This is a genomic window from Streptomyces sp. NPDC045998 (assembly GCF_056430285.1).
In genome coordinates this window covers 114959-172014 of the sequence record NZ_JBWKLJ010000011.1, presented here as the reverse complement: position 1 = coordinate 172014, position 57056 = coordinate 114959, and the positions used below count along the sequence as shown (strand labels likewise).

At 72.9% G+C, this 57056-nt stretch carries 46 protein-coding genes and 1 riboswitch (2 of these 47 running past the window's edge); of the genes, 18 read left to right on the top strand and 28 right to left on the bottom strand.

All coding sequences use genetic code 11. The features are described 5' to 3' along the window. Positions 1-137: the 3' portion of a hypothetical protein gene (locus AC07FJ_RS29225; RefSeq protein ID WP_361427092.1), read on the top strand. The gene continues 40 nt to the left of window position 1, outside the view; the window shows 137 of its 177 coding nt (coding positions 41-177); its start codon lies beyond the left edge, outside the window; it ends in the stop codon at positions 135-137. An 89-nt stretch (positions 138-226) separates the two neighbouring features. On the opposite strand, the gene AC07FJ_RS29220 is transcribed toward AC07FJ_RS29225, so the two are convergent. Together AC07FJ_RS29220 and AC07FJ_RS29215 are read right to left on the bottom strand one after the other, a co-directional pair. Further along, a complete protein-coding gene (locus AC07FJ_RS29220) occupies positions 227-1036 on the bottom strand; it encodes an inositol monophosphatase family protein (protein ID WP_479052247.1) in 810 nt (269 codons plus the stop codon). Between the two features lie 9 nt (positions 1037-1045). Further along, the gene (locus AC07FJ_RS29215) at positions 1046-2173 is read right to left on the bottom strand and encodes a ferrochelatase (RefSeq protein ID WP_479052246.1); all 1128 of its coding nucleotides are present in this window, start codon (positions 2171-2173) and stop codon (positions 1046-1048) included. A gap of 221 nt (positions 2174-2394) precedes the next feature. Here AC07FJ_RS29215 and AC07FJ_RS29210 point away from each other — a divergent pair, with 221 nt between their 5' ends. Both AC07FJ_RS29210 and AC07FJ_RS29205 read left to right on the top strand, forming a co-directional pair. Next, a complete protein-coding gene (locus AC07FJ_RS29210) occupies positions 2395-3654 on the top strand; it encodes an MFS transporter (RefSeq protein ID WP_361427083.1) in 1260 nt (419 codons plus the stop codon). Continuing rightward, positions 3602-4933: a D-arabinono-1,4-lactone oxidase gene (locus AC07FJ_RS29205; RefSeq protein ID WP_479052245.1), complete on the top strand. Its 1332-nt coding sequence runs from the start codon at positions 3602-3604 to the stop codon at positions 4931-4933. The genes AC07FJ_RS29210 and AC07FJ_RS29205 overlap by 53 nt, the downstream gene beginning before the upstream one ends. Before the next feature lie 4 nt (positions 4934-4937). On the opposite strand, the gene AC07FJ_RS29200 is transcribed toward AC07FJ_RS29205, so the two are convergent. Then, positions 4938-5687, bottom strand: coding sequence for a hypothetical protein (locus AC07FJ_RS29200; protein ID WP_479052244.1), 750 nt, complete (start codon positions 5685-5687; stop codon positions 4938-4940). A 487-nt stretch (positions 5688-6174) separates the two neighbouring features. Here AC07FJ_RS29200 and sepH point away from each other — a divergent pair, with 487 nt between their 5' ends. Beyond that, positions 6175-7200, top strand: a complete 1026-nt coding sequence (sepH, locus tag AC07FJ_RS29195; protein ID WP_479052243.1) for a septation protein SepH — start codon at positions 6175-6177, stop codon at positions 7198-7200. Between the two features lie 46 nt (positions 7201-7246). Here sepH and AC07FJ_RS29190 read toward each other — a convergent pair whose 3' ends face one another. Further along, entirely contained in the window at positions 7247-8083 is an 837-nt protein-coding gene (locus AC07FJ_RS29190) for a sulfurtransferase (protein WP_479052242.1), read from the bottom strand. Positions 8084-8312: 229 nt separating this feature from the next. Between AC07FJ_RS29190 and AC07FJ_RS29185 the strand changes: the two genes are divergently transcribed. From AC07FJ_RS29185 to AC07FJ_RS29170, 4 genes are all read left to right on the top strand, one after another. Next, a complete protein-coding gene (locus tag AC07FJ_RS29185; protein WP_479052241.1) occupies positions 8313-9095 on the top strand; it encodes a VOC family protein in 783 nt (260 codons plus the stop codon). Positions 9096-9243: 148 nt separating this feature from the next. After that, entirely contained in the window at positions 9244-9765 is a 522-nt protein-coding gene (locus tag AC07FJ_RS29180) for a hypothetical protein (protein ID WP_479052240.1), read from the top strand. Positions 9766-9836: 71 nt separating this feature from the next. Continuing rightward, positions 9837-10391 (top strand): hypothetical protein, encoded by a 555-nt coding sequence (locus AC07FJ_RS29175; protein ID WP_479052239.1) that lies wholly within the window; start codon positions 9837-9839, stop codon positions 10389-10391. Next, positions 10388-11554 (top strand): MAB_1171c family putative transporter, encoded by a 1167-nt coding sequence (locus tag AC07FJ_RS29170; protein WP_479052238.1) that lies wholly within the window; start codon positions 10388-10390, stop codon positions 11552-11554. The genes AC07FJ_RS29175 and AC07FJ_RS29170 overlap by 4 nt, the downstream gene beginning before the upstream one ends. A 115-nt stretch (positions 11555-11669) precedes the next feature. Here the strand turns inward: AC07FJ_RS29170 and AC07FJ_RS29165 are convergent, their stop codons facing one another. After that, positions 11670-13325 carry a S1 family peptidase gene (locus AC07FJ_RS29165; RefSeq protein ID WP_479052237.1) on the bottom strand — a complete coding sequence of 552 codons (1656 nt, stop codon included), beginning with the start codon at positions 13323-13325 and terminating at the stop codon, positions 11670-11672. A 76-nt stretch (positions 13326-13401) separates the two neighbouring features. Further along, a complete protein-coding gene (locus tag AC07FJ_RS29160; protein WP_479052236.1) occupies positions 13402-13908 on the bottom strand; it encodes a hypothetical protein in 507 nt (168 codons plus the stop codon). A 557-nt stretch (positions 13909-14465) separates the two neighbouring features. Here AC07FJ_RS29160 and AC07FJ_RS29155 point away from each other — a divergent pair. Next, positions 14466-17831, top strand: a complete 3366-nt coding sequence (locus AC07FJ_RS29155; RefSeq protein WP_479052235.1) for an ALF repeat-containing protein — start codon at positions 14466-14468, stop codon at positions 17829-17831. A 77-nt stretch (positions 17832-17908) separates the two neighbouring features. Here the strand turns inward: AC07FJ_RS29155 and AC07FJ_RS29150 are convergent, their stop codons facing one another. From AC07FJ_RS29150 to AC07FJ_RS29135, 4 genes are read right to left on the bottom strand one after another with little or no spacing between them, the layout of a single operon-like run. Then, entirely contained in the window at positions 17909-18559 is a 651-nt protein-coding gene (locus tag AC07FJ_RS29150) for a thymidine kinase (protein ID WP_479052234.1), read from the bottom strand. A 47-nt stretch (positions 18560-18606) separates the two neighbouring features. Continuing rightward, positions 18607-19812, bottom strand: coding sequence for an alkaline phosphatase family protein (locus AC07FJ_RS29145; RefSeq protein WP_479052233.1), 1206 nt, complete (start codon positions 19810-19812; stop codon positions 18607-18609). Beyond that, complete coding sequence (locus AC07FJ_RS29140; protein WP_361427059.1) at positions 19812-20396, bottom strand: DUF5998 family protein; 585 nt, start codon at positions 20394-20396, stop codon at positions 19812-19814. The genes AC07FJ_RS29145 and AC07FJ_RS29140 overlap by 1 nt, the downstream gene beginning before the upstream one ends. Before the next feature lie 40 nt (positions 20397-20436). Beyond that, on the bottom strand, positions 20437-23553 hold the full coding sequence (locus tag AC07FJ_RS29135; RefSeq protein WP_479052232.1) for a bifunctional acetate--CoA ligase family protein/GNAT family N-acetyltransferase: 3117 nt from the start codon (positions 23551-23553) through the stop codon (positions 20437-20439). Positions 23554-23684: 131 nt separating this feature from the next. Here AC07FJ_RS29135 and AC07FJ_RS29130 point away from each other — a divergent pair, with 131 nt between their 5' ends. Next, the gene (locus tag AC07FJ_RS29130; protein WP_003981826.1) at positions 23685-23966 is read left to right on the top strand and encodes an HPr family phosphocarrier protein; all 282 of its coding nucleotides are present in this window, start codon (positions 23685-23687) and stop codon (positions 23964-23966) included. A 121-nt stretch (positions 23967-24087) separates the two neighbouring features. On the opposite strand, the gene AC07FJ_RS29125 is transcribed toward AC07FJ_RS29130, so the two are convergent. The 4 genes from AC07FJ_RS29125 to AC07FJ_RS29110 form a co-directional block, all read right to left on the bottom strand. Further along, positions 24088-24753, bottom strand: coding sequence for a GntR family transcriptional regulator (locus AC07FJ_RS29125; RefSeq protein ID WP_361427053.1), 666 nt, complete (start codon positions 24751-24753; stop codon positions 24088-24090). A 194-nt stretch (positions 24754-24947) separates the two neighbouring features. Further along, entirely contained in the window at positions 24948-25730 is a 783-nt protein-coding gene (locus AC07FJ_RS29120; RefSeq protein WP_479052231.1) for a M23 family metallopeptidase, read from the bottom strand. 13 nt (positions 25731-25743) lie between these two features. Beyond that, a riboswitch (cyclic di-AMP (ydaO/yuaA leader) is annotated at positions 25744-25909 on the bottom strand. 228 nt (positions 25910-26137) lie between these two features. Further along, positions 26138-27505 (bottom strand): M16 family metallopeptidase, encoded by a 1368-nt coding sequence (locus AC07FJ_RS29115; protein WP_361427239.1) that lies wholly within the window; start codon positions 27503-27505, stop codon positions 26138-26140. A 26-nt stretch (positions 27506-27531) separates the two neighbouring features. Beyond that, positions 27532-28917, bottom strand: a complete 1386-nt coding sequence (locus tag AC07FJ_RS29110) for a M16 family metallopeptidase (RefSeq protein ID WP_361427047.1) — start codon at positions 28915-28917, stop codon at positions 27532-27534. A 206-nt stretch (positions 28918-29123) separates the two neighbouring features. Between AC07FJ_RS29110 and AC07FJ_RS29105 the strand changes: the two genes are divergently transcribed. Then, positions 29124-31577, top strand: coding sequence for a DNA gyrase/topoisomerase IV subunit A (locus tag AC07FJ_RS29105; RefSeq protein ID WP_479052230.1), 2454 nt, complete (start codon positions 29124-29126; stop codon positions 31575-31577). 63 nt (positions 31578-31640) lie between these two features. Here AC07FJ_RS29105 and AC07FJ_RS29100 read toward each other — a convergent pair whose 3' ends face one another. After that, positions 31641-32723, bottom strand: coding sequence for a CobW family GTP-binding protein (locus AC07FJ_RS29100; protein ID WP_479052229.1), 1083 nt, complete (start codon positions 32721-32723; stop codon positions 31641-31643). Positions 32724-33370: 647 nt separating this feature from the next. Here AC07FJ_RS29100 and AC07FJ_RS29095 point away from each other — a divergent pair. Next, positions 33371-34936 (top strand): sensor histidine kinase, encoded by a 1566-nt coding sequence (locus AC07FJ_RS29095; RefSeq protein WP_479052287.1) that lies wholly within the window; start codon positions 33371-33373, stop codon positions 34934-34936. Beyond that, positions 34933-35616, top strand: a complete 684-nt coding sequence (locus tag AC07FJ_RS29090) for a DUF7342 family protein (protein WP_479052228.1) — start codon at positions 34933-34935, stop codon at positions 35614-35616. The genes AC07FJ_RS29095 and AC07FJ_RS29090 overlap by 4 nt, the downstream gene beginning before the upstream one ends. A gap of 239 nt (positions 35617-35855) precedes the next feature. Here the strand turns inward: AC07FJ_RS29090 and AC07FJ_RS29085 are convergent, their stop codons facing one another. After that, a complete protein-coding gene (locus AC07FJ_RS29085; RefSeq protein ID WP_479052227.1) occupies positions 35856-36470 on the bottom strand; it encodes an MBL fold metallo-hydrolase in 615 nt (204 codons plus the stop codon). Positions 36471-36573: 103 nt separating this feature from the next. Between AC07FJ_RS29085 and AC07FJ_RS29080 the strand changes: the two genes are divergently transcribed. Further along, entirely contained in the window at positions 36574-37527 is a 954-nt protein-coding gene (locus AC07FJ_RS29080; RefSeq protein ID WP_479052226.1) for a GlxA family transcriptional regulator, read from the top strand. A 21-nt stretch (positions 37528-37548) separates the two neighbouring features. On the opposite strand, the gene AC07FJ_RS29075 is transcribed toward AC07FJ_RS29080, so the two are convergent. Beyond that, complete coding sequence (locus AC07FJ_RS29075; protein WP_479052225.1) at positions 37549-39666, bottom strand: DNA gyrase/topoisomerase IV subunit B; 2118 nt, start codon at positions 39664-39666, stop codon at positions 37549-37551. A 442-nt stretch (positions 39667-40108) separates the two neighbouring features. On the opposite strand from AC07FJ_RS29075, the gene AC07FJ_RS29070 reads away from it, so the two are divergent. Continuing rightward, on the top strand, positions 40109-40336 hold the full coding sequence (locus tag AC07FJ_RS29070) for a DUF7455 domain-containing protein (RefSeq protein ID WP_355356818.1): 228 nt from the start codon (positions 40109-40111) through the stop codon (positions 40334-40336). Positions 40337-40502: 166 nt separating this feature from the next. On the opposite strand, the gene AC07FJ_RS29065 is transcribed toward AC07FJ_RS29070, so the two are convergent. The 7 genes from AC07FJ_RS29065 to AC07FJ_RS29035 form a co-directional block, all read right to left on the bottom strand. Continuing rightward, positions 40503-41360, bottom strand: a complete 858-nt coding sequence (locus AC07FJ_RS29065; RefSeq protein ID WP_479052224.1) for a S1 family peptidase — start codon at positions 41358-41360, stop codon at positions 40503-40505. A gap of 142 nt (positions 41361-41502) precedes the next feature. Continuing rightward, positions 41503-43053: an RNA polymerase sigma factor gene (locus tag AC07FJ_RS29060; protein WP_361427030.1), complete on the bottom strand. Its 1551-nt coding sequence runs from the start codon at positions 43051-43053 to the stop codon at positions 41503-41505. Between the two features lie 797 nt (positions 43054-43850). Beyond that, positions 43851-44741 carry a FadR/GntR family transcriptional regulator gene (locus AC07FJ_RS29055; RefSeq protein ID WP_361427027.1) on the bottom strand — a complete coding sequence of 297 codons (891 nt, stop codon included), beginning with the start codon at positions 44739-44741 and terminating at the stop codon, positions 43851-43853. 160 nt (positions 44742-44901) lie between these two features. After that, complete coding sequence (locus AC07FJ_RS29050) at positions 44902-46752, bottom strand: ABC transporter ATP-binding protein (RefSeq protein WP_479052223.1); 1851 nt, start codon at positions 46750-46752, stop codon at positions 44902-44904. A gap of 111 nt (positions 46753-46863) precedes the next feature. After that, a complete protein-coding gene (locus AC07FJ_RS29045) occupies positions 46864-47631 on the bottom strand; it encodes an NUDIX hydrolase (RefSeq protein WP_479052222.1) in 768 nt (255 codons plus the stop codon). Between the two features lie 98 nt (positions 47632-47729). Continuing rightward, the gene (locus AC07FJ_RS29040; RefSeq protein WP_479052221.1) at positions 47730-49775 is read right to left on the bottom strand and encodes a glycogen debranching N-terminal domain-containing protein; all 2046 of its coding nucleotides are present in this window, start codon (positions 49773-49775) and stop codon (positions 47730-47732) included. Between the two features lie 115 nt (positions 49776-49890). Further along, positions 49891-51279 (bottom strand): DUF4192 domain-containing protein, encoded by a 1389-nt coding sequence (locus AC07FJ_RS29035; RefSeq protein WP_479052220.1) that lies wholly within the window; start codon positions 51277-51279, stop codon positions 49891-49893. A 215-nt stretch (positions 51280-51494) separates the two neighbouring features. On the opposite strand from AC07FJ_RS29035, the gene AC07FJ_RS29030 reads away from it, so the two are divergent. The 3 genes from AC07FJ_RS29030 (at position 51495) to AC07FJ_RS29020 (ending at position 54779) form a co-directional block, all read left to right on the top strand. Then, entirely contained in the window at positions 51495-52661 is a 1167-nt protein-coding gene (locus AC07FJ_RS29030) for an acyl-CoA dehydrogenase family protein (protein ID WP_479052219.1), read from the top strand. A gap of 209 nt (positions 52662-52870) precedes the next feature. Next, complete coding sequence (locus tag AC07FJ_RS29025) at positions 52871-53857, top strand: aldo/keto reductase (RefSeq protein ID WP_479052218.1); 987 nt, start codon at positions 52871-52873, stop codon at positions 53855-53857. A gap of 115 nt (positions 53858-53972) precedes the next feature. Next, a complete protein-coding gene (locus AC07FJ_RS29020; RefSeq protein WP_479052217.1) occupies positions 53973-54779 on the top strand; it encodes an AfsR/SARP family transcriptional regulator in 807 nt (268 codons plus the stop codon). An 88-nt stretch (positions 54780-54867) separates the two neighbouring features. Here AC07FJ_RS29020 and AC07FJ_RS29015 read toward each other — a convergent pair whose 3' ends face one another. From AC07FJ_RS29015 to AC07FJ_RS29000, 4 genes are all read right to left on the bottom strand, one after another. After that, a complete protein-coding gene (locus AC07FJ_RS29015; RefSeq protein WP_479052216.1) occupies positions 54868-55293 on the bottom strand; it encodes a nuclear transport factor 2 family protein in 426 nt (141 codons plus the stop codon). A 35-nt stretch (positions 55294-55328) separates the two neighbouring features. Next, a complete protein-coding gene (locus tag AC07FJ_RS29010; RefSeq protein ID WP_479052215.1) occupies positions 55329-55850 on the bottom strand; it encodes a flavin reductase family protein in 522 nt (173 codons plus the stop codon). Positions 55851-56011: 161 nt separating this feature from the next. After that, on the bottom strand, positions 56012-56650 hold the full coding sequence (locus AC07FJ_RS29005; protein WP_479052214.1) for an NADH oxidase: 639 nt from the start codon (positions 56648-56650) through the stop codon (positions 56012-56014). A gap of 45 nt (positions 56651-56695) precedes the next feature. Then, a protein-coding gene (locus tag AC07FJ_RS29000) for an MFS transporter (protein ID WP_479052213.1) crosses the window boundary here: on the bottom strand, positions 56696-57056 show its 3' portion. Its footprint extends 926 nt past the window's final position; the window shows 361 of its 1287 coding nt (coding positions 927-1287); the start codon falls outside the window, past its right edge; its stop codon occupies positions 56696-56698.

Below are 57056 nucleotides of genomic sequence, written 5' to 3'. Positions count from 1 at the left end.
CCACGGAGACCCACCTCACGCAGGCGCGCGAGACGGGCGACGACTTCCTCGCCGATGTCGAGCAGGAGGAGCTCGAGGACCTGCGCCGGATCGCCGCCGAGCACGGCGTCGAGATCGGCACCCCGCAGATCGCCTGAGTTCCGACCGGCAGCACAGAGCCCCGATGTCCGGGTATGACATCGGGGCCGCTGTCTTTTCCAGGCGCTGTTCGCCTCGTCGGGCGCGGTCAGTCGTGCCAGGCGCCGAACTCCTCCAGGAGCGTCTGGAGCGGCTCGAAGACGCCGGGGGAGGCCGCGACCGTCAGGTCCCCGGAGGGCGGGTCGCCCGGGCGGCCGCCGGTGAGGGCGCCGGCCTCGCGGGCGATCAGATCGCCGGCCGCGAGGTCCCAGGGCCTGAGCCCGCGTTCGTAGTAGCCGTCCAGGCGGCCGGCCGCCACGTCCGCGAGGTCGATCGCCGCCGAGCCGCCGCGGCGGATGTCGCGCAGCCGCGGGATGAGCCGCTGCGCCACGTCGGCCTGGTGGGCGCGGACCGTGGCCACGTAGTTGAAGCCGGTCGAGACCAGGGCCTGGTCCAGCGGCGGCGCCGGGCGGTGGCGGATGGGCCGGCCGTTCAGGAAGGCGCCGCCGCCGAGGACCGCGTGGAAGGTCTCGTCGCGCATGGGGACCACCACGACGCCGACGAGGGTCTCGCCGCCCCGCTCGGCGGCGATGGAGACGGCCCACGTGGGCAGGCCGTAGAGGTAGTTCACGGTGCCGTCGAGCGGGTCGACGACCCAGCGGACGCCGCTCGTGCCCTCCGTGGCGGCCCCCTCCTCGCCGAGGAGGCCGTCGTCGGGCCGGTGCTCGGCGAGGAAGCCGGTGATCAGCTTCTCGGCGGCGATGTCCATCTCGGTCACGACGTCGATGGGGCTCGACTTGGTGGCCTGCACCCCGAGGTCGGCCGGGCGGCCGTCGCGCAGCAGCGCACCGGCCCGGCGCCCGGCCTCCAGGGCGAGGTCCAGCAGGTCGTTCGGGAGGGGGTCACGCGGGTCGGTCACGGCGTCTCCTCACGCGTACGGGCTGTCGGCGCCCGCCGCCGCGGGCCGCTCGGCCCGGGCCGGGCAGCAGCCCACCGGGCACAGGTCGTGGGACGGGCCCAGGGCGCCCAGCGCGCACCGCTCCACCACCATGCCCCGCTCCGTCGCCGCGCGCTCCAGGACGAGGTCGCGGACGGCCGCGGCGAAGCGCGGGTCGGCACCCACGGTGGCCGACCTGCGGACCGGGAGCCCCAGCTCGGCGGCCTTGGCGGTGGCCTCGGTGTCGAGGTCGTACAGGACCTCCATGTGGTCCGAGACGAAGCCGATCGGGACCATCACGGCCGCCGGGGCCCCGGCGCCGTGCAGCTCCTCCAGGTGGTCGCAGATGTCCGGCTCCAGCCACGGGATGTGCGGCGCGCCGCTGCGGGACTGGTAGACGAGCTGCCAGGGGTGCTCGACGCCCGTCTCGTCCCGTACGGCGTCGACGATGAGGCGTGCGACGTCCAGGTGCTCCTCGACGTACGCCCCGCCGTCGCCGTGCTCCTCGGCCGGGCCGGAGGTGTCGGCGGCGGAGACCGGGATGGAGTGCGTGGTGAAGGCGAGGTGGGCGCCCGCGCGGACGGGCTCGTCGAGCTCGGACAGCGCCTTCAGGACGCCGTCGACCATGGGCCGGACGAAGCCCGGGTGGTTGAAGTAGTGCCGCAGCTTGTCGATCCGGGGCAGCGGCAGGCCCTCCGCCTCCAGGGTGGCGAGCGCGTCCGCGAGGTTCTCCCGGTACTGGCGGCAGCCGGAGTAGGAGGCGTAGGCGCTGGTGGCGAGGACGGCGATGCGGCGGCGGCCGTCGGCCACCATCTCGCGCAGCGTGTCGGTGAGGTACGGCGCCCAGTTGCGGTTGCCCCAGTAGACCGGCAGGTCGAGGCCCGCGTCCGCGAAGTCCTTGCGCAGCGCGGCCAGCAGGGCGCGGTTCTGGTCGTTGATCGGGCTGACGCCGCCGAAGAGGAAGTAGTGCTGCCCCACCTCCTTGAGCCGTTCCTTGGGGATGCCCCGGCCCCGGGTCACGTTCTCGAGGAACGGGACCACGTCGTCGGGGCCCTCGGGCCCGCCGAAGGAGAGCAGCAGCAGGGCGTCGTACGGGGCTGGATCGCGCTGATCGGACATGGCATTGATCCTGCCACCCGGGTCCGACAGCCGGAAAACCGCCGTGCGCGCTCACCCATTCGGGCGTAACCTGTCAAGGCTGCCCAAAGGCCTTACGCCGCCTCACCGCGGTACCGCCGTGCGCCGCCTCACCCGCCTCACCCGCTTCACCCGCCGCCTCACCCGCCTCACGCAACGCGTGCACGCCACGCGCGCCCTACGCTCACCGGCCGGAGTACCCCTTGCCCAGTCCCTACCGCGCGATCTTCGCCGCCCCCGGAACCGTGGGCTTCTCCGCGGCCGGTTTCCTCGGCCGGATGCCGCTGGCCATGATGGGCATCGGCATCGTCACGATGATCTCCCAGCTCACCGGCCGCTACGGACTGGCCGGCGCGCTCTCGGCGACGCTCGCGGTGTCCGCCGCCGTCCTGGGCCCGCAGGTCTCCCGCCTCGTCGACCGGTACGGCCAGCGGCGCGTGCTGCGCCCGGCCACCCTGATCACCGTGACGGCCGTGGCGGGCCTGCTGATCTGCGCGCAGCAGGGGCTGCCGGAGTGGACGCTGTTCGTCTTCTCGGCCGCCGCCGGCTGCGTACCGAGCGTCGGGGCGATGACCCGGGCCCGCTGGGCGAGCATCTACCGGGGCTCGGGGCGCGAGCTGCACACCGCGTACTCCTTCGAGTCGATCATCGACGAGGTGTGCTTCATCTTCGGCCCGATCGTCTCGATCGGTCTGTCGACCATCTGGTTCCCGGAGGCGGGCCCGCTGCTGGCGGCCGTCTTCCTGGCGATCGGGGTGTGGTGGCTGACCGCCCAGCGCTCCACCGAGCCGAAGCCCCATCCGGTCGAGCAGCACACGGGCGGCTCGGCGCTCCGCTCCCCCGGCCTGCAGGTGCTGGTGGCCGCGTTCGTCGCCACGGGCACGATCTTCGGCGCGGTGGACGTGGTGACGGTGGCGTTCGCCGAGGAGGAGGGCCACAAGGCCGCGGCCAGTCTGGTGCTGGCGGTGTACGCGCTCGGCTCGTGCGTCGCGGGCGCGGTCTTCGGCCTGCTGCACCTCAAGGGTGAGCCGTCCCGCAGGTGGCTTCTGGGGGTCTGCGCGATGGCCGTGAGTATGATCCCCCTCCAACTGGTCGGGAACCTGCCGTTCCTGGCCGTGGCGCTCTTTGTCGCGGGCCTCGCCATCGCGCCGACGATGGTGACGACCATGGCCCTCGTCGAGGCCCACGTACCGCGCAGCAAGCTGACCGAGGGCATGTCCTGGACGAGTACCGGGCTCGCGGTCGGCGTGGCGCTCGGCTCCTCCGCCGCCGGCTGGGTGGTCGACGCGCACGGGGCGGCCGCGGGGTACGCGGTCCCCGGCGTCGCGGGAGTGCTCGCGGCCGCGGTGGCGTTCCTGGGGTACCGCCGGCTGCGCAGGCCGGTGCCGACGCGGGAGGGGCAGGGGCAGCGTGAGCAGCGCGAGCAGGACCCGGAACAGCCGGAGCAGCAGCACGTGGCGTAACTGGGCGGGGAACGTCACCGCCAGGCCCGTACGGGAGGCCCGTCCGGCCTCGGTGGCGGAGCTGGCGGCGACGGTACGGAAGGCGGCCGAGGACGGGCTGCGCGTCAAGACGGTCGGTACGGGTCACTCCTTCACGGCCATCGCCGCCACCGACGGGGTGCTGATACGGCCGGACCTGCTGACCGGGATCCGGCGCGTCGACCGCCGCGCGATGACGGTGACGGTGGAGTCCGGCACCCCGCTGAAGCGGCTGAACGCGGCCCTGGCCCGGGAGGGCCTGTCGCTCACGAACATGGGCGACATCATGGAGCAGACGGTCGCGGGCGCGACCAGCACCGGGACGCACGGCACGGGCCGGGACTCGGCGTCCATCGCCGCGCAGATCAGGGAGCTGGAGCTGGTCACGGCCGACGGGCGCGTGCTGACCTGTTCCGAGAAGGAGAACCCGGAGGTCTTCGCGGCCGCCCGGATCGGGCTCGGCGCGCTGGGCGTGGTCTCCGCCATCACCTTCGCCGTGGAGCCCCTGTTCCTGCTCACCGCGCGCGAGGAGCCGATGGGCTTCGACAAGGTCACCGCCGAGTTCGACGCCCTGCACGCGGAGAACGAGCACTTCGAGTTCTACTGGTTCCCGCACACCGGGAACTGCACCACCAAGCGCAACAACCGCAGCGCGGGCCCGGCGGCGCCGCCCGGGCGGGTCAGCGGCTGGATCGAGGACGAGTTCCTCTCCAACGGGCTCTTCCAGGTGGTCAACTCAGTGGGCCGCGCCGTGCCGGCCACCATCCCCGCGATCGCCAAGCTCTCCAGCCGGGCGCTGTCCTCGCGTACGTACACGGACATCCCGTACAAGGTCTTCACCAGCCCGCGGCGGGTGCGGTTCGTGGAGATGGAGTACGCGGTCCCGAGGGAAGCGGCGGTCGAGGCGCTGCGCGAGCTGAAGGCGATGGTCGACCGGTCGCCCCTGCGCGTCAGCTTCCCCGTGGAGGTGCGGACGGCCCCGGCGGACGACATCGCGCTGTCGACGGCGTCGGACCGGGAGACCGCGTACATCGCCGTGCACATGTACAAGGGCACCCCGTACCGGGCGTACTTCACGGCGGCGGAGCGGATCATGACGGCGCACGGCGGCCGGCCGCACTGGGGCAAGGTGCACACGCGGGACGCGGCGTACCTGGCGGAGGTCTATCCGCGGTTCGGCGAGTTCACGGCGCTCCGCGACCGGCTGGACCCGGACCGGCTGTTCGGCAACGACTACCTGCGGCGGGTGCTGGGCGACTGACGTCTCACTCGGCGGTCGCCCCCGCGTCGTCCGGTGTGGGTGAGGGCGGTGTGGGGTCGGGCGTCGGGGACGTCGGTGTCGGAGTCGGCGTGGGGGTCGGTGTCGGAGTCGGCGTGGGCGAGGTGGTGTCCGGATCCGGCGTCGAGGGTGCCGGCGTGGGGGTGGGTGCCGGGTCCGTGGGCGCGCCCGGCTCCGGGTCGGGGCTCGGCGCCTGCTGCCGGTAGGGGTTCTCGTGCGGGGTCACCGGCCGGCGCGGCCCGGAGTCCCCGCCGCGTACGACGGAGCCGATGGTGGTCCCGCCGCCGCCGCTGAAGTCCCGGCCGGATATCAGCTCGTACGCGGTGATGCCGGCCATCGCCAGGACGAAGACGAGCGCCGCCGCGATGAGCGAGCGCCGTCGGCGGCTCCGGCTCCCGCCGCGTGCGCGCGTACGGGCGCGGTACGTCGTCGCACCGCCGAACTCGCCGTGCGCGGGGCCCGGCGGCGCCGCCGTCGGCGCGGGGCGCGGGCGTCGCACGGCGCGCGCCCGTTCGCCCGCAACGGCGAGGACGTGCTGGAAGACCGGACCGCCGCAGGTGGCGATGACGCTGATCACACCGGCGCCGAGGACCGTGCCGTACACGCCCAGTTTGGCGGCGAGCTTGGCCGCGACGACCGCGGCGACCGCGCTGCCCGCCACATGGGTGACGGTGAGGTCCAGCCGCCTCTTCTTCCCTTCTCTCTCTTTTGTCCGCGTGTCCGGCTTGTGTTCCATTTCGTCCCCTTGCCCACCGGTCTGTTGGCGCATGCACGGAGAAGGGACCTTTGGGCGAAGCGAATAGTTCCGTTTCTGCCGATTCTGTGAAGGATGCCATCGGGGAGGAATAACCCCGGGGGCCCAACTGCCGTACCGCGGGACAAGTTCGACGGCGCGCCGGTCCACCCTGGTGGCCCGAATGGAGTACTGTGGCGAACCCTGGGCTCCGGTCCTGCGATGGGTGTCCGGGACCAACGGGAGGGGGCCAGATGGCACTCGATCCGGCGGCGCCGCGGCACCGCACGGATGCCTGCCGCACAGCGCGACCGCCGCGGTCACGCTCCGTCGCGAACAGGTAACCGTGCCATAACGGCGTTCCAGGGCCCATGCCCGACACGCCGGGCAACTCGGCAAGGTTGTGGCAGGCTGCACCCGGGCAGGCCACACTCGACTAGCGGAAGCAGCGACGCAGGTGACGTCGGCAGGCACCACCCGGGAGGTCCCCATGCCCGAACTGCGTGTCGTGGCCGTCTCCAACGACGGCACACGACTGGTGCTGAAGGCTGCTGACAACACGGAGTACACGCTTCCGATCGACGAACGGCTGCGCGCCGCCGTACGCAACGACCGCGCCCGGCTCGGCCAGATCGAGATCGAGGTGGAGAGCCACCTCCGCCCCCGCGACATCCAGGCGCGCATACGTGCCGGTGCCTCCGCCGAGGAGGTCGCCCAGCTCGCGGGCATCCCCGTCGAGCGGGTACGCCGCTTCGAGGGCCCCGTGCTCGCGGAGCGTGCCTTCATGGCCGAGCGGGCCCGCAAGACCCCCGTGCGCCGGCCCGGCGAGAACACCGGCCCCCAGCTCGGCGAGGCCGTGCAGGAGCGGCTGCTGCTGCGCGGCGCCGACAAGGACACCGTGGTGTGGGACTCCTGGCGCCGGGACGACGGCACCTGGGAGGTCCTGCTCGTCTACCGCGTCGCGGGCGAGGTGCACTCGGCCAGCTGGACGTACGACCCGCCCAGGCGGCTCGTCCAGGCCGTGGACGACGAGGGGCGGGCGCTGATCGGCGAGACCGACGACGCGGTGGCGGTGCCGGAGCCGAGCTTCCCCTTCGTCCCCCGGATCGCGCGGCTGCCGCGCGACCGGCCGCTGGACCGCACGCCGGTGCCGCCGCCGGTCCCGGAGCCCGAGGAGGAGCCCGAGCGCGACTCCCTGACCAGCCTGCTGGAGGCGGTGCCGAGCTTCCGGGGCGACATGGTCGTCCCCGAGCGCGCGGGCACCGCGGAGCCGTCCACGGCCGACCCCGAACAGGAACCGGACGCGGAGGAGCCCCCGGCCCCCGCCGCGTCGGCCGGCGCCGGCTCGGCGTACGCGGACGTGCTCATGCCGCGCGCGGTGAGCGGCCACCGCGACCGCCTGATCGGCACGACGGACCGCCAGGCGGAGGCGGACGGCGTCCGCCCGGGCCGCCGCGCGGCGGTCCCGAGCTGGGACGAGATCGTCTTCGGTACACGCCGCAAGAAGCAGGAGTAGACGCGGGAGCGACCGCCCCGGGCCCGGGAGGGCCCGGGGCGGTGGGTCAGCCCCGGTCGGGACCCTTGGCGACCGGGCGGCCGGGGTCGCTGGACCAGTCGGACCAGGAGCCCGCGTAGAGGGCCGCCTGGATGCCGGCGAGCTCCAGGGCCAGCACCTCGTGGGCGCCGGAGACGCCCGAGCCGCAGTAGACGCCGACCTGCGGGGCGTCCGTCGCGCCGAGGGTCTTGAAACGGGCCGCCAGCGCCTCGGCGGGCAGGAAGCGGCCCTCCGCGTCGACGTTCTCGGTCGTCGGGGCCGAGGCCGCGCCCGGGATGTGGCCGCCCACCGGATCGATCGGCTCCACATCGCCCCGGTAGCGCTCCGCCGCGCGCGCGTCCAGCAGCAGGCCCGTGCGGGCCAGCGCCGCCGCGCCGTCCGCGTCGAGCAGCGGCAGGGCGCCCGGCCGTGGCGTGAAGTCGCCAACGGGCGGTGTGGGCGTCGCCGTCGTCAGCTCCCCCCGCCACGCCGCGAGACCGCCGTCGAGCACGCGTACGTCCGTGTGGCCCGCCCAGCGCAGCAGCCACCAGGCGCGCGCCGCCGCCCAGCCCTGGCCCCCGTCGTACGCGACCACCCGCGAGGACGCGGAGACGCCCGCCCTGCGCATCACCGCTCCGAACTCGGCCACGTCCGGAAGCGGGTGCCGGCCACCGCGGCCGCCGGGGCCGGGCTTACCCGCGAGCTCCGTCTCCAGGTCGACGTAGACCGCGCCCGGGATGTGCCCCGCCTCGTACGCCGGGTGGCCGGGCGGGCCGCCGAGCTGCCAGCGGACGTCGAGGAGGACCGGCGGGCGGGGTCCGGCGATCTCGGTCGCCAGTTCGGTTGCGGAGATGATGGGGTTCATACGTGCCATCCTCGCTCAGGGACGGCCCGCGCGGGGGCTGTCACAACGCGGATGGTCACCGGAAATTCGGGCATCCTCCTGCGGGATCGCGCCACATCCCGGCGCGGCCGGGGCGCACCGCGCGGCCAGTGGTGCAAGCATCTGACGAGGCGTGGAGCCGGTACCCGAACGGCGCGCACGCCCGGTCCCCCCGCACGGCCACAACCGATGGTCGAAGGAGAGAGTGACGATGACCGAGGCGGCTCGGCGCAAGCCCGGTACACCTTGCTGGGTGAGCTTGATGGCGCACGACCTTGACGCGACGCGGGAGTTCTACGGGGCACTGTTCGGCTGGCGGTTCCAGCCGGGTCCGCAGCAGCTCGGCCCGTACCTGCGCGGGCTGCTCGACGGCGAGGAGGTCGCCGGCATCGGCCAGCACCCGGGCGACCGGGGCCTGCCGACGGCGTGGACGCCGTACCTGGCGTCGGACGACGCCGACGAGAGCGCCGAATCGATCCGGTGCAGCGGCGGCACGGTCGCCGTGGGGCCGCTGGACGCCGCCGACGCCGGCCGCATGGTGATCTGCTCCGACCCCACGGGTGCCGTCTTCGGGGTCTGGCAGGCCGCCTCGCACCTCGGTACGGCGGTGGCGGGCAGGCACGGCACGCCGGTCTGGAACGAGCTGCTGACGCAGGAGACCGAGGCCGTCGGCAAGTTCTACAAGACGGTGTTCGGCTACGAGCTGGAGCCGCTCGCCTCCGCCGACGCCGACGTGGACGTGGTGACGCTGAGGCTGTACGACCGCCCGGTGGCCTCGCTGCACGGCGTCGGCACGGCGCTGCCGCGGGACCGGGGCGCGCACTGGATGACCTGGTTCGAGGTGGCGGACGCGGACGACGCGGCGCGCCGGGTCGCCGAGCTGGGCGGTCGGGTGGTGGAGCCCCCGGGCGACGGCCCCAGAGGCCGGCACGCGACGGTCGCGGACCCGGAGGGCGCGGTCTTCACGGTCGTACGGTCGGCCGGCGACCGCTGAGAGCGGTCGGTCGACCGGAGGCCCAACTACCGCGCACGGCGCTGCTGTTGCGCGAACCTCGGCTGGTTCCGGTGTCACACGGTTCCCCGGCTCAGGGGCGCCCTGCCCGCGACTTAGAATGCTTTCAGCCGGCGTGAGGAAGGCACCAATGACCGACGAGCACGGACCACCGTCCGACGTCCATGCCTCGGGGGACGCTCACGATCCCGAAGCGGAACGGCTGGGCCAGCGGATCGAGTACCTCTTCGCCTACGTACAACCGCTGGGCAGGCGCTACACCCTCCAGGAAGTGGTCGACGGCATCAAGGAAGCCGCCGGGACCAACGATCCGAAACTCTCCGTAGGGCGGCTGTGGTCACTGGCCAAGGGCAAGGCCTCCAATCCGACCGTCGGAACGCTACGCGTCCTCGGAGAGTTCTTCGGCGTACCGCTGGCGTACTTCATCGATGACGAGGTGGCGGCTCGGGTGTCGGCGCAGCTCGCGCTCATCGCCGCCATGCGTGCCAATGACGTGCGTTCGGTGGCCCTGCGCGCGGCCGCCGTGGCGACGATGTCCACCCAGGGCATCGAGGCCGTTCGCTCCCTCATCGAACACAGCGCCGCCCAGGACGGTGGTCCGGCAGAGGGTGGAAGCGAGATGGACACACCCCGAGGTGCGCCGCTCCTGTAAGGTCAGCCTGCCACAAGATCACAGAGGCCACTCACAGGCCGCATAACGGGTCAACACGGCGGAACGGGGACATGCAGCGCGAAGACTGGCGTCGGCTGAAGCCACGATACGAGCAGCTGCTGCAGCGCTTCGATCTTCCCCATCCCTTCAAGGTCGAGGACCTGTGCGCCGCCGTGTCCGCCGAAAGCGGTCGTCATCTGAGCCTGCTCCCGCTGCCGGACACGTTTCACACCGGTTCGGGCATATGCGGTATGTGGTTGTCCATGGGTAACGCCGACCTCGTCTACTACACGCCGGTGACGAGCCGACCGCACCAGACACACATCATCCTGCACGAGCTGGCCCACATCCTGCTCGACCACAGGGAACCCAGCGTCCCTCAGCCCGAGATGCTCGCGCAGCTCTTCCCGGACCTGGACCCCGCGATGGCCACCCGGCTCCTCGGCCGCGGCCGGACGAAGGCCACCACGCGCCAGGAGCAGGAGGCGGAGCTGCTGGCCTCCCTCATGTGGCAGCACTTCAACATACCGCCCCTGGCCGCTCCGACGGCCACCGCGGACGCGGCCGACATCCTCAACAAGGTCCTCGGTTCGTTCACCGGCCGCGCGGGTCAGAGACGCCCATGACGCTGTACGACCTCGTCGTCGCCCCGCCACTGTGGCTGTTCGTGCTCTGGAAGGCCCGAGCCCTGCGGGGCGCGCCCCGCCAGGAGCGCCTCATGTGGATCATGTGGCTGCTGTGGGCGGTCAGCGTCACCATCGGGGTGCCGGTCGTCAGACGCGCCATCGACTCGGCCGTCGGCATGCAGAGCTTCACCAATCTGCCGGTGCACATGCTGTCCCTGTGCGCCATGACAGCACTCTTCGAGTTCATCCGCGAGGCCACCGGCACGCGCGAAACCACGAAGGCGTGGCCGCGCTGGCTCCTTCTGGGGCTCGCGGAGGCGGGGCTGGCGGGCGCGTTCTTCGCGGTGCCGCTCCCGGACGGAGACACCGACCTGGTGACGCAGACGCGCTCGCCCATGCTCCAGGTCTACTGGGCCATCTTCCTCAGCTACATCGCGTACGGGGTGACGAGCGCGATCCGGCTGTGCTGGCGATACGGACGACACGCCTCGCCCGGGCCGTCCCGCACCTCGATGAACCTCCTCGGGCTGGCCAGTTGCTTCGGCCTGCTCTACGTCGTCCACCGCTTGGTGTATCTGGCTGCGGCCGTTGCCGGATGGCACGACACCACCGGAGTGGCCGCCACGACCCGAGCACTCCTGGCCTGCACCCTCATGCTGCTCACCGCCAGCGTGACATGGCCCTCGGTCGCGGAGCGCGTCCGCGACCTCCGCCTGCGCCGTGACGCGCGGGCCCTGCGCCCGTTGTGGGAACACCTCACCTCCGCGACGCCCGAAGTCGTCCTGCCGCTGCCCGAAGGCCTGGGCAGGGATCACGAGTTCATCCGCTATCGCTACGTCATCGAGATCCGCGACGCCGCGCTGGCGGTGTCCGTGCACGTCCGGCCGGACCACGAGGCCCGTGTACGGCAGAAGCTGACCGGCTCGGGGCTGGCATCCGCAGGTCTGGAAGCGGCCACCGAAGCGGCCCTGCTCCTCCACGCCGTAACGGCCGAACGGAACGGAGCGGAGCCGTCGGCGGCGGAACACCCGTTGCTGCGGGAGGGACTGGACCTGGAGGCGGAGATCGCCTGGCTACGGCGAGTGGCGGCGGCCTTGCCGTCCCAGGCCGTCCGGGAAGCCGCGGACGCCCTGGCCGTGGGTCCCGCGCCCCACGACAGCTAGGGGGTGTCGTGCCGACAGGCCGGGCGGGACGCCGAGTCCCCGAAGGTCGGCCGAGCCGACTCTTCGGGGACTCCCGACGGTCAAGAGGCGACGGTCGGGAAGGCAACCGCGCGGATCAGTTCCAGCTGCCCGTGATGGCGACGGCCGTGGGGTTCGCCGGGGCACTCTGGGGAGTGTCCACGGGCTCCCATGTGCCGTCGACGTGACGCATCGTGTGCTTGATCACGCCGTCGCGGATGACCGCCAGGTGGAACTCGTTGTCCACGGTGGCCGCGCTGACGCTGGTCACGGGGCCGGTGCCGAGGATCCTCGCGGAGAGGTCGCCGAAGGCGCTCCAGTTGCCGCTGGAGTAGCGGGCGACGTGCTTGATGCCGCCGTCGGGCTGGATGAGGGCCGCCTGGAGGTCGGCGCCGGTGCCCGAGAACGCCATCTTGGTCACCGCGGTGGGCGCGCCGCTGAGCTTGGTGACCTCACCCCACACACCCCACGTGCCGTCGCTGCGGCGGATGGTGTGGTATGCCCGGTTGGTGTTGGCGACGACACCGACGTGGGTGGTGTCGCCGACCTGGGCGATGGTGACGTCCGTGGGGTTGGTGAGGGGGCCGACCGCGGCGGAGACGTCGCCCCACTTCGACCACTTGCCGGCCGAGTCACGGACGGCGTGGTAGACGCGGCTGTCGGTGATGCCGACGAGGCCGAGGGTGGTGCCCATGGAGGTGACCGAGATCTTCTTCAGGCCGGTCACCGTACCCAGTTCGGCGGTCAGGGGCCGGAAGGAGACCCAGGTGCCGTTCGAGTTGCGCTTCGCCTCGCGGACGACACCGTCCGCGCCGACCGCGACCACGGTGTTTGTCCCGCTGATGGCCGCCGCGGAGGCGAGCTGGACCTGGCCGATCTCCCCGGCGGCCTTCTCGACGTCGTTGAAGGCCGTCCAGTCCCAGTTGCTGTCACGGACACCGTGGTACAGGCCCTTGTCCTCGGTGGTGCTGACGAACTGGAGCCGCCACGGCGTGAGCGTGGAGGCGACGGACTGCTTCACCCAGGAGGCGAGGTCGTCGACACGCGTGGCGACCGCACCGGTACGGGTCTCGGCGGAGCCCAGGCAGCCGCCCTGCCAGGAGGCGCTCGCCACGGCGGCGAGCTCCAGCCGGCCGTCCTTCTCGCGGAACACGGGAGCGCCGGTGTCGCCCTTGCAGACGGGGGTGCCGTCGATCAGGAGCTTGGTGGAGTCCACCTGGCCGACCATGAAGGCACCCGAGTGAAGGGTGTCGGGCACCCAGGTGTCCTTGGTCCGCCCGTAGGCGGCGCCCTGGAGCTGCTCGGACTGCGTCGGCGTGGTGGCGCCGATGCGCAGCGGAACGATGCCGCGGACGGGCGTGGCGAGCTTGGCCAGCACGAGGTCGCGGTCCGCGCGGGGGATGAGCTCGACGACCTCGCGGACCTGGCCGGCCGTGGTCGTGAGATCGGTGCGTCCGATGGTCGCGGTGGTCTTCCACTTCGGCGCGCCGGCGGCGACCGTGGGGTCGGCGGCGGGGTTGTCCGCGAAGCAGCTGCTCGCGGTGAGGATCCACTGCGCGTTGATGAGCGTGCCCGTGCACGAGCGGAAGGTGTCACCGATGGCGAGCTTGGCGGTGAACGCGTAGGAGTTGTCGGCGACGGGCGGTCCCGCGAGCGCGGTCGCCGGGACCGTGGACAGGAGGAGCGGCGCGGCCATGAAGGCCGCGGTCAGCGCGGTGCGCCCGGCGATGCGCCGAGGTTGCGAATGAGGCATGACCATTCCTTGAGCGGTAGCGAAAGCGATGGCGAAGGTGTCAGCGATACGTGACATCAGCGAATGCGTGCGTGCGCTATCGCTTGGTGATGATCTCCACGAGCGTGTGGTCGCGGCCCTCGGGGTCCGTGGGTTCGCCGACCGAAGTCCAGGTGTTCTTGTCGATGTCGAACGACTTCTTCTCAGTGCCGACGGTCATGTTGACCGAGGTGGTGTAGTCGTTCCCCTTGACGCCGAAGACCGCCGGAATATCCAGGCTCAGGTAGCCACTGCTGCCGGTCACCTTGAAGCAGACCTTGGCGCGGTCGCGCGCCCACACCTCAAGGAGGTTGGGCTCGCTTCCGCACGGGGCGAGCAGGATGTGCCCGTCGCCGCGCTTCAGCACGATCCCCTGCTCGGCAAGGATCTTGTCGGCGTCCGGGTAGGCGAAGTCCTCGATGGCGTACCCCGGAGCGGCGTCGGCGGCCGCCTCGACGCGGGGCGAGCCGGCGGCTTCGGAGCCGCCCGTGGCACCGGTCGCGTACACGCCCACGACCGCACCCACGGCCGCGGTCGTGACAATCGCGCGAGAGATGAATCTCATGGTTGTCTCGTTTCTCGTTTCCCAACGAACTCGGGAGGGTTCTGCGCAGGAATGAACAACCTGAAATCTCCCCCGGTTTCGCGATGAATGTGTCGCCACCCCTGCATCCCCATGCAATGGCCGCACCGAAAGCCGGAAAGCGAAAGGGCCTATTTCGGCGACGGCTTTCGATTCCGTGACGACGGCCCCATGAAAGCCCTCACTGCCCGAGGCTGTCCACCGGCTAAATCCACCCAAAGCACACTCGCGACACGGCCTTCGCGTGACGTGCGCCACAAAGCGATGAGGGTTGTGGTGCAGATCGTGAAGATCATGTGAAGAACACGTGACGGAACCGGGGAGTTCAGGCCATCACAAGATCGTCTTTCACATTTACTGAAGACGACCCGACAACGGGCGCTGCATGGCTGGGGAGTTGGATGCATCAGAGGGATCTGATATTCAGTTAATTGAACTGACGTGGGATCGAGCCCACCGTCGGTGGCGCCGCGCCGAAGACCGGCGCCGGCCACTTTCGTCGGCCCGCCTCACGGGCCACACAAGGGGGGAACACCCGTATGCAGACAACGTTCTGGAGTCGGCGCCGCTTCGTCAGCGTCGCCGCCGTCGTGGCGGCCGTGGCGGCCTCTCCCCTGTCGCTGGCGCCGGCCGTCCGCGCGGCTGCCGCCGAAGGTGAGACGGTCGACCCGCTCGCACTTCCGGACACCGACCGCGCCAAGGTGGTCAAGGCGTGGATGACGGGCGGGCGGGCCGTCAGAACCGCTGCGGCAGAGGCTCTTTACGGCACGGACGCCGACATCCAGACCTTCCTGCTCCAGACGCTGCCGAAGGCGACCCAGCAGGACAACTACGTCGCCCTCTTCACCTACCTCGCCCACGCGGGCAAGGGGATGCGGCGCGAGGGCACCGCGGCCATCGACGGCGGTAACGACGCCATCAACGCCTTCGTCGCGGGCGGTTTCGCGCCGGCCCTCCTGGAGGACCTGCGGGTGGCCACGGCCACCATCTCCGCCACAGGCGGCCGGGCGGTCAAGCGCGAGGCGTCCGAGGCCCTGGACGCCGGTACCCACGCCGCCCTTGAGGCTTTCCTGACGGATGGTCAGTACACGGCCCGCCTGGAGGACATGCGCGTCCAGGTGACCACACTGATGCTCACCGCCGGGCCGGAGGTACGGAAGTACGCGGACCGGGCCCTGAGCGGCACCGAGGCGGACATCCGCTGGTTCCTCGACACAGGGCAGCACATCGCCCGCGCCCGCGACCAGGAGTCCGCGACGATCGAGGAGCTCGTCGCCGTGGTCCAGCGGGAGGGCAAGCGCGCACAGGCCGAGACCGACCTGGCGGTGGAGGCCTCCGAGCGGGCCAAGACCGCCGCGGAGCGTGCCAAGACCGCCGCTCAGGTCGCGGCGGCGGAAGCGGCGGCGGCCGGATCGGACGTGAACAAGGCCAAGGCCGCCGCCAACAAGGCGGCCAAGGCGGCCTCCGGCGCGGCCGACGCCGCCCGTAACGCCATCAACGCCTCCCACGCGGCGGTGACGGCGTCCCGGCGCGCGTCCTGGGCGGCCACCGCCGCCTCCCAGGCGGCCGCGGCCGCCGGACACGCCGCCTCGGTGGCCTACAGCTCGGCGATCGCCGCCTCGAAGGACGCCTCGAAGTCGGCGGCGGCCAAGAACGCCGCGGTCGCCGCGCGCAACGCCGCGGCCCAGGCCCGGTCGGCGGCCCAGGCGGCCGACTACGCCGCGACCGCGTCCGCCCAGGCGGCCGGCGCCGGCTCCGCGGCGGCCGACGCCGCCCGTAACGCCGCTGCCGCCGCCAACGCCTCCGCCCAGGCCGCGGCGGCGGCAGGTGCGGCGCAGAGCGAGGCAGCCGAGGCCAAGCGCCAGGCGGAGATCGCGAACAACGCGGCGAACCTCGCCACCAACGCCGCTTCCACCGCCAACGCGCTGGCCAACGCGGCGGCAGGCGCCGCACGGACCGCGCGCGACGCCGCCAACTCGGCGGCGAACCACGCGGAGAAGGCCGCGCTCGCCGCCGAGGAGGCGGTGAAGTACGCCGGTCAGGCGATCGACTTCGCGAACAGGTCCACCCAGCACGCCGCCAACGCGGTGGCGGCCGCCAACACCGCCACCAAGGCCGTCGAGGACGCCATCGCGGTCGAAAAGGCGGCGCGCGACGCGGAGCTGGCCCGCCTGGAGGAGCAGAAGCAGCAAGGTCTGGAGGAGGCCCGGCTGCTCGCGCGGATCGAGGCCGAGGATCAGGCCGAGCTCGCGCGGAAGCGCACGCAGGCGCAGCAGACCGAGCAGGCGCTCCAGACGCTGATCTCCCAGGCCGAGCAGGCGCTGGCGAACAACGACCTGTCGCTGGCCGTCACCCTCGGCCGCAAGGCCGCCATCGGCCTGCTGAGCGCGCGGGGCGCCTGGACGCGGGAGGCCGCCCAGTTCGCCCTGTGCGGCACGGACGCCGACGTACGCGCGTGGATCGACACCGACCGGGCCCTCGCGCAGGGGCAGGACGACCGGGAGACCGCGCTCTACCTCGCTCAGGTGGCCGCGCCCGCGATCGGGACGGCGGCGCATCAGGCCCTGGCGAGCACCGACACCGAGGCGACGCGGCGCTTTCTCACCGGGGGGCTGATCGAAGCCGCCGCGACCGACAACCGGGTCCAGATCTTCCGCGTCCTCGGCGCCTCCCCCGGAAAGGCCGTCAGGGCGGCGGCGCAGGCCGCGGTCGACGCGGGCACCGCGGCGGCGCTCCAGGACTTCTTCGACACCGCTTACCCCCGTGCCGTACAGGAGGACGACGCCGTCGCGGCCGCGACCCTCCTCGCCTCCGGCGGCGCCTACACCCGGGCGTACGCCGAGGTGGCGCTCGAGGGTCCGTCGTGGATGCGCCGGAACTTCGTATCGAACGTGCGGCACAAGGCGGCGCAGCTCGACCACGACTCCGCGACCCACACGTACGCGATCCGTGGCGCGATCGCCGCGGCGGCGAAGATCGCTTACAAGGCGCAGCAGGACGCGGCGCTGGCGTCGAAGGTGGCGGCCGAGGCCCGCAAGGCCGCGCAGGAGGCGGCCGGCTGGGCGGCCAAGGCGCAGGCCTCGGCCGACAAGGCCGCCCAGTACGCCACGGAGGCGCATCAGCACGCCACCGCCGCGGACAAGTCCGCCGCCGATGCCAAGGCGTCCGCGGCATCGGCGTCGGCCGCGGCGCAGACGGCGCGCAGCGCCGCCCGCTCGGCGAACTTCTCGGCGAACCGGGCGATCGACGCCGCCCGCCGCGCCCTGAACTCCTCCTACAGCGCCCAGGCGTCGGCGTCGCGGGCCCGCGCGTCCGCCCTCGCCGCGGGCCAGAACGCCCAGGCGGCGGCCGTCGCGGCGAGCGAGGCGCGTACGATCGCCACCCACAAGCGGCAGGCCGAGGTGGCGGAGGCCGCGCGGCTGGCCGCCGAGCAGGCGAAGCAGGCCCGGGAGAGTGGGACCGACCCGGCCGACAGCCCCACCCACGACAAGGTCAATCCGAACGGCAGCAACAGCGGCGGCGAGCCGTGGTACGAGGACGCCGGCTGGTGGGCCGACGCGTTCAGCACCGTCAGCATCGCGACGGGGCTCGCCTCCGCGATCTGTGGTGTGGGAGGCCTCATCTTCCTTCCCGCGGCCCCGGTCCTGGAGACATGCGCCGCGTTCCTCGGGTGGACGTCCACCGCCGCGTCCGTTCTCAGCACGGTCTTCACTGGTATCGAGTACGGCTTCGGCAGCCAGCAATTCGTTCAGTCCGCCGGGCTTACGGTTCTCGGGCTGATCACCTTCGGCCAGTCCAACTGGCTCGTCCCGCTGGCGGGAGGCAGCAAGGCGGCGACGAAGCTGACACAGTTCTCCCTGGACCTCGTGTCCCCGATCGTCGACACCCTGGACCGCTGGTTCTAGCCGCTCCCACAACGGCCCGCGGAGAGCATGGGAGGGGGCCCGGCGTCCACGCCGGCCCCCTCCCCCTGCCGTCCGGATCAGCCCGGCGTGACCGGCAGCACGTCGGGCGACAGTGCCGCCGCGCGCGCCGCGGCGCTCGTCATCCGCTTGCGGTGGTGACGGCGGCACAGGACCTCGTACCCGACCTCACCGGCCGGGCGGTTGACGTCGCCCACGACGACCTGTTCACCCTCGACGACCATCTCGCCGCCCACCGTGCGGGCGTTGTGTGTGGCGCGCGCCCCGCACCAGCACATCGCCTCGACCTGGAGGGTCTCGACGCGGTCCGCCAGCTCGATCAGCCGCTGGGAGCCGGGGAAGAGCTTGGTGCGGAAGTCCGTGGTGATGCCGAAGGCGAAGACGTCCAGCTCCAGGTCGTCGACGATGCGCGCCAGCTGGTCGATCTGCTCGGGCGCGAGGAACTGCGCCTCGTCGACGATGACGTAGTCGACCTTGCCGCCCTTCGACATCTGGTCCACCAGGTGGCCGTACAGGTCCATGCCCGGGCCCGCCTCGACCGCCTCCGTCACCAGGCCGAGGCGCGAGGAGAGCTTGCCCTGCCCGGCGCGGTCGTCACGCGTGAAGATCATGCCCTGGAGGCCCCGGGCGGAACGGTTGTGCTCGATCTGCAGAGCGAGGGTGCTCTTTCCGCAGTCCATCGTTCCGGAGAAGAACACCAACTCGGGCATGGGAAAGTGACGGCCTTTCGGGTCTTGGCAGGGGGGGAAGCGGGGGGTCAGGAACGGACTTCGAGGAGGGGGACGAGCTGCTCGGCCGGGGTCATCGAGCCGTGCATGCCCGCCATCGCGGACTCGTGCGGCTCGTTGACGGACGCGGTGATCACGACGTCGTCGTGTGCGGCGGCGACGACGTCGCCGATCCGGCCGTACACCCGCTCGTCGATCCCGGGCCCGAACCAGCCCGCCGCGATCGCCTCCTCGCGGCTCGCCACCCAGAACTGCTCGCCGAGCACCTCGCGCCAGCAGGCCAGCACGTCGGCCTCGGCCCCCGGCACGGCGTACACGTGGCGGGCCCGGCCCTCGCCGCCCAGCAGGGCGACTCCGGCGCGCAGCTCCCAGTCCTCGTCGAAGTCGATCCGGGACTGCTCGTCGAACGGGATGTCCACCATGCCGTGGTCGGCGGTGACGTACAGCGCGGAGCGCGGTGGCAGCTGCTCGACCAGGCGCTGCACGAGCCGGTCCACGCACATCAGCTGGCCGCGCCAGGAGTCGGAGTCGATGCCGTGGCGGTGGCCGCTGCCGTCGAGCTCGCTGTAGTACGTGTAGACCAGCGAACGGTCACCGGCGGCGAGCTGCTCGGCGGCGAAGTCCATTCGCTCGTCGCCCGAGAGCCGCCCGTGAAACGTTCCGCCGCTGAGCGCGATCTTGGTGAGCGGCGTGTCCTGGAAGGCCGGCGACGAGACCTGCGCCGTGTGGACGCCGGCCGCGTCGGCGAGCTGGAAGACGGTGGGGTACGGCTGCCACACGTGCGGCGGCGTCCAGGGCCGCCAGCGCAGCTGGTTCATCAGCGCGCCGGTGTCCGGGTCCCGCACGGTGTAGCCCGTCAGGCCGTGCGCGCCGGGCGGCAGGCCCGTACCGACGGAGGCCAGCGAGGTGGCCGTGGTGGCCGGGAAGCCGGCGGTGAGGGGCCGCCCGGTGCCGCCGCGCGAGGTGGCGAGCAGGGAGGTGAGGTAGGGGGCCTCGTCCGGGTGCGCCTTGATCTGCTCCCAGCCGAGGCCGTCGATCAGGAACACGCAGTTCCGGTCGGCGGGCGCCAGCTCCGCGATGCGGTGGTCGCAGCCCGGGACGCCCTGCGCCGCCGCGAGCGTGGGCAGCAGGTCGGCGAGGGAGCCGGAGCCGTACTCCGGTACGGGCGCGGTGTCGAGGGCGAGCGGCGTCGGGTCGTCGGGCCAGGCGGCGGCCGTCGCGGTGGGCTGCACCATCAGCGGGTGGCCGCGGTGGCCTCGGACAGGGCCTGCGCGAAGGCGAGGGCCTGGCGGACCGTCTCGGGGCCGTCGCCGGCCTCGCTCACGCGCAGGCTCAGGTCGTCCGCGGTGGCGTTGCCGGTGTAGCCGTGGTCGGCCTCGCAGTTCGGGTCGCCGCAGGCGGCGGGCTCCAGGTCGATGCGGGAGACCGCGCCCCAGCCGATGTTGAGGACCACCTCGCGGGGCAGGGTGCCCGGGGTGTACGACTCCGGGTTCGCCACGACCCGGCTGAGCACCACGGACGAGATCCGGCCGAGCTTCACGGACTCGGTCGAGGTCGTGGCGTACGGCGTCGGGGAGCTGGTGTCGGCGTTCTGCTCGTCGGTGTGGCTGACGATGAAGCGGGTGGACGTCAGGACGAGGACGGTGACGTGGCGGCGCACCTCGTTGGCGTCGAAGGTGGTCTCCTGGTGGACCAGGTACGAGGCGATGGGCTCGCCGCCCACGGCGGCCTCCACCGCCTCGGCCACGAGGGCCGGGTAGTAGCCGCTGCGCTCGATCGCCGCGCGCAGCCCCTGGGTCGTCGTACCGGTCTTCGCCATGAGCTCCATCCTACGGGGCCGGTAGGACACGCCCGCCCCCTCAGTAGTTCGGGAGCCGCCGCGGGCCCAGGTCGGTACGGGCCGGAGGCGGCGCGAGGCGGACGGCCGCGCCGAGGACGGAGAGGCCGCGCGGGGCGACGACGACCGGCTCCAGGCCGATGGAGACGATCTCCGGGTGGTCGTCGACGAGCCGGGAGACCCGCAGCAGCAGCTCTTCGAGGGCGGGGGTGTCGACCGGGTCCGAGCCGCGCCAGCCGAACAGCAGCGGCGCCGTGCGGATGGAGCGGATCTGCTCGGCGACGTCCCGGTCGGTGGCCGGAACCAGCCGGTGCGCGGTGTCGCCGAGCAGTTCGGAGGGTGCGCCCGCGAGGCCGAAGGACAGCACGGCGCCCACGCCCGGGTCGATGGCGGCGCGCACGACGGTGTCGACGCCGCGCGGCGCCATGGCCTGCACGACCGGCTGGAGCTCCGCGGGCTTGCCGAGCATCTCGGTCAGCTCGGCGTACGCGGCGCGCAGCTGCTCCTCGGTGGCCAGGTCGAGGCGTACGCCGCCGAGGTCGGGGCGGTGGCGCAGGTGGGGCGCGGTGGTCTTGAGCGCGACGGGGTAGCCGAGGCGCTCGGCGGCGCGGACGGCGTCGTCGGGGGTGGGGGCGGCGAGGGCGGGGCGTACGTCGATGCCGTACCTGCCGAGCAGCTCGCGGGCGGCCTCGGCGTCGAGGGTGACGCCGCTCCGCTGTGCCGTGCCGCCGCCGCCACTGTCGCCGTCGCCGTCGCCGTCGGCGAGCAGGCGCTCGATCTGCGCGGCGGCCCCCGCCTCGTCGATCCCGTCGTAGTGGGGCACCCGCCCGGGATCGGCGGCCTCCCTCCGCCACCGCGCGTACCGCACGGCCTGCGCGAGCGCGCGGGCGGCCCGCTCGGCTGCGGGGTAGGCGGGGATGCGGTGGGCGCCGTCGGGGTGTGCCGGTGCCTGCGGGGCCGGGTCCGGGGCCGGAGCGGGGAGGGGGTCTCCCCCACCCCGCCCCTGCCCGAAGCCCTCCGGGGGCACGGGGGCCGAGGCCCTCTGGCCCGCCGCGACCGAGTCGGCTCCGGCGACCGCGCCGGGCCGCGCGAAGGCCGCGGGCCCGGGACGGTGGTCCGTGCCGGGGCCCGCCGCGCTCGCGGGACCGGTGCCGGACGGGCGGTCCGCCCCGGCGGACGGGGGAGGCACGTCCGGGCCGGACGGCGCGCCGCCCGCGGGCCCCGGCCGGTGGTCCGCGTCGGAGGGCGCGGGGGCCCTCGGTGGGGGTGCCGTGCTGGTGGCGGCGGACAGGGCGTCGGCCAGGGCGCCCATTTCGACGTGGACCACCAGGACCGGCTTCGTCGGCGCCGTCGCGGACGCGGCGCGCAGGGCGGCCGCGAGGACCTCGCCGTCGCCGGACTCGGTCACGCCGTTCTCACCGACCCACGGGATCGCGGTGACCACCACGGCGTCACACGCGTCGTCCCGCAGCGCCTCCGCCAGCGCCGCGCGGAAGTCCTCGGGCGTGGCGGCGGTCGTGAGGTCGCGGGGCCGCAGCGGCCGCAGGCCCTCCGTCAGGCAGGCGTCGTACGTCAGGAGGCCGAGAGACTCGGAGTTGCCGAGGATCGCCACCCGGGGGCCTGCCGGGAGCGGCTGGCCGGCGAGGAGGAGGCCCGCGTCGACCAGCTCGGTGACGGTGTCGACGCGGATGACGCCCGCCTGCCGGAGGAGGGCGGACACCGTGGCGTACGGGATGCGGGTGACGGGCACCGCGTGGCCGGGCGGCGCGCTGCCGCTGTGGCGGGCGCCCTGGACCACGACGACCGGCTTCACCGCCGCCGTGCGCCGTGCGAGCCGGGTGAACTTCCGCGGGTTCCCGATCGATTCGAGGTACAGCAGGACGACGTCCGTGTCGGCGTCCTCGTACCAGTACTGCAGGATGTCGTTGCCGGACACGTCCGCCCGGTTTCCGGCCGAGACGAAGGTCGACAGGCCCGCCCCGCGCCGGTGCAGCCCCGCCAGCAGCGCGATGCCGATCGCGCCGGACTGGGTGAAGAGCCCGATCCGGCCCCGCGCCGGCGGGTGCGGCGCCAGGGAGGCGTTCAGCCGCACGCCGGGGGCGGTGTTGATGATGCCGAAGGCGTTCGGGCCGATGATGCGCATGCCGTACGAGCGGGCCTGGCGGACCAGCTCCCGCTGGCGCTCCCGCCCTTCGGCGCCCTGCTCGGCGTACCCGGCGGAGAGGACGACCAGACCCTGGACGCCGTGCTCCCCGCTGTCGGCGACGGCCTCCGGTACGCGCTCGGCGGGGACGGCGAGCACGGCGAGGTCCACGGGCTCGGCGATGTCGGCGACCGAACGGAAGGCGGGGACCCCGTCCATGACGGACTCGCCCTCGGGCAGGGCGCGGTTCACGGCGTACGTACGGCCGGTGTATCCGGCGTCGAGGAGGTTGCGCAGGACCGTGCGGCCGACGCCGCCGGGTGTGCGGCCCGCGCCGATGACGGCGAGGGAGCCGGGGGCGAGCAGGCGCTGCACGGAGCGGGCCTCGGCGCGCTGCTCGCGGGCGCGCTGGACGGCGAGGGAGCGGTCGGTGGGCTCCAGGTCGAGGTGGAGGCGGACGGCGCCGTCCTCGAAGCTGCGCTTCTGGGTGTACCCGGCGTCCGTGAAGACCTTGATCATCTTGGTGTTGGCGGGCAGCACCTCCGCCGCGAACCGCCGGATGTCCCGTTCCCGCGCCACCGCCGCGATGTGTTCGAGGAGCGCGGAGGCCACGCCCCTCCCCTGGTGGGCGTCCTGGACGAGGAAGGCGACCTCGGCCTCGTCCGCGGGGGCGGCGGCGGGCAGGCCGCGCTCGTCGATCCGGTCGTAGCGGACGGTCGCGATGAACTCGCCTCCGACGGTCGCTGCGAGGCCCACCCGGTCCACGTAGTCGTGGTGCGTGAAGCGGTGCACGTCCTTGGCGGAGAGGCGGGGGTAGGGTGCGAAAAACCGGTAGTACTTCGACTCGTCGGAGACCTGCTCGTAGAAGCTGACCAGGCGTTCCGCGTCGTCCGGGGTGATGGGCCTGATCCGCGCGGTGCCGCCGTCGCGCAGCACGACGTCGGCTTCCCAGTGGTCGGGGTACGCATGTTCCGGCTGATCCGACGGGGTCCGCATGGGCCCAGGTTACGGTGCGGGGCACCGGTCGCGGAGGTGCTGTGGACGGGGCACATTGATCAGGTTCGCCTGCACACCGGAGAACATGAGAGAGTGGTCTAGACAACCCCCTGAACTCGAAGGGCAACACCATGGCTGAGCGCCGCGTCAACGTCGGCTGGGCCGAGGGCCTGCACGCCCGCCCCGCCTCCATCTTCGTCCGTGCCGCCACGGCCTCCGGCGTCCCCGTGACGATCGCCAAGGCCGACGGCAACCCGGTGAACGCCGCGTCGATGCTCGCGGTCCTCGGCCTGGGTGCGCAGGGCGGCGAGGAGATCGTGCTCGCGTCGGACGCGGAGGGCGCGGACGCCGCTCTGGACCGCCTGGCGAAGCTGGTCGCCGAAGGGCTCGAGGAGCTTCCCGAGACCGTCTGATCCGTCTCGGATATCTCCGGCGCCTGCCTGATATCGCAGCGGAGCCGTATCGCCCCGGAATTCCCGGGTGATACGGCTCCGCTTTTCGTTTCGGTGAATCTTTCTGTATACGGCCTCGCTGTTAAATGCGGGCGCTCGCCGTGTTGACGCGATGTTGCGGAGTCCTCACACGCAGCCGGTGCGCGCCGAGCGAGCGTTCGGTATGCAGGGCGGTGAGCGCCCGGGCCCGTTCCGCGTCGCCGCGCGCCACCGCGTCGACGATCGCGCCGTGCTCGGCCCACGCCTCCACGGGCGCGGCCGGCTGCTCGACCGCGTACATCCAGGCGATCTTGTGGCGCAGCTGGGTCAGCAGGGCGGTCAGGCCCGGACTGCCGGAGGCCTGGGCGAGCGTCTCGTGGAACCAGCCGCCGAGCGCCCGCAGGTCCTCCCCCTGGCCCCGGCGCGCCCGCTCCTGGCCCAGTCTGACCAGGCCCCGCAACACCTTGAGGTGCGCCTCGGTACGCCGCTGGGCCGCGCGCGCCGCACCGAGCGGCTCCAGCAGCGCCCGGACCTCCAGCAGGTCGGCCGCCTCCTGCTCGGTGGGCTCGGCGACGCACGCCCCGGCGTGGCGGCGGGTGGTGACGAAGCCCTCGGACTCCAGCGTCCGCAGGGCCTCGCGGACCGGGACGCGGGAGACGCCGTAACGGCGCGCCAGCTGCTCCTCGGTGAGGCGGGCGCCGCGCGGGAAGACGCCGGAGACGATGTCGTCGCGAATCGCCGTGCATACCGAGTGCGCGGGAATGCGCATACCGAACCTCCGACGTAATGCGCGCGAAACAGCGTGCGTCCGACCGATGTGACGAGTGTTCAGCGACTCTATGACAACGGGGCTGAATTTCCGATGCCCGGTCGAAATCCATGGATATCTTTTGGCCAATGGCCGCACGAAGAAGGCCCCGGCTCGGATGGGGAGCCGGGGCCTTTCTTCGTGGAATGTGCGGGTCAGACGTTGACGCCGTGCGAGCGCAGGTACGCGACCGGGTCGATGTCGGAGCCGTACTCGGCGCTCGTGCGGGCCTCGAAGTGGAGGTGCGGACCGGAGGAGTTGCCGGTGGAGCCGGAGAGGCCGATCTGCTGGCCGGGCATGACCCGCTCGCCGACCGAGACGCTGACGGAGGAGAGGTGGCCGTACTGCGTGTACGTGCCGTCCGCCATCCGGATCACCACGTTGTTGCCGTACGCGCCGCCCCAGCCCGCCTCGACGACGGTGCCCAGGCCCACGGCGACGACCGTGGAGCCGGAGGGGGCGTGGAAGTCGACGCCGGTGTGGCTGCCGGAGGACCACATGGCGCCGCCGGTCTGGTAGCCGGTGCTGACGTACGAACCGGCGACCGGGAGCGTGAAGGAGTTCAGGCGCTTGCGCTCGGCCTCGCGGGCGGCGCGCTCCTCCGCCTCGCGGGCGGCCTTGACGCGGGCCTCGGCCTTGCGCTTGGCCTCGGCTTCGGCCTCGGCCTGGGCGGCGGCGCGGGCGGCGGCCTCCTCGGCCTCGCGCTCCTGCGCCTCGGCCTGGGCGTCCACGCTCTCGGCGAGCGTGTCGGTGATGACCGCCTGGTTGAGGCCGGTGTCCTCCAGTGCGCGGACGTCCGCGTCGGCGGCGAGCGCCGGGGAAGCGAGGGTTCCGATGACGCCGGTGGTGGCGATGGCCGCCACGCCGGCGACGTGTGCGCTCTTACGGCTCAGGCGGCTCGGGGCACGGTGCTTCCCGGTGGCACGGGTGAACGCCATTCGGTGGCTGATCCTTTCCTTCCTTCTCGCCTACCGGGTTAGCTGACGGGTTCGGAGCAGGAAGGTCTCCTACGGGCCCCTCCGCACGGATGCGAAGGCGTCCGATTCACCCCAGGGACTTCGTGTGGGTCCCCGGCTCCCCGGGCTCGCGCCCGATGGGGATTCGGCGATGGCTGCCCGGTGCCGCGGATGCGGCGGGTACGGCGGGCGGACAGCGCATCAGACGCTAAGCGGCTGATCTTTCAATCACCAAACGGACACGGTTTTTTGTAGCGCACGCCACAGGGCAGACACGTAACCTCCGCAACAAAACGGACATGCGGCGGACCGGTGCGGAGACAGCGGAACCCCGGCATCCGAGTGGATGCCGGGGTTCCGGAGGTGACGCACGGCCGAACCGCCGTCAATCAGCCGCTGACGACGCTGACTTCACCGATGCCGAGCGCCTCGACGGGCTCCTTGATCTGCGCGGCGTCGCCGACGAGGACGGTCACGAGACGGTCCACCGGGAAGGCGCTGACGACCGCGGCCGTGGCCTCCACCGTCCCGGTCTCGGCCAGACGCGCGTACAACCGCGCCTGGAAGTCGTCCGGGAGGTGCTGCTCGACCTGGTCGGCGAGGGTGCCCGCGACCGAGGCCGCCGTCTCGTACTTGAGCGGGGCGACGCCCACGAGGTTCTGCACGGCGACGTCCCGCTCGGCGTCGGTCAGGCCCTCGGCGGCGAGGGTGCGCAGCACCTTCCACAGGTCGTCGAGCGCCGGGCCGGTGTTGGGGGTGTCGACGGAGCCGCTGATGGCGAGCATCGAGGCGCCGTTGCCCTCGGGACCGGAGCGGAGCACCTGGCCGAAGGCCCGTACGCCGTAGGTGTAGCCCTTCTCCTCACGCAGGACGCGGTCCAGGCGCGAGGTCAGGGTGCCGCCCAGGCAGTAGGTGCCGAGCACTTGGGCCGGCCAGACGCGGTCGTGCCGGTCGGAGCCGATGCGGCCGATCAGCAGCTGCGTCTGCACGGCGCCGGGGCGGTCGACGATGACGACGCGGCCCGTGTCGTCGGCCGTGACGGGCGGTACGGGGCGGGGCTCGGCGGTGTCGCCGGTCCAGGCGCCGAGGGTGTCGGCGAGCACCGCGTCGAGGTCCACGTCCGTGAGGTCGCCGACGACGATCGCGGTGGCCGTGGCGGGCCGGACATGGGCCTCGTAGAAGGCCCGTACGGCCGCGGAGTCGATGCGCTCCACCGTCTCCAGGGTGCCCTGCCGGGGGCGGGACATCCGGGAGTCGGCCGGGAACAGCTCCTTGGAGAGCTGCATGGCGGCGCGGCGCGCCGGGTTGGCGATCTCGTGCGGGATCTCGTCGAGCCGGTTGCGCACCAGGCGTTCGACCTCGCTGTCGGCGAAGGCGGGCGCGCGCAGGGCGTCGGCGACCAGGCCGAGGGCCTTGGCCAGCCGGGAGACCGGGACCTCCAGGGAGACGCGTACGCCGGGGTGGTCGGCGTGTGCGTCGAGGGTGGCGCCGCAGCGCTCCAGCTCGGCGGCGAACTCCTCCGCCGAGTACTTGTCGGTGCCCTCGGACAGCGCCCGGGCCATGATCGTGGCGACACCGTCCAGGCCCTCGGGCTCGGCCTCCAGGGGGGCGGCGAGGGAGATCTCGACGGCCACGACCTGCTGGCCGGGGCGGTGGCAGCGCAGCACGGTCAGGCCGTTGGGCAGGGTGCCGCGCTCGGGGGCGGGGAAGGCCCAGGGCCTGGCGGTGCCGGGCGTGGGCTGCGGGTGGAACTCCATGGACGTCAGGGACACAGCGGCGTCGCTCACTGGTCGGCCCCCTCTTCTTCCTCGCTGCGGTCGGCGTCGCTCTGGTCGGTGTCGCTGTCGGCGGCTCCGCCCTGATCACCGTTGACGGGCTCGTAGACCAGTACGGCCCTGTTGTCCGGGCGCAGGCGGGCCTTGGCGACGGCCTGCACCTCCTCGGCGGTGACGTCCAGGACGCGCTGGACGGCGGTGAGCGCGAGCTGCGGGTCGCCGAACAGCACGGCGAACCGGCACAGCTCGTCCGCGCGGCCGGCGACCGTGCCGAGCCGGTCCAGCCATTCGCGCTCCAGCTGGGCCTGGGCCCGCTCCATCTCCTCGGGCGTCGGGCCCTCGGCGGCGAACCGGGCCAGCTCCTCGTCGACCGCGGCCTCGATGTCCGGCACCTCGACGCCACCGGACGTCTTCACGTCCAGCCAGCCCATGGAGGGGGCCCCGGCGAGGCGCAGCAGGCCGAACCCGGCGGTCACGGCCGTACGGTCGCGGCGCACCAGGCGGTTGTGGAGGCGGGAGGACTCGCCACCGCCGAGGACGGTCAGGGCCAGGTCGGCGGCGTCGCACTCGCGCGTGCCGTCGTGCGGCAGGCGGTAGGCGGCCATCAGCGCGCGGGCCGGGACGTCCTCCACGATGACCTCGCGCAGCTGCTCACCGATGACGTCGGGGAGCGTGCCGTCGCGCGGCGGCTGCTTGCCGTCGTGGGCCGGGATGGAGCCGAAGTACTTCTCGATCCAGGCGAGCGTCTGCTCGGGGTCGATGTCGCCGACGACGGACAGCACGGCGTTGTTCGGCGCGTAGTACGTACGGAAGAAGTTCCGCGCGTCCTCCAGGGTGGCGGCGTCGAGGTCCGCCATGGAGCCGATCGGCGTGTGGTGGTAGGGGTGGCCCTGCGGGAAGGCGAGGGCGGTGAGCCGCTCGAAGGCGGTGCCGTACGGGACGTTGTCGTACCGCTGGCGGCGCTCGTTCTTGACGACGTCCCGCTGGTTCTCCATGGACTCGTCGTCGAGCGCGGTGAGCAGCGAGCCCATCCGGTCGGCCTCGAGCCACAGGGCCAGCTCCAGCTGGTGGGTGGGCATCGTCTCGAAGTAGTTGGTCCGCTCGAAGCTCGTGGTGCCGTTGAGGGAGCCGCCGGCGCCCTGGACGAGCTCGAAGTGGCCGTTGCCCTTGACCTGCGCGGAGCCCTGGAACATCAGGTGCTCGAAGAGGTGGGCGAGGCCGGTGCGGCCCTTGACCTCGTGGCGCGAGCCGACGTCGTACCAGAGGCATACCGCGGCGACCGGGGTCAGGTGGTCCTCGGAGAGCACCACGCGAAGGCCGTTGGCCAGCCGGTGCTCGGTCGCTGTCAGTCCGCCGGAGCCGGCCTGGGCTGTGGCCGTGTGACCCATGGGCATGTACGTCCCTTCGATCGCGATGTGAATGTCGTGGTGAATGTCGTGCCGTGAAAGTCCTGCCACTGTATGCAAGCGCACCGACGGTCGCGGAAGTTCCCGTCCGGCCCGATCATCCCTCTTCCGGGTCGCGGTCGGGGTTGTCAGTGGGACGGTCCACAATGGTCGGCGACAGATCAGCCTTTGCCTGGTGAAGGAGCGCAGCCGCGATGGCCCGCCGCAGCACGAAGACCGCGCAGCCCGACGACTACGAGGAGCGGATCCTCGACATCGACGTCGTCGACGAAATGCAGGGCTCCTTCCTCGAGTACGCGTACTCGGTGATCTACTCCCGGGCCCTCCCCGACGCCCGTGACGGCATGAAGCCGGTGCACCGCCGGATCGTGTACCAGATGAACGAGATGGGCCTGCGCCCGGAGCGCGGGTTCGTCAAGTGCGCCCGGGTCGTCGGCGAGGTGATGGGCAAGCTGCACCCGCACGGTGACGCGTCGATCTACGACGCGCTGGTGCGCATGGCGCAGCCGTTCTCGATGCGCCTGCCGCTGGTCGACGGCCACGGCAACTTCGGCTCGCTGGGCAACGACGACCCGCCGGCGGCCATGCGGTACACCGAGTGCCGGATGGCCGACGCGACGTCGCTGATGACGGAGTCCATCGACGAGGACACCGTCGACTTCACGCCCAACTACGACGGCCAGGAGCGCGAGCCGGTCGCGCTGCCCGCGGCCTTCCCCAACCTGCTGGTCAACGGCGCGTCCGGGATCGCGGTCGGCATGGCGACCAACATGCCGCCGCACAACCTGGGCGAGGTCATCGCCGCCGCCCGCCACCTCATCAAGCATCCGGGCGCCGACCTGGAGACCCTGATGCGGTACGTGCCGGGTCCGGACCTGCCGACCGGCGGCCGGATCGTGGGCCTGTCCGGGATCAGGGACGCGTACGAGACGGGCCGCGGCACCTTCAAGATCCGCGCGACCGCGACCGTGGAGAACGTGACGGCGCGCCGCAAGGGCCTGGTGGTGACGGAGCTGCCCTTCACGGTGGGCCCGGAGAAGGTGATCGCCAAGATCAAGGACCTGGTGGCGGCGAAGAAGCTCCAGGGCATCGCCGACGTCAAGGACCTCACGGACCGCGAGCACGGCCTGCGGCTCGTCATCGAGGTGAAGAACGGCTTCATCCCGGAGGCCGTCCTGGAGCAGCTGTACAAGCTGACGCCGATGGAGGAGTCCTTCGGCATCAACAACGTCGCGCTGGTCGACGGGCAGCCGCTCACCCTGGGCCTGAAGGAGCTGCTGGAGGTCTACCTCGACCACCGCTTCGAGGTCGTACGGCGCCGCAGCGAGTTCCGGCGCGGCAAGAAGCGCGACCGGCTGCACCTGGTCGAGGGCCTGCTCGTCGCACTCCTCGACATCGACGAGGTCATCCGGCTGATCCGGTCGAGCGACAACTCGGCGCAGGCCAAGGAGCGGCTGATCGAGCGCTTCTCGCTGAGCGAGATCCAGACGCAGTACATCCTGGACACCCCGCTGCGCCGGCTCACCAAGTTCGACCGGCTGGAGCTGGAGGGCGAGCGCGACCGGCTCAACAGCGAGATCGAGGAGCTCACGCGGATCCTGGACTCCGACGCCGAGCTGCGCAAGCTGGTCTCCTCCGAGCTGGCCGCCGTGGCCAAGAAGTTCGGCACCGAGCGGCGCACGGTCCTGCTGGAGTCGGCGGGCGCGCCCGTCGCGGCGGTGTCCCTGGAGGTCGCCGACGACCCGTGCCGGGTGCTGCTGTCCTCCACCGGGCTGCTGGCCCGCACGGCGAGCGGGGAGCCGCTGCCGGACAGCGACGGCAAGCGCACCAAGCACGACGTGATCGTCTCGGCGGTGCCGGCGACGCAGCGCGGCGACGTGGGCGTGGTGACGTCCGCCGGGCGGCTGCTGCGGCTGCCGGTGATCGACCTTCCGCAGCTGCCGGACACGGCGGGCGCCCCGAACCTGTCGGGCGGGGCGCAGCTGTCGGAGTTCCTGACGCTGGAGAAGGACGAGACGGTCGTCTGCCTGACCACGCTGGACGAGTCGTCGCCGGGCCTGGCGATCGGCACGCTCCAGGGAGTCGTCAAGCGCGTGGTGCCGGACTACCCGGCCAACAAGGACGAGCTGGAGGTCATCGGTCTCAGGGAGGGTGACCGGATCGTCGGCGCGGTGGAGCTGCGCACGGGCGAGGAGGACCTGGTCTTCATCACCTCCGACGCGCAGCTGCTGCGCTACCCGGCCTCGCAGGTGCGGCCGCAGGGCCGCCCGGCGGGCGGCATGGCCGGCGTCAAGCTGGCGGCCGGCGCCGAGGTGATCTCGTTCACCGCGGTCGACCCGGCGGCGGACGCGGTGGTCTTCACGGTCGCGGGCTCCTCCGGCGCGCTGGACCCGAAGGCCGGCATGTCGGCGAAGCTGACGCCGTTCGACCAGTACCCGCGCAAGGGGCGCGCGACCGGTGGCGTGCGCTGCCAGCGCTTCCTGAAGGGCGAGGACACCCTGGTCCTGGCCTGGGCGGGCGCGGCCCCGGCCCGGGCGGCCCAGAAGAACGGCACCCCGGTCGAGCTGCCCGAGACCGACCCGCGCCGTGACGGCTCCGGCACGCCGCTGGCCAAGCCGGTCGCGGCGCTGGCGGGCCCGGCGTCGTAACGGACCGTCCCGTGGCGCGCCCACCGAAAGGCGGGCGCGCCGCGGCGCCAGGGGATGGTCCTCCTAGGATTCGTCCTCGGGGGACGGCTCCGCGGGCTCCGGCACGTACCGCAGGACACCCCACATGGTGTGCTCCTCGGGGGCGTCCTGCGGGCCGGTCACCCGGCACGCGTCGAGGGCCTTGCGCAGGCCGTCGGCGTCGACGCCGGAGCCGATGAGCACGAGCTGTGTGAGGCGCTCCCCGTCGTCCGCGGGCCAGGGCTCCGGGTAGAAGCGCAGGAACCGGCCGACGGCGTGCACGGTGTAGCGGTTGGCGGGGTCGGCGTCGCCGAAGTCGACGAAGCCCTTGATGCGGTACAGGCCCTCGGGGCGGGAGTCGAGGAAGTCCAGCAGCCGGCGCGGGTGCATCGGCGCGTCGGCGGTGAAGGACACCGTGTCGTACGCCGCGTGCGGGTGGTCGTGGTGCTCGTCCTCGCGCAGGTCGTCGAAGGAGAGTTGCCCCTCGATCCAGTCGTCGCCGCCCTCGCGCCGGGCGGCCCGGTCGAAGAGGAGCTCGGGGTCGACCCGGCCGTACGCGGCGTCGACGACGGCGGCCCGTTCGGCCAGGGCCGCGACGGCGCCGTGGACGCGGCGCAGTTCGCCGGCGTCCACGCGGTCGGCCTTGTTGACGACGACGAGGTCGGCGAGGGCGAGGTGCCGGTCGGTCTCGGGATGACGGGCGCGGGTGGCGTCGAACTCGGCGGCGTCCACGACCTGGACCAGCCCGCCGTACACCACCCGGTCGTTGTCGCTGGCGAGGATCATCCGCACCAGCTCCTGCGGCTCGGCGAGACCGCTCGCCTCGATGACGATGACGTCGAGGCGGGCGGAGGGCCGGGTGAGGGTCTCCAGGTAGGTGTCGAGTTCGCCGGCGTCGACGGCGCAGCACAGGCAGCCGTTGCCGAGGGAGACGGTGGAGCCGACCTGGCCGGCGACCGTCATGGCGTCGATCTCGATCGCGCCGAAGTCGTTGACCATGACGCCGACGCGGGTGCCTCTGGCGCTGCGCAGGAGGTGGTTGAGCAGGGTGGTCTTGCCCGACCCCAGGAAGCCCGAGAGGACGACGACGGGGATGGCGGGAATCTGCTGCGGCACGCTGCTGCTCAAGGGGCACCCTTCTCGGTCGGCTCCGCGTCCGGCGGCTTGCGGCCCTCAGGATAGGCGGGGTTGGGGCGACGGGTGATCGGTGCGGCGGGCCCGGGGCCGCCGCGGGCGGCGGGTCACGGGGCCGCAGCGGAGGTGGTGTCGCCGAGGGCGCACGCCTCGGCCCCGTACCGCCGCAAGCGCCAGGAACTGGCCGCGAAGGGGTGGACGCTCGCCCGGGGCGCGGGCCGACGGCAACACCGCCACGCCCGGTCGGAGACCGCCGGGCGGAGGCCACCGCGGGCGGAGGCCACCCGCCCCGGGCGGGAGGCCCGTGATCACGGGGCCCGGGGCCGCGGTGATCGCGGGCGGGGTGATCGCGGGCGGGGTGATCGCGGCGGGGGCGCGAGGACGGGGCCGGAGTGGCGAGGTCCGTGACCACGAGGCCCGTGACCACGACGTCCGTGATCACGAGTTCCTCGCCGTGACCACGGTTACGGCGTGACGTCGGTCATGCGCCCGAACGTTTCCCCGGCGCCGCGTTTCCTCTTACGGTTCCTGGAGTGAGCCCCGCACCGACCCCCACGTCCGCCGCCTCCCCCGCGCGCGCCCCCGCTGCGCGCAGGCGGCGTTTCGGCTGGCCGCAGCGGGTCTTCTCGCAGGTCCTGCTGATGCAGCTGGCCATCGCCACCGGTGTCACCGTGCTCGCCACCGGCCTGTTCCTGGCCCCGCTGAGCGACCAGCTCGACGACCAGGCGATGCGGCGCGCGCTCGCCATCGCCGAGACCACCGCGTCCCCCGAGGTCGCCGGCCGGCTGCTGCACTCGCCGCCGGCCGCCGACGGGCCCGTCCAGGCCGAGGCCGAGCGGATCAGGAAGGCCACCGGCGCCGAGTACGTGGTGATCATGGACCGTCGCGGGGTCCGCTGGTCGCACACCGACCCGCGCAAGATCGGCCGGGTGGTCTCCACCGACCCGAGCGACGCCCTCGCGGGCAAGGACGTCATGGAGATCGACAGCGGCACCCTCGGGCGCTCGGCCCGGGGCAAGGTCCCGCTGCGCGAGGCGGACGGCGACATCGTCGGCGCGGTGTCGGTCGGCATCGAGTACGACAGCGTGCGCGCCCGCCTGCTGGCCGCGATCCCCGGGCTCCTCGCGTACGCGGGCGGCGCCCTCGCCGTCGGCGCGCTGGCGGCGTACCTGATCTCGCGCCGCCTCCAGCGCCGTACGCACGACCTCGCCTTCTCCGACATCTCGGCCCTCCTCGCGGAGCGCGAGGCGATGCTCCACGGCATCCGGGAGGGCGTCGTCGCCCTCGACCGGGCCGGGCGGGTGCGGCTGCTGAACGACGAGGCACAGCGGCTGCTGGGCGTGGGCCCGGAGGCCATCGGGCGGCCGCTGGACGAGGTGCTCGGCGAGGGCCGTACGACCGACGTGCTGGCGGGGCGGGTCACCGGCGAGGACCTGGTGACCGTACGCGGGCATCGGGTGCTGATCGCCAACCGCATGCCGACGGACGACGGGGGCGCCGTCGCCACCCTGCGCGACCGGACCGAACTGGAGCGGCTGGGGCGCGAGCTGGACTCGACGCGCGGCCTCATCGACGCGCTGCGCGCCCAGGACCACGAGCACGCCAACCGCCTCCACACCCTGCTCGGACTGCTGGAGCTGGAGATGCACGAGGAGGCGGTGGAGTTCGTCACCGAGGTGGTCGGGGTGCACCGGACGACGGCCGAGCAGGTCACCGAGAAGGTGCACGATCCGCTGCTGGCGGCGCTGCTGGTGGGCAAGGCCACGGTGGCGGCGGAGCGCGGCGTCTCGCTGCGCGTCGCGCCCGGCACGCTGCTGCCGGACCGGCTGGTCGAGCCGCGCGAGCTGGTCACGGTCGTCGGGAACCTGATCGACAACGCGCTGGACGCGGCGGCCGGTTCCGAGGAGCCGCTCGTGGAGGTCGAGCTGCGCGCCGAGGGGCGTACGGCGGTGCTGCGCGTCGCGGACAGCGGCCCCGGGGTGCCGCCCGAGCGGCGGGAGCTGATCTTCACGGAGGGCTGGTCCACCAAGGAGCGCCCGGCACACGGCGGGGAGCGGGGCCTGGGGCTGGCCATGGTGCGCAGGCTGGCGGAACGGCAGGGCGGCGGCGTACGGGTCGGGGACTCACCCGGCGGCGGCGCCGAGTTCACCGTCGTCCTCCCGGAGGCGCTGACGCAGCCGGCCCCCGCCGTGGAGGGCGTCCGGTGATCCGCGTGCTCGTCGTCGACGACGACGTCCGGGTCGCCGCGATCAACGCGGCGTACGTGGCGAAGGTGCCCGGCTTCGAGGTCGTCGCCTCGGCCCACACGGCGGCCGAGGCGCTCGCCCGCGTCGAGGAGCTGCCCGACCTGGACCTGATCCTGCTCGACCACTACCTGCCGGACCAGAACGGGCTCGCGGTCGTACGGGAACTGCGCCGGCGCGGCCACCAGACCGATGTGATCATGGTGACGGCCGCCCGCGACGTCGCGACCGTCCGGGCCGCGCAGCGCCACGGGGCGCTGCAGTACCTGGTGAAGCCGTTCAACTTCGTGGGCCTGCGCCCCAAGCTGGAGGCGTACGCGGCGCTGCGCCGCACCCTGGAGGGCGGCGGCGAGGCCGAACAGGCCGAGGTGGACCGGATCTTCGGCGCGCTGTCGGTGCCCTCCGGCGCCCCGGACCTGCCCAAGGGCCACTCCCCCACCACGGCGGAGCTCGTACGGCAGGTGCTGCTGGCCGCCGACGGACCGCTGTCGGCGCAGGAGATCGCCGAGCGGGCGGGCGTCAGCCGCCAGACCGCCCAGCGGTACCTGAAGCTGCTGGAGCGGGCGGGCCGGGTGCGGCTGTCCCTCCGGTACGGCGAGACGGGTCGGCCGGAGCACCGTTACGTCTGGGCGGCGGCCGCCTGACGGCTGTGACACGACCTAGGGGGTGTCGTGCCGATCTTGCCGGGCTCGCGTCGCCTGGCACGCACGCTCGCCGCGTTGTCGTCGGTCGACGATGGCCCCCGTAGCCCTGCGGGCACGGGGGTGCCCCCACCGCATGGACTCCCTCCTCCGCCTTGCGAGCGCACGCTCCCCCAGAGCTTCGCCTGGGAGGTACCCCCAGACGCCGCTCGCTGATCCGGCCCGATCGACAAGACACCCCCCTAGCGCGGCGCGCGGTCGTCGGCGGCGAAGGGGCCGCCGTGGCCGGGGACGATCAGGTCGGCCGCCGCCAGCACGCGCAGCCGGGACTCCCTCAACGTGTCGCGATCGGGGGCGACGGGGTCCTCCGCCGGACCGTCCGGGCGCCACCACAGGTCTCCGGCGAACGCGACCACGCCGGAGGCAGCGGTGCCGGCGAGCAGGGTGATGTCCTCCGCACTGTGGCCGGGCGTCCTGATCAGCCGCAGGGAGGGGCTGAGTTCATACCCCTCGGCGTCACGGTCGGTCCACTGGTCGGCCTCGTAGATCGCCTTGTGGTCATGGACGCGCGCCCGGGCGAACAGGCCCACGTTGAGGATGTTGTCCGGGTGGTGGTGGCTGAGGACGACGTCGGTGATGTCGTCGGGACCGAGGCCCAGCTCGGCGAGCGGACGGAGGATGCGGTCGCGGCCCGGCACCATGCCCGGGTCGACGATCACATGGCGTCCGGCGTCGGAGACGTAGGAGACGGTGGCGGCCACGCCGGGGCCGGTGGAGAGCGTGTAGCCGGTGTGCAGGATCGTGTACGCGGCGCTGCGGCCGACGGGCGCGTCGTGGGTCTCGCTCATGTCGTTCATGGGGATCAGCCTTCCGTGCGGGGCGGCCTGCCACGAGTGGCCGTACTGCCACTGATCGCAGGAAACGTGCCACGGGTCCCAGCGCCCATGCCACACTGCGCGGATGCCGCCCTTCGTGACCGTCGCCGCCTACGCCCCGCCCGGTGTCGGGATGCTGGCCGTGGGCGTGGTGTCCGAGGTGTTCGACGCTCGTCCGGGGCTGCCCGCGTTCGACTTCGCGCTCTGCACCGAGCGGCCGGGACGGGTCGTCACGGACCTCGGTGTGCCGCTCGCCGTCGAGCACGGTCTGGACCGGCTGGCCGACGCCGATCTCGTACTGGCCCTTCCCTGGGCCGACTTCCGCACCCCGCCCCCGCCGCCGGTGCTCCGGGCCCTCGCGGCCGCCCACGCGCGCGGGGCACTGGTCGGCGCCCACTGCGTCGGCGCGTTCGCGCTCGCCGCCGCCGGGCTGCTCGCCGGCCGGCGGGCCACGACCCACTGGCGGTTCGCCGGGCTGCTGGCCGGCCGCTACCCGGACGTCATCGTCGACGCCGACGCCCTGTACGTCGACGAAGGGCGGGTGCTGACCGGCGCGGGAGCCGCCGCCGGGTTCGACCTCTGCCTGCATCTGCTGCGGCGGGAGTACGGCGCGGCGACCGCCAACGCGATCGCCCGCGACCTGGTGCTGCCGCCCCACCGTGACGGCGGGCAGGCCCAGTACGTGACCGCGCCCGTGCCCGAGGACTGCCAGGACGAACGCCTCGGCGAGGTGCTGGCGTGGGCCCGGGAGCACCTGGACCAACCGCTCCCCGTCGCCGAACTCGCGCGGCGCGCCCTGATGAGCCGGCGCTCTTTCGCCCGTCGCTTCACCGCCGCCACGGGCACCACGCCGCACGCCTGGCTGCGCGGCCTGCGCCTGAGCCGCGCGGAGGAGCTCCTGGAGACCACGGACCTCCCGGTGGAGGAGGTCGCGCGCCGCGTCGGCTACGGCAGCGCGTCCGTCCTGCGCGACCAGTTCGTCCGCCGCCGCGGCGTCCCGCCCCGCTCCTATCGCCGCTCGTTCAGCCGGACCCCGTAGCCGGAGTCCGGCCCGCCGGGGTCAGGCGTCGATGCGCGAGCGGTCCAGGGTCGCCGCGGAGCTTGTGATGAACTCCTTGCGCGGGGCGACCTCGTTGCCCATCAGCAGGTCGAAGACCTGCTCCGCCGCCTCCAGGTCACCGATGTTGATCCGGCGCAGGGTGCGGTGCCTCGGGTCCATGGTGGTCTCCGCGAGCTGGTCGGCGTCCATCTCGCCGAGGCCCTTGTAGCGCTGGATGGAGTCCTTGTACCGGACGCCCTTGCGCTGGAACTCCAGCAGCGTCTGCCGCAGCTCGTTGTCCGAGTACGTGTAGACGTACTTGTCCTGGCCCTTCTTGGGCTGGACCAGCTCGATGCGGTGCAGCGGCGGTACGGCGGCGAAGACCCGGCCCGCCTCGACCATCGGGCGCATGTAGCGCTGGAAGAGGGTCAGCAGCAGGCAGCGGATGTGCGCGCCGTCGACGTCGGCGTCGACGAGGAGCACGATCTTGCCGTAACGCGCCGCGTCGATGTCGAAGGTCCGGCCGGAACCCGCCCCTATGACCTGGATGATCGCGCCGCACTCGGCGTTCTTGAGCATGTCCGAGACGGACGACTTCTGAACGTTGAGGATCTTGCCGCGGATCGGCAGCAGCGCCTGGAACTCGCTGTTCCGGGCGAGCTTCGCCGTGCCCAGCGCGGAGTCGCCCTCGACGATGAAGAGCTCGCTGCGCTCCACGTCGTCGCTGCGGCAGTCCGCGAGCTTGGCGGGCAGGGACGAGGACTCCAGCGCGGTCTTGCGGCGCTGCGCCTCCTTGTGCTGGCGGGCGGCGATACGCGTCCGGGCCGCGGCGACGGCCTTCTCCAGGATGGCGCGGGCCTGGGCCTTGGCGTCACGCTTGGTGGAGGTCAGGAAGGCCTTGAGCTCCTTGGCGACGACGTTGGCGACGATGCGGTTCGCCGCGGACGTACCCAGGACCTCCTTCGTCTGGCCCTCGAACTGCGGCTCGGCGAGCCGTACGGTCACGACGGCGGTGAGGCCCTCCAGGGCGTCGTCCTTGACGATGTCGTCCTCGGCGACGCGCAGCAGCTTGCTGGCGCGCAGCACCTCGTTGACCGTCTTGGTGACCGCGCGCTCGAAGCCGGTGACGTGGGTGCCGCCCTTGGGGGTGGCGATGATGTTGACGAAGGACTTGACCGTGGAGTCGTAGCCGGTGCCCCAGCGCAGCGCCACGTCGACGCCGAGCTCGCGGGTGACCTCGGTGGGCGTCATGTGGCCGCGCTCGTCGAGGACCGGCACGGTCTCCTTGAAGGTGCCCTGCCCGGTGAGGCGGAGCACGTCGCAGACGGCCTTGTCCTGCGCGAGGTACTCGCAGAACTCGCTGATGCCGCCGTCGAAGCGGAAGATCTCCTCGCCCTTGCCCTCGCCCTCCAGGTCGCGCTCGTCGCGCACGACGATGGTCAGGCCGGGCACCAGGAAGGCGGTCTGGCGGGCGCGCTGGTGGAGGTTCTCCAGGGCGAGCTTGGCGTCCTTGAGGAAGATCTGGCGGTCGGCCCAGTAGCGGACGCGGGTGCCGGTGCGTGTCTTGGGGACGCGCTTGACCTTCCGCAGTCCGTTCGCGGGGTCGAACGGGGCGTCGGGGCCGGACTCGGTGAAGATGCCCGGGACGCCGCGGCGGAAGCTGATGGAGTGGGTGGAGCCGTTCCGGTCGACCTCGACGTCGAGGCGGGCGGAGAGCGCGTTCACCACGGAGGCGCCGACGCCGTGCAGACCGCCGGAGGCGGCGTACGAGCCGCCGCCGAACTTGCCGCCGGCGTGCAGCTTGGTCATGACGACCTCGACACCGGACAGGCCGGTCTTCGGCTCGACGTCGACGGGGATGCCGCGGCCGTTGTCCCGGACCTCCACGGAGCCGTCCTCGTGGAGGATGACCTCGATGTGGTCGCAGTACCCGCCGAGGGCCTCGTCGACGGAGTTGTCGATGATCTCCCACAGGCAGTGCATCAGGCCGCGGCTGTCGGTGGACCCGATGTACATGCCGGGACGCTTGCGAACCGCCTCGAGCCCCTCCAGTACGAGCAGATGCCGCGCGGTGTAGTTGGAACCGTCACGGTCTGCGGTCAGCAGCGCACTGGACGGCACGGACGTCTCGGCGGTCACGCGGTTCGCTCCTCGCTGAATTTAAGATCTGGCCCATGGGGGTAGAGCCCGGCGTCTGTCACCGGCTCAGAGGGTACCGAGGCCTGGTAGAGCGGTTGTCACGCCACCCTCGTGATCCCTCATGCTAGTCCAGCGTCGCAAAGGTGTTCGATCCCTCGATGGGGTGACGTGGACATCACGTTCCCTTCCAGGCATGAACCATTTAGGCTCCGGGCACGTCCTCATGCACAACCGGCAACCCGGCCGGGAGGACCGAGCTAGGCATAACACCGCAAACAACGCGAAACCCGTAGAGCACAGCAATACGGCTCATTCGCCGCCAACCGGCAGCAGACAGCCACCTTGGAAAAAGTTTCGAGGAAAAGCCACGAGCGGGAACGTTTTCGGCCTGGTTGGATGTTGACCCTGGTACGACAGCTCGTCGAGCTAGAGAAGAGGCGACGTGACTACTGTTCTGACCCCCGCGAGCCCGCTGACGGCCGCCGACCGCTGCGACCGCTGCGGCGCCCAGGCATATCTGCGCGTCGTGCTGACCAGCGGTGGCGAACTGCTCTTCTGCGCCCACCACGGGCGCAAGTTCGAGCCGGAACTCAAGAAGATCGCCGCGGAAATACAGGATGAGACGGACCGGCTCACCGCTGTGCCGGCCAGCACCGAAGAGGATCGCTGACGCTCACATCCCGACGAGCCAGGGGCCCGGTCCAGGACCGGCCGACGGGCGGCTTCCCCCACACCCAGGGGGCGGGCCGCCCGTTCTCGTACCCTCACGCCCTGCACGGCCGTGAGCCCCGGCCGTAAGCCGGGGTCCTAAGCCGTGGCCATGAGCCGTGGCCGTGTCAGAGCTCCGGCATCACCGCCGAGACCCGGGTGTAGACGCCGGGGCTGCCCGGCTGCCCGCAGCCGCTGCCCCAGGAGACCAGGCCGATCAGCCGCCCCTGGGCGACCAGCGGGCCTCCGCTGTCCCCCTGGCAGGCGTCCCGCCCGCCCTGCGGGTCACCCGCGCACAGCATCGTCGCGGGGATGTACGCCCCTCCCGCACCCGCCGCGTAGGCGCGCCCGCAGACCTCGTCCGGCAGGACGCTGACACGCGCCGAGCGCAGCCCGTACGCGTAGGCGCCGCCCCCCGTCGTATCGCCCCAGCCGTACACGTCGGCGCTCGTCCCCGGCCGGTACGCCGGGTCCCCCGCGCCCGCGACCTTGATCACGAACGAACGCGGCAGCGCGCTCGCCAGCGTCAGCACGGCCAGGTCTCCCGACTGCGTATCGGGGTCGTACGCCGGACTGATCCACGCCCGTGTCACCGGGACCTCCCGGCCGCCCTGTCCGTGCAGCTCGGTGCGCCCCGCGATGACCGTGAGATCGGTCAGTGCGCCGGGGTCCGGGCCCAGCACCGCCGGCCCCAGGCAGTGGGCGGCGGTGACCACTTTGGTGGGCGCCACGACCACCCCGCCGCAGAACTGGCCCGCGCGCGCACTCCCGAACCGCGCACGGCTGGCGAGGGCCACCGCCCAGGGGCTGTCCGAAGCGCGTACCGGCTGTCCGCCGACCACCGCGCTGTCGGCGGCCACGGGCGCGGGCGCGGCGAGGGACAGCGCGGTGGCCGCCGCCAGCGCGCTCATGGCCACGGCCGCGGCGCGACGCGGCCGTGTCCGGCTGAGGCCGAGGGGACGGCGCAGAGGACGCACAGGACGCATTCGGTCTCCTGACTCTCCGGTGAACCATGTTCACCCAGGGTCCGCCACCCCGGCCCGGCCCGCACCCGCTCACACGCCGCGAGGGCCCGGTTCCCTTCCGGGAACCGGGCCCTCGCGGCGTGTGTCGTACCAGCTCGGACCGTCAGTCCAGGTAGTCGCGCAGCACCTGCGAGCGCGACGGGTGGCGCAGCTTCGACATGGTCTTGGACTCGATCTGGCGGATCCGCTCGCGGGTCACGCCGTAGACCTTGCCGATCTCGTCCAGCGTCTTCGGCTGACCGTCGGTGAGGCCGAAGCGCATGGAGACCACGCCCGCCTCACGCTCGGAGAGCGTGTCGAGCACCGAGTGCAGCTGCTCCTGCAGGAGCGTGAAGCTGACCGCGTCGGCCGGGACGACCGCCTCGGAGTCCTCGATCAGGTCACCGAACTCGCTGTCGCCGTCCTCGCCGAGCGGGGTGTGCAGCGAGATCGGCTCGCGGCCGTACTTCTGGACCTCGATGACCTTCTCGGGGGTCATGTCGAGCTCCTTGGCCAGCTCCTCCGGAGTGGGCTCGCGGCCCAGGTCCTGGAGCATCTGGCGCTGGACGCGCGCGAGCTTGTTGATGACCTCGACCATGTGCACCGGGATGCGGATGGTGCGGGCCTGGTCGGCCATGGCGCGGGTGATCGCCTGACGGATCCACCAGGTGGCGTACGTGGAGAACTTGTAGCCCTTGGTGTAGTCGAACTTCTCGACCGCGCGGATCAGACCCAGGTTGCCCTCCTGGATCAGGTCGAGGAAGAGCATGCCGCGGCCGGTGTAGCGCTTGGCCAGCGAGACCACGAGGCGGAGGTTGGCCTCCAGCAGGTGGTTCTTGGCGCGGCGCCCGTCCTCGGCGATGATCTCCAGCTCGCGCTTGAGCTTCGGCGCCAGCTTGTCGGAGTTCGCCAGCTTGTCCTCGGCGAACAGACCCGCCTCGATGCGCTTGGCGAGCTCGACCTCCTGCTCGGCGTTGAGCAGCGGGACCTTGCCGATCTGCTTGAGGTAGTCCTTGACCGGGTCGGCGGTGGCACCGGCGACGGCCACCTGCTGCGCCGGCGCGTCGTCCTCGTCCTCGTCGGAGAGGACGAAGCCCTTGGCCTCGCCGTCGGTCTCGTCCTCCTCGCCCTTGCCGGGGGCGACGTCGTCGAGCAGCTCCTCGCCCTCGAGGATCTCGTCGGGGTCCTTCTTGGCCGCGGTCTTCTTGGCCGTGGTCTTCTTCGCGACGGCGGTCTTCTTCACCGCCGTCTTCTTGGCGGCGGTCTTCTTCGCGGCCGCCTTCTTGGCGGTGCCGCCGGCCTCGTCGGCCGCGGCTTCCGTGCTCTGGGCCGCCGGGGCCGCGGCGGCCGTGACGGGCTTCGTCACGGTCGTCTTGGCGGTGACGGTCTTGGTGGCGGTGCGCTTCGCCGGGCTCTTCGCTGCGACGCTCTTGCGGGCGCGCTTAGGCGACTCCGCTGCACTGACCATCAGCGTCACACCCTCTTCCTCGAGGATCTGATTGAGGCTGCGCAGAACATTCTTCCACTGGGTTGGCGGAATCTGGTCAGCCTCGAAGGCCCGACGCACGTCATCGCCGGCGATCTGCCCATCAGCCTTTCCCCGCTCGATGAGCGCCATCACAGACTCGGACTCGGCGATCTCCGGCGGGAGCGTACGGGATGTGCTGGCCGACACGAACAACCTCTCGGAACGATGGAAACGGCTTCCGGCCCCGCCCATGATCGGGCCGGAGCCGACGACCGCCGGCTGGGAATGTGCCGACGACGCGGGTGGAGAACCTCGGAGCTGCACAGCGCCATGAGCGGCGGCTGTATTCCCTCCTCGGCTGTCACCTCTTAGGTCATCGCAGGGCTTCGAGGAGCGTTACGCCCGTTTCACGTGGCCCGAGTCACACCCCAGATGGGCCTAAAGGGTGTGGATGGGGTGATTTCCCGTGCAATCGCGTGCGGCAGAGCGTGAAAAGCGCGTGTCGGGCGGGGCCGGGCTTCGCGCAGAGGCCTGTAACAAGGTGTCCCGGGCCGGGCTCGGACGTGGTCGGCGCCTCGACCTGCGCCGCGCCGCACGACCGGCCCGAGGGGCCGGGCGCCTTACGCCACCCCGGGGGCCCGCGTCGCCCGCGGCTTCCGCGGGACCGGGTGCCTCCCGGGTGCAGACGCCGCAGCGGGATCGGGCTCGGCCCGGCCGGTACCGGGGCGGCAGGGCCGCGGGGGCCGCCGGGGCTCGGAGGCCGGGTGCGCCCGCGGAGGACGGGCGGGGCCGTCGGGGCGAGAGCCCCCGGGCCGGCGTCACCCGGCGCGCGCGGCGGCCGGCCCGCCCGGGGCTCGAACTCCTGGCTCGGACCCGGACTCGGGCTCGAAGGCTCGGGCTCGAAGGCTCGGGCTCGAAGGCTCGGGCTCGGCGACAGGCCGCGCCTGCGGCCTTCGCCGTGCCCGTACGTCGTACACGGCCGCCGACGGCGCGACGGCGGCGGCTCAGTGCTCGCGCGGAGCGGGAACGACTCGTTCCACCTCGGGGTGGATGGTCAGCAGCTGCCGCATCGCCGCCTCGGCGGCCTGCCCGTCACCCGTGGCCAGGGCGTCGACGATGCGCGCGTGGTGGGAGACGCAGGTCTCGCTGGGGCGGTCACAGCTGATCGTCGGCGATCCGGAGACCTGGAGGGCGGCGGAGACGATGCCGGAGAGGTGCTCCAGCATCCGGTTGCCCGCGACCTGGATCAGCAGGGAGTGGAACTCCGCGTCCGCACGGGAGAACGTGATCACGTCACCCTGCGCAAACGCATGGCCCATGATGTCGACCATGTCGCCGAGGCGCTGCTGAATGTCCTCGCGGCCGTGGCCGGCCGCGAGACGCGCGGCCAGCGGCTCGATGGTCCACCGCAGCTCGCCGAGCTCGCGACGCTGGTCCTCACGCTGCGGCCCGAAGGCCCGCCACTCGATGATGTCCGGATCCAGCAGGTTCCAGTCGCTGACCGGCCGGACCCGGGTGCCGACGTTGGGGCGTGCGCTGACCAGGCCCTTGGCCTCGAGGACGCGCAGGGACTCGCGGACGACGGTCCGGGAGACCTCGAAGCGCTGACCGATCTCCTCGGGGACGAGCGGGCGGTCGGCGCCCAGGTCGCCGGAGACGATCATCTGGCCGAGCTGCTGGACGAGTTGGCCGTGCAGTCCGCGGCCGCGGCTGCCCGCCGCCCGGCGGCCCACCCGGCCCAACTCCGTGTCGGCGCTCTCCCATGCGGGAGGGCCGACACGATCGGCGACGCCGGGCGTCTCCGCGTAGGGATAGCGGTCCAGTCCACCCGGGGCCGCGAGGCCGGACTCGACGGGGCGGGTGGCGGTCATCATGGTGTGCGCAAGGGTACTCACGCATCCTTTGTCGGCGTGGCTTCCACGGCCCTTGAGGTCTTTGGTGAAAAGCACACGAAAGGGTGATCGGCGCTCGCTGCCCAATTGACGCCTTATCGGAAGGAAGCGGGCAATTTCCAAGGGAGTTATGACCGTTCGAAGCGCTTCGGTCACCGCTTGGTCACCAACGGGCGCGGCGGCGCAGCCCGGTGAGCAGATAGGCACAGATGAGGGCGGTCAACGACAACACCAGTGCGGCACCCACGGGTTGGGCTACGACGTGCACCATGCCCATGAGCCAGCGGTCGGCCTCGTAGGGCCAGTGCGTCCAGCTCAGTTCGCGCAACCTGCCGGGCAGGCCCGCGATCGAACGCACGGACGGGCCCACCAGCGCCTTCCGCACCAGCGGGACCATGAGGACGGGCACCGCGAGCACGGCCGCCACACCGGCGCCGGTCGCCCGGAACACCCCGGCGCCGAGCAGGCCGGCCCAGGCGCACCCGACGGCGAGCCCGGCCCAACTCGCGCACAGTGAGGGCCAGTTCTCCGGAACGGGGATCAAGTGGCCGCCGTACACGAGGCGCAGCGCTTCGAGGTCGACGACGGCGACCAGGAGGGCGAGCAGCAGGGCGCCGGCGGCGGTCACGGCCATTTTGGCGGCGAGGAGGCCGAGGCGGCGCGGGACGGGACCCCGGCCGGAGGAGAGGACGGGGTAGCGGAACTCGTCACCGAACGAGAGCGCGCCGAGCAGCCCGGCACCCAGGGCCGCCGGCGGCAGGGGCAGGAGGCCGGGCCAGGCGGCGATGACGGCGGGCAGGGGCGTGCGGCCGGTGCGGGCGAGGAGGACGGCGAGGGCGGCGGAGGCGACGAGGACGGCGGCGGCGATCAGCGGGGTGGCGGGGACGCCGAGCAGTCGGTGCAGCTCGTAGCGGAGCGGGTGGAGCGGAGTGCGTACGGGCTTGGGGCGCAGCGGCGGCGGAAGGTCCGCCGACCGCCGCGGGTCCCCCTCGACGGTCGGCTCGGGAGCGGGCGCAAGCGGCGGCGGAACCGGGGCCGGCGCTTCGGCGTCGCTCCCGTCCGCGTCGGCGGGGGGCTCGGCGGCCGGGTCCGGGCCGGGCTCCGGGCCGGGCCACGGACACGGGGACGGGGACGGGCACGGGTTCGTGTCTCCGGTCTCGTCGGCGAGTTGGTGGAGCAGGACGCCGTGCCGGAAGGCGGTCTCGCCGATCTCGGCGCAGCTGCTGCCGTAGACGCTCAGGCGGTTGCCGTTCTCGGTGACGACCTCGACGGAGCGCTGGGTGGCGCGGGCCTCGCGGTTGACGACGGCGGCCAGGCGGGCGGCGTGCGGGGTGCGGACGGCGACGCGGGGGCGCAGCCGGGTGCGGGCGAAGGCGGCCGCGTCCTGGTCGGCGACGAGCCGGCCTTCGTCGATGGCGACGACGTGGTCGGCGACGCGGGCGGCTTCCTTGGAATCGTCGGTGGTGTACAGGACGGTGCCGCCGTGGTCGGCGTGGGCCCGGAGGAGCGCGTACAGCCAGGCGGCCTCGCGCGGTGACAGTCCGGTGGCGGGCTGGTCGAGCAGGAGGGCGTGCGGGTCGCCCAACAGGGCGGCGGCGAGGCCGAGTCGGCGCTCCATGCCGGTGGAGAGCGTGCCCAGGCGCTGGTCGTGGAGCTCGGCGAGGCCGACGGCGTCGAGCACCTCGTCGGCGCGCGTCACGGGAACTCCCGCGGCCGCGCAGAGCATCCGGAGCTGGCCGCGTACGGTACGGGCCGGATGGCCCGGTACGTCGGCGAGGAGGACGCCGACCTCGCGGGCGGGGTGGGCGATGCGATGCAGGGGGCGGCCGCGGAAGTACGTGATGCCACGGCCCGGTTCGAGTTCGAGCATGAGCCGCAGGGTGGTGGTCTTGCCGGAGCCGGGGGCGCCGAGGAGCGCGGTGACCGCGCCGGGCAGGGCCTCGAAGCTGAGGTCGCGTACGGCGGGCTCGCGGCCCCGGCGGGGGGCGCTGGTCAGTCCGATTGCCTGGAGCATCGCTTCTCCCGCGGTAGATGAGACCGCTCGGCGGCAGGTCGGGGTACCGCGACAAGATAACGCGACATTTCGGACTTTTTGTGCAGGGTTGGGGGCGCGCGGCCCCGGGTGTCAGACCTCGGGGCGCAGCATCGGCGGGTTGAGCAGGGTGGCGCCGCCGGCTCGGAAGAGCTGGGCGGGCCGGCCGCCCTGGCGGGTGGTGGTGCCGCCGGACGGGACCAGGAAGCCGGGCGTACCGGTGACCTTGCGATGGAAGTTGCGGGGGTCGAGGGCGACGCCCCAGACCGCTTCGTAGACCCGCCTCAGCTCGCCGACCGTGAACTCGGGCGGGCAGAAGGCGGTGGCCAGCGACGAGTACTCGATTTTGGAGCGGGCGCGCTCCACGCCGTCGGCGAGGATCCGGGCGTGGTCGAAGGCGAGCGGGGCGGGCAGCTCGTCCTCGCGCCCCGGGTCCGTCGCGTGGAGGAGCTCCTCGACCGGGGCCCAGCGGGCGCTGTGGGCGTCACCGCCCGCACGGGGTGCGGGCAGGTCGGGCGCGAGCACGAGGTGGGCGACGCTGACGACCCGCATGCGGGGGTCGCGCTTGGGGTCTCCGTACGTGGCGAGCTGTTCCAGGTGGGCTCCGTTCCCCTCGGCCGGGAGCGGCGCGCCGGGTTCGTGCGCGCAGAGCCCCGTCTCCTCGGCGAGCTCGCGCGCCGCCGCGGCGCCGAGATCCTCGTCGGTCCGCACGAACCCTCCGGGCAGGGCCCAGCGCCCCTGGAACGGTGGCTCTCCGCGGCGGACGACCAGCGCGCAGAGCGCGTGGCGACGCACGGTGAGCACGACCAGGTCGACGGTCACGGCGAAGGGGGGAAAGGCCGACGGGTCGTAGGGCGACATGGCGCGATCATAGTCGTCTTCCTGACGATAAGCACGCCCCGGGAGCTCCGTCACAGCCACTCGCCGCACCCCGCTCGCACCCCGCTCGCGCATCCCGCTCACACCCCCAAGTGAAGGCCTGAGGCGGCTTCCTCGACCATACCGAGCCCGGTTCTGCTGATCCGTACCGCGAACGGCTCCTCCGCGACGCGCAACCCGGAGAGACGGACCGCTCCCAGGGGCACTCCGCGCACGGGGTGCAGCGCCACCGTGCCGCCGGGGGCGTCCGGCCGGATTCCCGCCAGCGTGGTGAGCAGCAGCACGGCGGCGGCCGAGGCGACGGCGGCGGGGCGGCAGGCGGCCGGGTGCGCGACGGGCGCGCTGTCCGCCGTCCGCTGCAGACCCGCGTACATCTCGGGCAGCCGGTACGCGAACGCCTCGGCGGCGTCGAGCAGTCCGCGCAGCAGGGACGTGGCCTCCTGGGCGTACCCGGCGGCGGCGAGGCCCGCGACGGCGACGGCGGTCTCGTGGACCCGCACCGCCCCGGAGCGGTGACCGAAGGGGTTGTGGCCCGGCTCCTTGGAGCCGAGGCCGCGCAGGCCCCAGCCGCAGTCGAGGGCGGGGCCGCCGAGCAGCCGGGCGAGCTGCTCGGTCTGCACCTTGTCCAGCAGGCCTTCGGCGAGCCGCCCACCGCCGAGCAGTCCGGTGTCCAGGAGGTGCGCCGCACCCGCGCCGAGGGGGCGCAGCGGTCTGCCGTCCGGGGCGAGGGCGGCCGCGGGGCGGCCACCGCCGTGGTCGTCGAGCCAGAAGTCCGCGCGGAAGCGCCCGCGCAGGGCCGCGGCCCAGTCGCGCCAGGCGTCGGCGCCGGGGCGGCCGCAGGCGTCCAGGAGGTCGGCGCCGAGCAGCGCGGCCCGGTGCGCGTGCGCCTGGGTCTCGGCGCGCCGCAGTCCGGCGGTGCCCGGCTCGGCGAGGAGGCCGCCCTCCCCGGCGGTGGTGCGCAGCCAGTCCAGGCAGCGCTCGGCGGCGGGCAGCAGCGCGGCGAGCTCCTGCTCGGGCAGGCCCCAGCGCCGCGCCTCGGCGAGCACGGCCGGAAAGGCGAGGGTCGCCTCCACACCGGTGCAGGCGGCCGGGAGATGGGGTCCGGCGTCCCGGAGCGGGCCGGGGATGCGACCGGCTCCGGGGTCGCCACCGGAGAGCTGGGTGCGGGCGACGGTGCGCAGGGTGGCGGCGGCGAGCCGGGTGCCCAGGGGGAGTGCCATCCTGACCGCCCACAGGGCCTCGGCCGGGGCGAGACCGCAGCGCCAGGGCACGCCCGCCGCCGGGTGGAGGTCACCGGGGTGGACGGGGTCGCGCAGGAGCAGCGCCCGTAGATCGTCGAGCGCGGTGCGCAGCAGCTTCTCCACCCGCGGGTCGTCGCCCTCGGCGCGGGCGTCGGCCAGGCGGGGACCGCCGCTCGTCCGGCCCACCGGGCGGACGGGCTGCCCGGAGCGGACGCGCAGCTCGATCGTGCGGGCCTCACCGGGCTGGAGGGCGAACTCCCACCGGAGCAGCCCGGCGGAGGCCAGGGCGTCCTCGGGCGGCGGGTCGGCGGTGACGGTCGCCTCCGTCCCGTCGGGGGCGGACCACCGTATGCCCCCGTCGTGGACGGCGGCGCGCAGCGCCGGACCGGGCCGGCCGGCCGCCACCGCGCCCAGGTGGGCCAGATCGGTGCCGAGGGTGAGGTCGACGGGCACACGGACGGGCCGGGCGAGCGAGCTGCGGAAGGTGATGCGTTCGGTTCCCCCGGCCCGGCGGGTCCGCTCCACGCGGAGGCCGGGGTCGGGGCCGGGGTCCGCGGGCGTGCGCACGACGGCGAGGAACCTGGCCTCGTCCGCGCCGGCGAGTCCGCCGTGGACAACGACCGGCTCCCGGCCGCCCACGCGCAGCCGGCAGTGGGACAGGAGCCGGCGGCCCGACTCGTAGACGCCTTCGAGGCCCTCGCCGGTGAGCTGGCCGTGGGGGGCCGACACCGTGAAGTGGGGCAGGGCGACGCAGAGGAGGGCGTGGTGCACGGGCGGCAGTTCGCCGGGGTTCGCCGGGACGTGGGCCGCCGGGCGGGGGTCGGCGGCGGGCGTCTGCCGGGCGTGCTGCGGGACGGGCGGTCGGTGTGGGACGGGACGGGTCATGGGTGGTCTGCTGAGCCTTCTGTGCGCTCCGGACAGCCGCTGGAGGTACGGCGGCACGGGTCATACGACTCCGCCGAAGAGGTGAACGCCCGCCCCCGGTCACCGGTCACGGCCGTCACTGCCCACTCCTGCTGTCGCGCCGCGCACCGCGCCGCGATCCACGCGCGGACGCGGGCTTCGCGGCGGCGGGGTTTCCGGACACGGGCTTTCCGGAAGCGGGCTTGCCGGAGGCGAGCTTTCCGGAGGCGGGCCTCGCGAGGCCGGGCGGCCGTACCCCGCGGGTCCGGACCCGGGTGCGCCGGCGCGCGGGGCGCACATCCGCGGCCCCGGCGGGCGCGGAGGCGGTCCGCGCGTCGGCGGCCGTGCGTGCGTCACGCTCCTGGCGCAGGCAGGTGCGGAGGGCCTCGGGGTCGAGCCCCTCGTTGCAGGCCTGGTGCAGCAGCCGGGCGAAGACGTACTCCGGGTCGGCGTGGAGCGCGAGCCCCAGGGCGACGCGCGCGCTCGGCTCGTCACCGGTCGACCAGGCGACCCAGCCCGCGAGGGTCAGCGGTGCGGCGGCGTGTTCGGCGTAGGCGCCGACGCAGCGGCGGGCGAGTGCGCGCCAGAGCCGCAGCGCCGGGTGCGCCTCGGCGCCCTCCATCCACTCGGCGGCCCGGTCCCGGGTGATCCGGTCCTGGAGGCCGATGATCAGCGCGGCGGCCTCGTCGTGCGCCAGCAGCGCGTCGTCGTGGGCGTCGGCCACCGCCGGCTCGGGCACCGGCGCCCTCTCCCCGAGCCGCCGCATGAGCCGGTGGGCCAGCCCGAGCGTCTCGGTGCGCACCTCCTCGCACTGCTCCTCGTCCAGCATCCTGGGCACGAGCTCCCCGCTCGCGAGGTCCAGCGCCCGCCCCTGCCCGCCCGCGTCCCCGGGCCTGCCGGTCGGCCCGGGGAGCAGCCGTGACTCCAGCTCCCGCAGCGAGCCGCGCACCTGGATCCCCGCGTACGCCGCAGCGGCCGCCATCACCGACGTACCGGGCAGGGCGAGGACGTTGCCCTCGGGCGGGCAGCAGCGGGAGTCGGGGCAGCAGTACGACCAGAAGCGGCCGTCGGAGATGCACAGCGCTTCGTACACCGGCACGTCGAGCGCGCCGCAGGCGGTGCGCAGCCGCTGGGCGAGCGGGCGCAGGCGCTCCATGACGCGCAGGCCGGTCTCGCCCTCCCCGGGGTCCTGGCAGAGGAAGACGACGATGCCGTCGGGGCGTGAGCCGTGCCGCTCGCACCCTTCGATCAGGGATTCGGCGAGCTGCTCGGCGACGGGCGGCCACTCGCGGGGCGAGTGGGGAATGCCGGTCCGCACCCGGCCGCCGAAGCGGCCGCGGTCGCCGTGGAGCGCGACCAGGACGACGGAATCGGTGGGGTGGTAGCCCAGCATGTAGGGCAGGGCGTCGGCGAGTTCGGCAGGACCGCGCAGGGTGATCTGCTGGCGGTCGTCGGAGGGGCCGGTCGTGTCGTGGTGCTTGTTCATGGTCACGACGGTCCCGCGAGCGCCGCCGCCCGTCGACCCCTGTGGATAACCGCCGGTCGCCGTTGTCCACAGCCCTGCCGCTCCGCTCGCGCAGCGGGCACCCTGCTGGTGGCGGGGGCGAACGGCGCCGCGGACGGCTCAAGGCCGATCCGAGCGCTGGTCCACCGCGCTGTGCCATGGTCCGCTCCGATCATCGGCGTCGAGAAGGAGGCAGGATGCGTACGCAAGATCGCCGGAGGACCGGGCTCGTCTCGCGGTCCGCGGAACTGGCCGAACTGGCCCGTCACCGCGCCCAAGACGCCGAGAGCCAGCGCCGCCTGACTCCCGATGTGGTCGAGCGGATGCTCGCGGCGGGGTTCGCACGGCACTTCGCGCCGGCCACGCAGGGCGGTGTGGAGGGCACGTTCGAGGAGTTCAACGAAGCGGTCGCCACCGTGGCCGAGGGCTGCGCGGCGACCGCGTGGTGCGCCTCGGTCGCGTCGAGCCTGGCCCGGATGGCCGCCTGTCTCCCGCGGGAGGCGCACGCGGACATCTGGGCCGCCGGGCCCGACACCTTCGTGGTCGGCTCCCTCTCCCCCATCGGCAGGGCCACGCCGGTGCCGGGCGGCTGGCGCGTCTCCGGTTCCTGGGCGTACATCAGCGGCGTCGACTACTCCGACTGGGCCGTGGTGTGCGCCGTCGTCCCCCGCAACGGGGAACCGCAGGGCGGGCCGCCGCCCGCGCGGCTGTTCGCCGTCCCGCGCGCCGAGTACGTGATCAAGGACACCTGGACCGGTGCCGGTATGCGCGGCACCGGCAGCAACACGCTGGTCGCCGACGGCGTCTTCGTACCCGAGTGGCGCAGCATGGACCGGCAGCGCCTCTTCGACGGGCGGCCGGTGGCCTCGTCGGCCGACTGCCACAGCGTGCCGATACAGGCCGTCAACGGGCTGTCCTGCGCGCCGATCGCCCTCGGCGCCGCCCGCGACGCACTCAGGCTGTGGACCGGTGACACGGCCGAGCGGCTGGGCCGCGGCGCCGGGCGGCCGGGGGTACCGGGCCCCGCCCGAAGCACCTACGAAGCGGTGCTGACCCGCGGCGCCGGTGACATCGACGTCGCCTCGTGGCTGCTGGAGCGGGCGGCTCGCGTCGCGGACGGGGGCGCGCGGGTCACCGCCGAGGAGACGGCCCGCAACGTGCGCGACTACGCGATGTCGACCGAGCTCCTGGTCAACGCCGTCAACCGGATGTTCACCACCGCCGGGACCTCCGGGCAGAGCACCGACGGCCCGCTCCAGCGCATCTGGCGTGACGTCAACTCCATCGCCACGCACATAGCCCTGGCCTTCGACCCGGCCGCGACGCTCTACGCGTCCCACGCCTTCGACCGCGCTGCGGTTTGACGTGGAGCGCACTCCAGCTCCTAGGGGGTGTCTTGTCGATCAGGCCGGATCAGGGAGCGGCGTCTGATGCCGCACATCGCAAGGCGGAGCAGTGGCGACCGACGACAACGCGGCGAGCGTGCGTGCCAGGCGCCGCGAGCCCGGCAAGATCGGCAAGACACCCCCTAGCGTCGCGGGCAAGCCCGTTCACCTGTCCAGGAGGCAGCAGCATGACCGACATCCCCACCCGGCACCTAGGCGAACTGGCGGTCTCCGCGCAGGGGCTGGGGTGCATGGGCATGAGCCACGCCTACGGCGCCACGGACGACGCGCAGTCGATCGCGACGCTGCACCGGGCTCTCGACCTCGGAGTGACCCTTCTGGACACCGCCGACTTCTACGGAGCCGGGCACAACGAGGAGCTGATCGGACGGGCCGTCGCGGGGCGCCGTGACGAGGTGGTGCTGGCCACGAAGTTCGGCTTCGCCAACCGTCTGGGCGAGCCCACCCGGGTCCGCGGCGACGCGGCCTACGTGCGCCAGGCGTGCGACGCGTCGCTGCGCCGGCTCGGGGTCGACCACATCGACCTCTACTACCAGCACCGGGTCGACCCTCAGGTGCCGATCGAGGAGACCGTCGGCGCCATGGCCGAGCTGGTGCGGGCCGGCAAGGTCCGTCACCTCGGCCTGTCCGAGGCCGGCGCGCAAACCATCCGGCGTGCGCACGCGGTGCACCCCATCACCGCGCTGCAGAGCGAGTGGTCGCTGTGGAGCCGCGATCTGGAGGCGGAGATCGCGCCGGTCTGCCGCGAACTGGGCGTGGGCCTCGTCCCGTACGCCCCGCTCGGGCGCGGGTTCCTGACCGGCCAGTACAGCTCGGTCGAGGGGCTCGCGGAGACCGACGTACGGCGGGGCCACCCCCGCTTCGCCGACGGCAACCGCGAACGCAATCTGGCGATCGTCGCCAGGCTGCGCGAGCTGGCGGCGGCGAAGGGGATCACCGCGGGCCAGCTCGCCCTGGCGTGGCTGCAGCACCGGGGCGACGACGTGGTGCCGATCCCCGGCACCCGGCGGCAGCGGTACCTGGAGGAGAACCTCGCGGCCCTGACCGTCGAGCTGTCTCCCGAGGACCTCGCCGCCATCGAGGCCGCCGCCCCGCCCGAGCAGATCGCGGGCACCCGCTACGACGCGACCGGTCTCACCTTCGTCGACGGCTGAGCCGCCGCTCCGCGGGGTCCCGCTCGGGACCCCGCGGAGCGCTGTGTGAAATCTTCATGCCCGCTCGTGCCGACATCACTGGTGGGCCCCGCACGGCGGCTGAGATGCTCGGCGCATGGAATTCGGAGTTCTCGGACCGCTCGAAGCACGCATGCACAACATGTCGATTGTGCCGACCGCTGGAAAACCCCGACAGATCCTCGCGCTGCTCGCCATCCGTGCGGGCCGCGTCGTGCAAGTGGAAACGCTGATGGCCGAGTTGTGGGGCAACGCGATTCCACGGAGCGCCGCCACCACCCTCCAGACCTACATTCTTCAGCTGCGCCGGAAAGTGACGGAAGCCGGAGTCGAAAGAACGGGCCGCAGCGCCAAGGACGTGCTGGAGACCTGCTACGGCGGTTACCGGCTCGCTCCGGAGGAATTCTCCCTCGACCTCCTGGAATTCCAGCAGCTGGTGCGCCTGGGCAATCGGTCACTGGCCGAGAACGACCCCGGAACGGCGTCCGGGCACCTCAACCGCGCCCTGGACCTCTGGCGGGGTCCCGCCCTCACCGACGTCCCCGTCGGGGAGATCCTCGGTACGGAGGTCATCGGCATGCAGGAGGAGCGTGCCTGGGCGCTGGAGATGCGCCTCGACGCCGACCTCAGCCTCGGCCGGCACGCGGAGATCATCGGCGAGCTGCGCATGCTCGTGAGCCGGCAGCCCATTCACGAGACCCTGTCCGCCCAGCTGATGACCGCCCTGTACCGGGCGGGGCAGCCGTGGCGCGCGCTCGACGCGTTCCAGTCGCTGCGCCACGCGCTCATCAAGGAGCTGGGGGTCGAACCGTCACCGCGGCTGCAGCGGCTGCACCAGGCCATTCTGGCCAACGACACCGGCCTGAGCGCTCCTTCCTCCGCGCTGCACGCGCTCTCCGCGTAGGCGCCCCTCGTACGGAAAGACGAAGCTCCTGGGCCACGGGTGGGATCGAGACCCGTGTGCGCCAGGAGCTTCTTCCGTTGAGAGCCGGTCAGGCGAGCTGGTCGTAGCCGATGGAGCGGGACCGCAGGCGGAACCGGCCGTCCGTCACGTCGATGACGTCATGGAGGACGATGCTGGCTCCGATCTCCGGCTGCTCGGCGGGCCGCGTCCGTACGAGCAGGCCGTAGACGGTGGAGGCGACGGTGCCGTCGTCCTGCGGGGTCAGCAGGATCTGGTTGAAGTGGTGCCGGAGCTGTGTGGGGTTGTCGTCGAACTGCTTCATGAAGATGCGCAGTTCCTCCAGGATGGCCTGGGGGCCGACCGCGGGGTCGGCGCCGGGGACGAGGGCGAAGCTGCCGTCCTCGGCGAACGTGTGCGCGTGCTCTTCGAGCCGCCCGTTGTCGAGCGCCTGCATCTGGCGGGCGTAGAAGTGCTGTACCTGGACGTAGAGTTCGCTGCTGACGACTTCGCTCATGGTCGGCCTCCGTACCGGATCGGCGAATGACACGGTCAGCGTGACCCAACGGGCTCGGCTCGTCCTCGAGTGCGAGTAGCGCCCGGTTCCCACATCCCGAACTCCCCCTGCTGGTAGAGGGCCGCCGTGCCGGGGAATATCTCGCTCTCCTCGACCCGCCCGATCAGCAGCACGTGGTCGCCCGCTTCCACGGTCTGTACGAGCGTGCAGCCGGCGTAGGCGACCGCGGCCTCCGGGAGCACCGGCACCCCCGCCAGCCCGCCGCGCCAGACCACGTCGTCGAACTTGCGCGCGGCCTTTCCGGCGAAGACGCGGGCCGTGTCCTGGCCGCGGTGGGCCAGGAAGTTCACCCCGAACGCGCCGGAGGCGAGCATCGCGGGCAGGGTCCTGGACCCCTTGTCCACGCACACGAGGAGCAGGGGTGGTGCCGCGGAGACCGCGGAGAAGGCGTTGCAGGTGAAACCGCTCGGATCGCCGTCATCGCCGAGGGTGGTGACGATGGCGACAGGGGTGGGAAACGTACCGAAGACCTTGCGGAAGGCATCCGTGTCCAGCATGGTGTCCACTCCGTCGACCAGTCGCGGGCCTCTCCCGCTGCTTTTCGGCACTATCGGGGTAGTGGCCGGAAACTGCCTGGAGGGGTCCTTGAGGCCGGGCGCACTTACCCTTGAGCCGGTTCAAGCCATGTGCCGTACCCAGCGAGGCCTACGGACACGGCCTATGCGGGCCCGTCCACGGAATCGTCCACGGGGACGACCAGGCCCGCGGCGGCCAGGTAGCCGATGACGTCCTCGGTCACCCGCAGGGGCAGGGGAAGCGCCGCCGCGACCGCGGTGAGGGTGGTCGGCCAGGCGAGCGCCATCGCGACCCACGCGGCCTCCGGCCGGTGCAGGACCACCCGGTGGGGTGTGCGGGCGGACTCCAGTACGCACCCGACGCCCGGCTCCGGCACGGTGAAGGCCACGTGCCCGGGCAGCCGTACGCGGCGCTCGCCGGGCGGCCGCCTCACGACGAACGGCGGCGCCGACGACGACAGGGGGACCACCGAGAGCAGCGGCCCCTTCAGGTCGTCCATGCCGAGTGTGCGCACCACGAGGTGCGACAGCGTGCCGAGCGTCGACAGCGCGCAGAGGTACTGGTCCTCGCACCCGTCGAGGGCGTTGCCCAGCAGGACCGGGCCGAACTCCATCCGCCGCAGCACCTCACGCACCGCCGGGCTCGGCCGGTCGAGCCGGTCCCGGCCCCAGCGGCTGGTGAGGACCACGGTGTCACCGTCGGCTCCCTGGCCGACGGTGACGTCCTCGGAGAGCGACCACAGATGGAAGGTCCGGGCCGCCGCCTCGGTCGTACGCCGCATAAGTGCACCTCTCCTGCCGGGCGGTGGCGGTGGCGGTGGCGGTGGTCAGGGGCGGGCGGGCCGCGTTGCCGTCTTCTCCCCCTTGTCCCCGCGTGCACCGAGGACGGCCGTCATCACCATGGCGAGCAGGATGAACGCGCCGGCCACGAGCATCGCCGGGCGGGGGCCGGAGGCGTCGATGACCAGGCCCCCGATGAACGAGCCCACGCCGATCGCGCCGTTGAACGCGGCCACGTAGAGGGACGAGGCGGCCTCGCTCTCCTCCGGGACGAGGCGCATGACCCAGGTCTGCAGCGCGACCGGGAGCGCCGCGTACAGCACGCCCCAGCACACGAGCATCGCGATGACGAGCGGGCCGCTGGTTCCGCCCGCGTACATCACCACCATGACGGCGGCCAGGAGCCCG

Excerpts from the sequence above, each read along its gene's own strand:
- AC07FJ_RS29215 (WP_479052246.1), bottom strand. The coding sequence starts at position 2,173 with ATGTCCGATCAGCGCGATCCAGCCCCGTACGACGCCCTGCTGCTGCTC.
- AC07FJ_RS29200 (WP_479052244.1), bottom strand. The coding sequence starts at position 5,687 with ATGGAACACAAGCCGGACACGCGGACAAAAGAGAGAGAAGGGAAGAAG.
- sepH (WP_479052243.1), top strand. The coding sequence starts at position 6,175 with ATGCCCGAACTGCGTGTCGTGGCCGTCTCCAACGACGGCACACGACTG.
- AC07FJ_RS29190 (WP_479052242.1), bottom strand. The coding sequence starts at position 8,083 with ATGAACCCCATCATCTCCGCAACCGAACTGGCGACCGAGATCGCCGGA.
- AC07FJ_RS29185 (WP_479052241.1), top strand. The coding sequence starts at position 8,313 with ATGACCGAGGCGGCTCGGCGCAAGCCCGGTACACCTTGCTGGGTGAGC.
- AC07FJ_RS29180 (WP_479052240.1), top strand. The coding sequence starts at position 9,244 with ATGACCGACGAGCACGGACCACCGTCCGACGTCCATGCCTCGGGGGAC.
- AC07FJ_RS29175 (WP_479052239.1), top strand. The coding sequence starts at position 9,837 with ATGCAGCGCGAAGACTGGCGTCGGCTGAAGCCACGATACGAGCAGCTG.
- AC07FJ_RS29170 (WP_479052238.1), top strand. The coding sequence starts at position 10,388 with ATGACGCTGTACGACCTCGTCGTCGCCCCGCCACTGTGGCTGTTCGTG.
- AC07FJ_RS29165 (WP_479052237.1), bottom strand. The coding sequence starts at position 13,325 with ATGCCTCATTCGCAACCTCGGCGCATCGCCGGGCGCACCGCGCTGACC.
- AC07FJ_RS29160 (WP_479052236.1), bottom strand. The coding sequence starts at position 13,908 with ATGAGATTCATCTCTCGCGCGATTGTCACGACCGCGGCCGTGGGTGCG.
- AC07FJ_RS29155 (WP_479052235.1), top strand. The coding sequence starts at position 14,466 with ATGCAGACAACGTTCTGGAGTCGGCGCCGCTTCGTCAGCGTCGCCGCC.
- AC07FJ_RS29150 (WP_479052234.1), bottom strand. The coding sequence starts at position 18,559 with ATGCCCGAGTTGGTGTTCTTCTCCGGAACGATGGACTGCGGAAAGAGC.
- AC07FJ_RS29145 (WP_479052233.1), bottom strand. The coding sequence starts at position 19,812 with ATGGTGCAGCCCACCGCGACGGCCGCCGCCTGGCCCGACGACCCGACG.
- AC07FJ_RS29140 (WP_361427059.1), bottom strand. The coding sequence starts at position 20,396 with ATGGCGAAGACCGGTACGACGACCCAGGGGCTGCGCGCGGCGATCGAG.
- AC07FJ_RS29135 (WP_479052232.1), bottom strand. The coding sequence starts at position 23,553 with ATGCGGACCCCGTCGGATCAGCCGGAACATGCGTACCCCGACCACTGG.
- AC07FJ_RS29130 (WP_003981826.1), top strand. The coding sequence starts at position 23,685 with ATGGCTGAGCGCCGCGTCAACGTCGGCTGGGCCGAGGGCCTGCACGCC.
- AC07FJ_RS29125 (WP_361427053.1), bottom strand. The coding sequence starts at position 24,753 with ATGCGCATTCCCGCGCACTCGGTATGCACGGCGATTCGCGACGACATC.
- AC07FJ_RS29120 (WP_479052231.1), bottom strand. The coding sequence starts at position 25,730 with ATGGCGTTCACCCGTGCCACCGGGAAGCACCGTGCCCCGAGCCGCCTG.
- AC07FJ_RS29115 (WP_361427239.1), bottom strand. The coding sequence starts at position 27,505 with ATGGAGTTCCACCCGCAGCCCACGCCCGGCACCGCCAGGCCCTGGGCC.
- AC07FJ_RS29110 (WP_361427047.1), bottom strand. The coding sequence starts at position 28,917 with ATGCCCATGGGTCACACGGCCACAGCCCAGGCCGGCTCCGGCGGACTG.
- AC07FJ_RS29105 (WP_479052230.1), top strand. The coding sequence starts at position 29,124 with ATGGCCCGCCGCAGCACGAAGACCGCGCAGCCCGACGACTACGAGGAG.
- AC07FJ_RS29095 (WP_479052287.1), top strand. The coding sequence starts at position 33,371 with ATGCAGCTGGCCATCGCCACCGGTGTCACCGTGCTCGCCACCGGCCTG.
- AC07FJ_RS29085 (WP_479052227.1), bottom strand. The coding sequence starts at position 36,470 with ATGAACGACATGAGCGAGACCCACGACGCGCCCGTCGGCCGCAGCGCC.
- AC07FJ_RS29080 (WP_479052226.1), top strand. The coding sequence starts at position 36,574 with ATGCCGCCCTTCGTGACCGTCGCCGCCTACGCCCCGCCCGGTGTCGGG.
- AC07FJ_RS29065 (WP_479052224.1), bottom strand. The coding sequence starts at position 41,360 with ATGCGTCCTGTGCGTCCTCTGCGCCGTCCCCTCGGCCTCAGCCGGACA.
- AC07FJ_RS29050 (WP_479052223.1), bottom strand. The coding sequence starts at position 46,752 with ATGCTCCAGGCAATCGGACTGACCAGCGCCCCCCGCCGGGGCCGCGAG.
- AC07FJ_RS29045 (WP_479052222.1), bottom strand. The coding sequence starts at position 47,631 with ATGTCGCCCTACGACCCGTCGGCCTTTCCCCCCTTCGCCGTGACCGTC.
- AC07FJ_RS29040 (WP_479052221.1), bottom strand. The coding sequence starts at position 49,775 with ATGACCCGTCCCGTCCCACACCGACCGCCCGTCCCGCAGCACGCCCGG.
- AC07FJ_RS29035 (WP_479052220.1), bottom strand. The coding sequence starts at position 51,279 with ATGAACAAGCACCACGACACGACCGGCCCCTCCGACGACCGCCAGCAG.
- AC07FJ_RS29030 (WP_479052219.1), top strand. The coding sequence starts at position 51,495 with ATGCGTACGCAAGATCGCCGGAGGACCGGGCTCGTCTCGCGGTCCGCG.
- AC07FJ_RS29025 (WP_479052218.1), top strand. The coding sequence starts at position 52,871 with ATGACCGACATCCCCACCCGGCACCTAGGCGAACTGGCGGTCTCCGCG.
- AC07FJ_RS29020 (WP_479052217.1), top strand. The coding sequence starts at position 53,973 with ATGGAATTCGGAGTTCTCGGACCGCTCGAAGCACGCATGCACAACATG.
- AC07FJ_RS29015 (WP_479052216.1), bottom strand. The coding sequence starts at position 55,293 with ATGAGCGAAGTCGTCAGCAGCGAACTCTACGTCCAGGTACAGCACTTC.
- AC07FJ_RS29010 (WP_479052215.1), bottom strand. The coding sequence starts at position 55,850 with ATGCTGGACACGGATGCCTTCCGCAAGGTCTTCGGTACGTTTCCCACC.
- AC07FJ_RS29005 (WP_479052214.1), bottom strand. The coding sequence starts at position 56,650 with ATGCGGCGTACGACCGAGGCGGCGGCCCGGACCTTCCATCTGTGGTCG.